This is a genomic window from Streptococcus pseudopneumoniae (assembly GCF_001074565.1).
Lineage (GTDB): Bacteria > Bacillota > Bacilli > Lactobacillales > Streptococcaceae > Streptococcus > Streptococcus pseudopneumoniae_J.
The window spans coordinates 54,743-110,382 of record NZ_JUQX01000029.1; the positions used below are offsets into that span (position 1 = coordinate 54,743).

Consider the following 55,640-nt stretch of genomic DNA (forward strand, 5'->3'; position numbering starts at 1 on the left):
AGCAAAAATTGGCGATAGCGTAAACTTGTCACACCCTAATTCAAAAACTCGTAGAGGTAGGGTTGGTAAGCAGATAGCAAATACTCTCTTAACTGGAGAAAGTCAAGGTGTGGTTGAGCCTGATTTTAGAATTAGAAAACTAACACCTCGTGAATGTTGGAGATTACAAGGGTTTCCAGACTGGGCTTTTGACAAAGCGCAAGAAGTAAATAGTAACAGTCAATTATACAAGCAAGCAGGCAATAGCGTGACTGTTAATGTTATTGCCGCAATAGCAAAGGAATTTAGATAAACAGGAGAAAAAACATGATAACTAAAATCAACGTGCCGCGAATCACGTTAAAAGCGAGCTGGAATATGCGTCAGACTTGGACGAATAGCGTATAAAGAATTTGCTAGCTCTTGTGTCTTTGAGCCATGAGGTGCAAGAGCTGGATTTTTAAAAATAAGTTGGAGTTAGAAGATGATGGAAGATTTAAAGAAAAAAGTTAATGAAGTCTACGGCTGGTCGGTAGAAGACGGGAAGCCCAAGCCTCCCGAACAAGATTTACCACAAGCAGTGAAAGACCGGGCGGACTATTTCTGGGAAATGACAGAAGATGGCATGACGTTTATGGGAGCGATGGAATGTATCTTCGCCGATGAAAAACCTACAGACTATGATTTGGGTGCTACTAAGGATTGGTTGCCAAAATCTAAGGAGTTTGATGATTGGGTTGGCTATTCACCAAGCATGTCTCAGTTAGTTATTGCAGTTTATTTGATTTATGGAGGGGGCGAAGATGAATTATCAGGAATTGATTGAGAAAATTGGAAATTTAGATAGATTGTATGGAGAAAAGTTTTATGTTGCTTTGGACGATGTTTTGGTATTAGTGAAACAACTAGACGAACCCGAAACAGGTCACGCAGACGAGGCGCCTCGCTATGTCAAAAACATACTAGCTCGATTGCGAGAATTGCCATTGCATGACCGTGAAGTTTGGCTAAAGGCTATCATGAGTGAATTTGAACAGGATTTCAGCCATGCAAAATGGCGTGAAGGCTACGAGCAAGGTAAATTTGAGGGAGAATGGGCTGGTCAGCAACTGAAAGGTGCTGATAAGATTCGAGGTGAGTTGAATAAAGTCAAAGTAAAGCAGTTTGTGGCAGATTGGTATGAAGAGAATAAGGATGATTTTGAAGGGAATTTGTATCGATGTACCCATAATATTCCATCGACTTTTGATGGCGCTAGACTTAATGAGTTTGAAAGGTGGTTTCTAAACGCTAGCACAAAACCTTTTCAAACCCTCATCAACATGCACCAGTTCGGCTACGAGGTCGAGAAAGAGAAGAGGTATTTGGTGAAAGTGAAAGGCGTTTGTGGAAATCACGAAACTTTGAACTGCGAAAAACATTCGAAAAAATGGCTTTTCTCAGTCCGGGAGGAAAACTCACTTTATAAAACAAAACACACCCGCAAAGAACTTGAAGAAGCTGGCTTCGGCTGGGTGTTTGATTGCCCAGGCGTGGAAGTCGAGGAGGTGGGGTGATGGCAAAAATCAGATTACAAAATCCGTACATGGATGAAACAATTACAGTAAAAGAGAGTTGTGAGTATATATGTTATAAATTAAAAGATTTAAATTATGGAAACATAGGTTATATACAACTACATCAAATTGAACCAGAAGAAAGAGTTATCACTATCAGTCCAAAGAACTTTGCAAAAATTGAATTTTATAAAGATTGAGGGGGAAGAAAAATGACACCAAAATTTAGAACATGGAATTCAGAAACAAAAGAAATTGAAGTATTTAAAACTTACGAAGAAATCAGTGAATTATTTTTAGCGTTAAGTACAGAGGATGGTTTTTATTCAGTCATGCAATCAACTTGTCTTTTTGATAAAAACGGAAAGGAGATCTTTGAAGGGGACGTAGTTCTGGTTCTTGATAGTCCTTATACTGTTTTTTACGATAACGAAAGAGGAAGTTATCGATTGAAACCACACGACGACCGCTGGAATGTGGATTATATGTCTAATTTTTCGCATGGTGGAAATTTCGAAGTTGTCGGGAACATTTACGAAAACAAGGAGCAATTATGATAATTATAAGCACGAATCCTAAAAATCAACTTTTACAGAAAGTGGAAGAAGAGCTTGATTTTTTAGGAGTCAATTACGAAATTAAAAAATCATGGACGGATGAACTCATTAAACAATGTTTTATCAATAATTTTGAATTTTGTTCAGGGCATTATATGAGCCAAATCAGAAACTTGAATTTTGAACAAGCGTTAGAGATGATACACAAAAACCCTAAAATGTTAAGAAAATTCATTGTTATAAACGGTAATAAGTCGATAGCTGATTTTCCTAAAATAAGTCTTGTTAGAAAACAACTGAAAGGATTATTAAAATGAGTAAAGAAGCAAGAATGTTTTACAATCACATTAGAAAACAACTGGTCTATGTTCCGAATACATCGATTGCAGAAAGACTAAAAAAACATATTTTAGCGCATCCTAATTTCAATAGTAGCAGAAGTTTTTTAGATGCTGTTGTTGCAAACTACTGCATTAACAGAAAGAAAGATAAGTTACCTAGCCGTGAAGTGCTAGATTGGCTAGGTAAATTTCTAAATATAAACTACGAAAATCCAGAGCTTTTGGAGGAGAAGGAATGAGACCAAAAAAATATCCGTACACAGGGAGCAAAATAAAGAAAGTGACTACAACAGGAATAGGAGCTCGAGAGCTTGTAGTTTTCCCTAATGTAGCTTTTAGAAAAAGCTTGCTCAAGCACATTTTCTCAGTTGTCAAACAACATGACAACGCTACAATCATTTACTTCAGAATTCCCAAAGTATTCGGATACGAGGAGGAAAGAGCAAAAGTATATCTAAGCTATGAAAAGACGATGAGCATACTCAATAGCTACTAAAACAAAAAAGCCAAGACACTCTCTACCTCAGCTAATAGTTATCGCACAGACTATTATATCACAAAGGAGATAGAGAGTGAAGGCTAAAGAGCTCTTGAAAGAGTTGCAGGATCTGGACATGGACATCCAAAGCCGTATAGATGAAATCAATGAGCTTGAGGCAGGTTTGCTCTCAAGCCCTAAGTGGTCAGATGTCAAAGTCCAAGGCGGACAAGCTAGAAAAGTTGATGACGTCTATACTCAGCTTGTCGTGATGAAAGAGGCCATAGAGCAGGATACTAAGGAAGTTATTAACAGGAAACTTGAATTAGGTAGAATGATCAACAGGCTTGATAATCCAAAGTATAGGTCTATTCTCAGAATGAGTTATATTTCAAAAATGTATGTTGATGACATTTGTGACCGTTTAAGTATTAGTCGGACAACGTTCTATACCTGGCGAACGGCCGCAATAACTGCCTTAGATGATGTATTGGAAAGTATTTGACAAAATAGAACCGTACAAAATCGGACAGGATAGAATGAGACTTGTTAGCACAGTTCTGAAAATCTGTTAGAATGGTAGTATCAAGAATTAAGGGTAAGGCAGTAAGTCTTCCCTTGATATGGAGAGTTGGCAGAGTCAGGTTGAATGCGCCCGTTTGCTAGACGGGTGGTCGCTTATTTGTGGTCCGTGGGTTCAAATCCCACACTCTCCTTTGAGTATTTTGTGTCCCAGAATGGGGTAGGCAGTAGGCTTAGCATTCATATATCACTCATTAACTTACAAATGGTTGCGGAGCGACTAGACCTCGCATGATTGCGTAGCTAATTATATTCCGGATAAGTTATAAGCTAGAGGGTTTGATTCCCTCAGAGGTTTTAAATGACTACAAAAAAATAAAAAAAGGGAAACTTTCAAATTGATTACTAATTAACACGCAAGTCTGTAGTCTACTTGCATTAAGTCACTCTTTGAGTGGCTTTTTTATTTTGTCGGAAAGGAGGTAGTCCGGTGAGTGGATAAATTAACCCCAAAACAAGAGCTATTTGTCCAAGGGATAATCTCCGGACTATCTCAAAGACAAGCATATAGACAAGCTTTTTCAACTTCTAAAAAGTGGAAAGATAGCACGGTCGATGTTAAAGCAAGCGAGCTTCTTCAAAATGGTAAGGTTTTGGTAAGGTATCGTGAGTTGCTCAAACAGTTCTCTAATATGTCCTTGTGGTCTAGAGAGCAGGCTTTCAATGAGTATGAATGGCTAAAAAATAAAGCTAGGGCAAGCATTGAGAATGACGGTATTAGACAAGCTAATTCAAACGCCTTTCTTTCTGCTTTGGAAGGTATGAACAATATGACTTTCCATGACTTGGAGTTGATTGATGAAAAACTGAAACTAGAAATCGAAAAACTCAAAACTCAAATCGGTGAGGATAACGAACAAAACGACAAACTTGTTGAGTTTGCCAAGGCATTGAGAGGTGCGTTTAATGACAAGTAAGTTCACCCCAAAACAAGAACGAGTCCTTAGACGAGTGTTGAACGATGATTTCTTTATTTGTGGTTTGCATGGTGCAAAACGTTCAGGTAAGACTGTTTTGAACAATATGGTCTTCCTGAATGAAATTGATAGAGTTAGAACAATAGCTGATAAGTTGAACATTGACGAGCCAATGTATATATTGGCTGGGACATCTTCGACATCAATTCAAAACAATATCATCCAAGAACTCTATAATATGTTTGGTATCGAGCCAAAATACGATAAACACGGAGCTTTCACTCTCTGCGGAGTCAAAATCATTCAAGTATATACTGGTTCGATTTCAGGACTAAAACGTGCCCGTGGTTTCACTGCTTTTGGAGCCTACATAAACGAGGCATCATTGGCAAATGAACAAGTGTTCAAAGAAATCATCTCACGTTGTTCGGGAGAGGGTGCACGGATTGTTTGGGATAGTAACCCAGACATCCCAACACACTGGCTCAGACGAGATTATATAAATACTGGGGATGATATGATTATAGACTTTCATTTCAAGCTAGATGATAATACATTCATGTCTGATAGATACCGTGAGAATATAAAATCAGCCACACCGGCAGGCATCTTCTATGACCGAGACATCCTTGGTCTTTGGGTGACTGGCGAGGGCGTCGTCTATCGTGATTTTAGCGAGAAAATGTTTGTGGACAATGTGTCAGAAGATATCACGAAGATATATGCTGGCGTAGACTGGGGTTACGAACACTTTGGTTCTATCGTTGTTATCGGAGAAACCTCAGACGGTTTGGTTTATCTGTTAGAAGAACACGCTTACCAGTACAAAGAGATAGACTTTTGGGTAGGACTCGCTAAGGATATCAAAGAACGATATGGCAATATCACTTTCTGGGCAGATAGTGCACGACCTGAGCATGTGGCTAGGTTTCAGAGAGAACAATTAAAAACCTTTAACGCTAACAAGTCAGTCTTGTCTGGAATTGAAGAAGTCGCCAAGCTAATGAAAGCTGGGCGTTTTTTTGTTGTTTCAGATAAGGTCAGCAAGTTCAAAGATGAGGTCTATCAGTACATATGGAATGAAAAGACGGGCGAGCCAGTGAAAGAAAATGACGATGTGCTGGATGCGGTGCGTTATGCGATTTATTCGCAACATTCGCAACCAAAAGCTACCGTACGCAGACGTTCGCAATACGGTTTATAGAAAGGATTTAAATGTATCAGATTTTAACCTATCCACGAGACGGATACGATGAAACAGCTTTGAGTAAAGAATTGATTTACAAGCTGATTCGTAAGCACACGCAAGAGCGCAGTCACTTGAGTGATTTGAAGAAATACTACATGGGCGAACATGCTATTTTGAATCACACAAGACGAAATAAGAACGCTCCGAACTTCAAAACAGTAGCCAACCACGCTAAGGACATCGCAGATACGTCTACTGGATATTTCATGGGCAATCCTATCAAGTATAACAATACGGCTGAGAGCGACCTTGAGCCTTTGCTTAAGGCTTTCGATGGTGCTGAAATCGACCAAGTAGATGCGCAGAACGCTTTGAACATGGCTATCTATGGGCGTGCTTACGAGTACATCTATGCTAAAGAGGGACTGACTGAACTTGATTCGACTAGCGTAGACCCTGAGAATGTATTTCTTGTATACGATGATAGCATCGAGCGCAAGGCCTTGTTTGCGGTCTACTACTACGAAATTAAGGATGATACAAAGGATGCGACTAAGTATCAAGCGGAAGTCTTTACTCAAAATCTGCACTATCACATTGTACTGCGTGATTCGAGTATGGGAACAACCCAGAATGAGCAAGTAGAGCCTCACAACCTTGGTCAAATCCCAATCATCGAATACCGCAACAATCACTTTGCGATTGGCGACTACGAGCAACAAATCAGCTTGATTGATGCTTATAATTCATTGATGGGCAACCGTGTAAATGACAAGGAGCAAGCAGTAGAGTCTATTCTTGTTTTGTACGGAGCGCAATTGGCTGACAACCAAGAAGAAGCACGAGAAGCAATGAGTATTCTTGCTGAAGAAGGGCTTTTAGAGCTTCCAATGGATGCCAAAGCTGATTTCTTAAAGAACGCTCTGGACGAGAACGCGACTGAAATTTTGCGTAAGGCCTTGAAAGAGGACATCTACACATTCAGCCATGTGCCGAATTTGACAGATGAGAACTTCGCAGGGAATAGCTCGGGCGTAGCCATGGAATTCAAGCTACTAGGACTTGAAATGATAACTAAGACGAAAGAAGCTAATTATAAGCGAGGATTGCGTCAGCGTATTGCTATCTTTGCGCATTATTTGGGCATGCAGCAGATTGCTCTTGAAGCACATTCAATCGTACCTCAATTCAGTCGTGGATTGCCTAAGAACTTGCTCGAATTGTCACAGATTATCAATAATCTTGAAGGTAAAGTCTCACTTCGCCAGCTTATTTCTCTCTTGCCATTCGTTGAAGATCCTGACGCTGAACTTGAAGAACTCGAGGAAGAGAAAGAAAAGAACAAGGAACGTGTGCCATTTTTCAACCAAGCTAACACGAAGCCAGACGATGAGGTAGCAGATGAAGAACAAGGATTACTGGACCAAGAGGAAGGCTAATCTCATCTATGAGCAGATGGATAAGGCTGAGAAACAAGCCGACAAGTTTGATGAGATTTACAAGCAATCTAAAGCATATTTAGATAAGCAAATCAACAAGATCTTTGATAAGTTTCAGCGTGATTATGGTTTGAGTGAGCGTGACGCTCGACAGGTCCTAAAGAACATGAAAGACCAAAAAGACCTGAATGAACTTCGCAAGGTTCTTGAAGCTAGACCGAATGACCCAAATATTCAACGATTACTTGCTGATTTGGACAGCCCAGCCTATGCTTATCGCATGAAGCGTTTAGAGCGTCTAAACGACGATTTAGACCGTATGCGTGAGTCTATCTATCATTCAGAGAAATCAGGCTCAGATGCTTTTTATAGCGACCTGATGAAGGATAGCTACTACAAGGCTACTTTTGACCTCCAACAACAGACAGGACTCGCTTATAGTTTCTCTAATCTCCCTGAAACTGAAATCAAGCGTTTGAGGGGGCTAAAATGGACGGGAGAGGCTTATTCGGACAGAATATGGTCAAATACTGGGGCGCTCGCTTCAAGTGTGAAAGACGAGCTTCTGGTAAGTCTCATGACGGGTCGAAGTGTAAGAGATACATCTCAAGCGATCGCAGAACGGTTCGAAGTTGGCCAAAACAACGCAAGGCGATTGGTTTGGACCGAGTCAGCCTTCTTTCACAATCAAATGGAACTGCTCAGCTATGAAGAAGCAGACATAGAGAAGTATATCTTTGTTGCTGTCTTAGACAAACGTACATCACGCATTTGCCAAGAACACGACAACAAGATCTATGACACAGACAAGGCTGTACCTGGCGTCAATCATCCTCCTATGCATCCCTGGTGCAGGTCTACGACTATCGCACACGATGAGGACGCAGACTACAGCAAGCTAGAGCGACGAGCTAGAAATCCTAAGACGGGTAAAGTTGAGTATGTGCCTGCAGATATGAGTTATAAAGAGTGGTATAGCAAGTATGTTGATGATGAAAAGAAATCAGTCAAACGTGCTAAAAAACCGAAAAAAACAGATGTACTCAAATTATCTCAAGATATGCAAAAAACATTGTATGATTATACAGATGGTGAATATCAAAAGATTTGTGACTACTCGCAATATATCACAGATGAAAAACAATTCAAACCGACTTATTTGTGGGATATGAACGGCGAAGGCCAATTACACACAATAACAGACAAAACAAAAGCAGATGTTAAAGCTATTCATGATTTGATTGATAGTCAACCTCTTGAAAAAGACAAGCTGATTCGATTTGAAAAATTGCGTTCAGGCGATTATTCGGATTATCAAGTCGGAGATACGCTCAATTTTGGTATAAGGTCGGCTACTCGTGATAAAGAGTTCATTGAGAAACTAGAGCAAGATAGGGTTGTTGGTTTTGAGACGAAGAAGAGAGGCTTGAATTCAAGAAAAAATGTTAAATTTATTTTTAATTCAAGTAAGTCTTTGGACGTCTCGAATATATCTGAGTATCCAGATCAACTCGAAGAATTGATACAAGGTTCTTACAAGATTGTTGATACCAAATTTGTAGAGGGTAAAAACAAGGGCTGGGAATACATTGATATGCCTATGACTCAATATGTTGAAGAAAACAATCTCGAAACGGAAATCCGAACTAGCAAAAAAGGTAATAAAAACATAGTTATTCACATGCCGACAGGAAAAGAACGACTGTATCCAATTGAAAAATGGGAAGCAGGAACAGTCCGTTATACAGAGGAATTTTATAATTTTGAGGAAAAAATGGAGAGATTGGAGGTGTATTTAGAATATGTCGATGTCAAAAAAAGAAGCTGAAGACTTATTTAAAAGAATGTCAGGTCAATCAAGTCATAAACCAAAGCAAAGAAAGGAGTAAACTATGTTCGTTTGGGAATGGGTATCAATCACTTTCGGGTGGTTGGTATTCTTGTTGCTAATCTTTATTATTCTGGCCGTAATCAGTGGAATAGTTGAAGGTGTAAAGAAAGGATTGAAAAAATGAAGTACAGAAAGAAACCAGTAGTAATTGAGGCGGTTCAGTTCGTAGATACGGAAGAATCAATTTTGAAATTGTCAGAATTGGGATTAGATCCAGTTCGTGTAGATTATGCTGATTTGGATAATCCAGTTTTAAAGATAGAAACACTTGAAGGATTGATGATTGCAACAGAAGGTGACTACATTATCAAAGGTGTTCAAGGTGAATTTTATCCATGTAAGCCTGATATTTTTGCAGAAACATACGAAAAAATGGAGGAATAAAAATGTTAGAAAAAGCAAAACAATTGGCATCACAAGAATTTTCACGTTTGTCAGGACGTGAAATCAAAGCAGAAGACTGCTTTGTAGTCTGGTTTAGCAAGACCCTGCAAAACTGGAAAGCTCTTGTTAGTACGAACGCAATTACATCAAGCGAACCTTGTGGAAATTATGCAGAAATCACGCATAACGGAGACAAGAAAGAGACCTATGTGGATGTTTACGCCAAGGTTTCAAATCGTGCCATTAAAGATTAGGAGGTGATCCGACATCTTGACTTGCAGGAACAGACTGCTATAAACCGCTATAAATTGCTATAAACTGGTATTTTTGATCAGTTTTTTTGAAGAAAGGAAAACAAAAAAATGGAAGATTGGCAAAGACGTTTTGTTGATGAGTATAATTCGCTTGAGGATAAATATACAAAATTACACAAAATGATTGTAAAATACGAAGCCGGTACGCTTGAATTTGAGCCAAAAAGCTCAATTGAAGTTCTGAAAAATCAAAAGTGCGCCATGGGTCAGTATTTATACTGGCTTGAAGTTCGATCAGAAATCGAAGGAATCGAATTATAAAACTAACCGTATGGAATCCCGTACGGTTTTATTTTTGTCCGAGCATTGATGACAGTAAAAGCCATGGAATTATACAGTCGGGGACGACTTAAAAAATAGGAGGTTCGCAATGAACGAAGAAACACAAACAGTCGAAGTCGAAACGGTTGAAGAACAAAAGGTACCTGCAGAACCTACACCACAACCGCAAGACGAGAAGAAGTACACGGACGCAGACGTCGATGCTATCATCGACAAGAAATTTGCTAAGTGGAAATCAGAGCAAGAAGCTAAAGAAAACGAAGCTAAGAAACTTGCTAAGATGAACGCTGACGAGAAGCAGAAATATCAGTTAGATCAGCGTGAGCAAGAACTAGCTAATCGTGAACAAGCGATTGCTCGCAAGGAATTGACCGCAGAAGCTAAAGCAATGCTAAGTGAACGTGACTTGCCTGTTGAGTTAGTGAATGTAGTTGATTTGACAAGCGCAGAGACGGTATCTGAGTCTATTACCTCTATCCAAAAAGCATGGGAAGAGTCAGTTCAGAAGGGAGTTTCTGAGCGTATGAAAGGTAGTGCACCTATCAAAAATGCACAAACAGTCCAGCAAGAAGTCACAGAAAAATGGCGTAAAGACTTCTTGTAATAAAAGAAAAGAGGAAAAATAAATGGCATTTGAAGAATTAAACACAGCAGAATCACGCAAGAAACATCTAGGGATTATTGAGGATGTTCTTGCAGTAAATTCATATTCAACACCGCTTGTAACATCAAGTGATGCAGTAACCTTGCAAGGTCGCTCTTTTACAGTAGCAACTGGGAACACAACAGAGCTTAAAGACTACAAACGTAACAAAGATAACGAATTTGACCACGTTGAAGTTGAAGAAAAGGTATATACTCTTGACGAAGAAAAATATTGGGGTCGTTTCGTAGACCAATTGGACGAACGTGACTCAAATGGTCAAGTTAATATCAATTACGTTATTGCACGTCAAGCAGCAGAAGTAGTAGCTCCATATCTTGATGAACTACGTTTTGGTGCAGCGCTAGGCAACGTAAGTGACAACGTGGTTATGGGCAAAGAAGCAGGAGCGAACAACGCATACAATGCAATTCTTGATGTTTCTGAAAAATTAGATGAACTCGGAATTACAAAAGAGCGTTTGCTTTTTGTAACACCTAAATTCTACAAAGCAATCAAGTCTGAAATCGTTCGTCTACCACATGGTGACGCAGATAAGAAAGTCCTTGGAAAAGGATATGTTGGTGAATTGGATGACTACACAGTCTACAAAGTACCTTCTAAATTCTTGAAAGGTGTTAATGCCCTTGCTACTGCTCCGGGTGTTGTCACATCCCCAGTGCAAGTTGATAATACTAAGTACAACGATAACATTCCAGGTCGATTTGGTGAGTTGGTAGAGCAATTGCTGTACACTGGTGCATTTGTTCTTGAACACTTCAAGAAATACATCATTACTATCGCAGACTCTAAACCTGAAGCTAAACCATCTACTCAAGGTAAAGTTGTAAACCGTGCTAAAAAATGGAAGACTGGAACAACCTATAAAGAAGGTGATACAGTAACGCATGAAGATAAAGTCTATGTTGCTATCAAAGACATCACGAGCTCTACGACTGCACCAGACTCTGACTCAGCTAACTGGAAAGTCAAGAAATAAGGTCTGAGTTATGAAATTTAAAATCAAACGAGATTTCTATGATTGGAAATCAAATGTGAAACGATTGGCAGGAGAGGAACTTGAGATTACTGAGGAGCGCTATGCTGAGTTGACTAACAATTTTGCCAGCAATGGTGTCGCTATCTCAGACGTTCTTGAGGAAATCTTCCCTGAACCTGAGTTCTTAGAAGAGGATTGATATGTCTATAGAGTTGCTGAAGAAATTAACAGGCGAAGAAGATACTCAGCTTCTCATGTTGCTCCAAATGAGGGCTACAAATCTTATCTTGTCAGAGACTAATCGCACATCTTTGACACCTTCTTTAAGTCTTTTAATACCTGAGGTTGCTATCGAGCTCCACAATCGCTCAGGAGCGGAAGGAGAGCATTCTAGAACCGAGGGTGGTATAGCAGTAGTCTACGGAGAAAACGGCCTGTCTACGGGTCTTCTACAGCGAATACGCATGCACAGACTAGCAAGGGTGGCAGGCCATGTTTTTGAAGCAGAGTAGACTGAAACCTTATCCAATGCGACGGTTTGAAAAGACTGTCACTGAGGAAGGTGTCGCAAAAGAAGGGTATGCCAAGGAAGCTGAGACAGTCCGTCTTGAATTGTGGCCGGCTAGTAGCAAGTTACAATCTGAGCTGTATGGTGAGCGTGTCAACGACATTTTGAACGCAAATGCCAATAAGTCAGCTACTATCAAAGTGAAAGATGGTGTGTGTATCGACAGCCCGACGGAAGTAACTCATAAGGTTATTTCTAAAAAGGTTTACACACACCATCAAGTTTTGGAGTTGGAACGTGTCAGAGCTACTAGGGGCAGATAGGCTCATAGCTAAATGTAGACGATTGGGTAGCAAAAAAACTGGCGAGGATATCGTCTTACGTGCGGTACACAATGCTGCTATAAAAGTTGTCCAAGCTGATGCAAGAAGACTCGCACCAGCGAGAGATGGAGAGCTTATAATTAGTATCAAAACTAGAGCAAAAATGGACGGAGATAAGGCTATAGCAGAGGTTTACACCAATCTGCACTACGCTCCTTATGTTGAGTTTGGAACAGGACCAAAAGGACAAGCTAGCCATTCGGGTATCTCCCCAGAGGTTAGCGTGTCTTACAGGTCTAGTCCTTGGTATGTGCATGAAGACCAAATCGATGTAGGACCTTACCATTTTCAAAAGATTGGGGAGTTCTACAAGATGTATGGTCAACCTGCCCAGCCTTATCTTTATCCAGCTTTGAGAGACAATCAAGAGCGTGTGTCTAAGAATATTTCGAATTATGTGCGTAGAAAGATAAGAGAACAATTATAATGATCAATATCAAGCCTGTTATTTATAAAGAATTGCAAAAGGTCGCAGATAATGTGACTGATACTTATCCTAGCGATTGGGAGACTTTCCCAGTCGTTATTTTTTTAGAAGAACAAAACAAGCCAGGAGATTGGTTTGATGACAAGGAACAAAAATCCTCTATCCGCTACAAGGTGGATATCTTTGATGATACCAGCACTAGTGAGTTAGCTGTTAAAATCAATCAGATTTTTGAGTCTTTAGGTTTGCGAAGAACCGACTGCCAAGACGTGCCAGACCCGTCACATTTGAGACATAAGGTCATGCGTTTTGAAGGTGTCGTTGAATTAGACTCAGAGCTTGTTTTTCAATTTAGAATGGAGAATTAAACATGTTAGCAAATGGAATTACGCTTTCTTATAGAAAAACAGAAGGTAGCTATACTAAGCTTGTAGGACTTAAAGAAGTACCAGAGTTTGGTATCGAACCTGAAAAAGTTGAGAACACTACTCTTGAAGATAAAGTTAAGAAGTATGAGTTCGGTATCGGTGACGCAGGGGAATTGGAATACAAATTCTCTTACAAGAACGATAATGAAAACGCACCTTATCGTGTATTGCGTAAAGCCGCAGACAATAAGGAAAAACTCCAATTTGAACAAGCTTACCCTGACGGTACTAAGGTCAATTTTGAAGGCCAAGTATCTGTTAAGCTTGGCGGTGGCGGTGTCAATGCCGTTATCGAGTTTACACTTAAGATTGCATTGCAGTCTGAATTGACATTTGTTGATGGTATTGGAGGTTAATTAGATGGCGTTAAAATACACAACTTGGAAAGTTACTGACGAAAAAGAGTTGAAGCTACGTTTGACATCTCATCAAGCTGCAACTGTGGAAGAAAAAATCGGCATGAACTTGCTGAAGATTTTCATGCCTGAAGCCGGCGAAGAGTTCACTTTGCCACCTTTGAAAGTTATGCTGTTATTAGTTCACGGCGCCTTGCAGCAGTATGAACATGGGTATTCCTTTGATGATGTCTATGATCTATACGATGAATACGTGGACAATGGTGGAGACCAAACAACCTTCATGACAGAGGTTTTAATGCCACTTTTTGAAGTATCGGGTTTTACTCCACGAGGAAGCAAGGACAAGAAAACTTCCAAGAAGAAAATGACAGTAGTCGAGTAATCTTAACGGTAACGCAGATTATTGAGAGGCTTTACCCAATGTTTTTGGACATCGGGGGCAAGCCTCTTGATTTTTGGGATTTGACGGTGCTTGAAATCAGAGAAATGATTGAAAGTTATAACCGTGTCAAAATCCAAGAGCGTAAAGAGAAGATTATTGACTCATACAGACTTTCGCAGATGATATCCAACCAAGTTTCCTTATTGTTATCTAAAGATGCCAAGGTCTTTGAGTTCTGGGAATATGCGCCTGAGTTGTTTGTAGAAGAACAACAAGCGGTAGAACAGGAACGACAGAGACAAGCGCTTTTGTTGCATAAGGAACGGATGCGTGATTTTGCAGAGAGACACAATCGCAAAAGAAAGGAGGAAATGAATGGCAACTCTTGACGAATTAAAAGTTATGATTGACGCTGAGATAGCACCTTTCAGGAAGAAGATGAAAGAAGTCGAGAATCAGGTCAAAGGAACATCTGACCAAGTGAAAAATGCCACTGCCAAAGTTCGTGAACAGTCGAACTCTATCGGTAGTGCGTTTGGCAAACTAGCTAAGTTTGCCGGCTTTGCAATCCTTGGTAAGAAATTACTTGATGTTGGGATGTATTCAACGCAGACAGCTCTTGAAGTATCAGCGTCTATGAACCAAATCAAGCGACAGATGGGCGAGAGTTCGCAATCTTTCTTAAAATGGGTTAATGATAACGCCAATGCTATGAATATGGGGGTGGGTGAGGCTACTAACTACGGTGCAGTCTACTCAAACCTATTTTCTGGATTTATCAAAGATACCAACAAGCTAAGCGCCTATACTGCTAAGATGTTGCAGACATCGGCAGTTGTTGCTGAAGGTTCAGGGCGCACGATTACAGACGTTATGGAGCGGATTCGCTCAGGTTTGCTAGGGAACACGGAAGCGATTGAAGACCTAGGAATCAACGTCAATGTGGCTATGATTGAATCGACTGAAGCCTTTAAGAAGTTCGCGAATGGGCAAAGCTGGCAACAGTTGGACTATCAAACACAGCAACAAATCCGTCTTATGGCTATTTTGGAACAGGCTACGGCAAAGTATGGAGACACCTTATCCAACTCAGTCAACGGCAGTATCAGTCTATTTAAGTCGCTGATGAAAGATAGTGCATTGAACCTTGGCAACTCTATGTTACCGATTATCAATGCCATTATGCCTGTCTTGAACTCTTTTGCTATGGTATTAAAGAACGTGACTGCTAAACTCGCTGAGTTTATCGCTTTGATGTTCAACAAGAAAGCAACCGTGAAAGACGGAGTTGGTGGAGCGGTCGGAGACATGGGTAACGCCATGAAAGACGCTGCAGGCGGAGCAGGAGACCTTGCTGACGCTGTTGACGACGCTGGAGATTCAGCTGGAGGACTTGCTGATAATCTTGGAGACTCAGCCAAAAACGCTAAGAAAGCTGCTAAAGAATTGCTTGGTCTATTGGGATTTGATGAGATTAACATCTTGCAAAAACCAAAAGACGACGACGCAGGCGGTACTGGTGGCGGAGGAGGCGGTGGCGGAGGCAAAGGTGGTAAAGGAAAGGGAGGCGGTGGCGGACCTTTCAAAGACATCTTGCCAGAAGTCGAGTTGACCGACATGGGCAACCAATTCAAGAGCATTTTCGACGGCCTCGGAGATAAGCTAAAAGGGTTGTTTGACCTCTTTAAAAAAGGTTTTGATGCAGCGTTTAGACCAGAAGGTATTGAACGTATCAAAGCTGCTTTAGAACGAATCAAGAAAACTCTTGAGGAAATCGCTACTGATCCTAGGGTTGTGAATGCTTTTGACCGAATGACTGGAAAAATCGCTTATGCTTTAGGGCAAGTGACAGGTTCAATAGCCACTATCGGTTTGGGTATTGGTGTTTCCCTTGCTGAAAGTATTGCAAACGGCCTTGAAAGACAGAAAGAACGTATTATCAGGGCGCTAGTCGCTTTGTTTGATAATGTTGGTAATATTGCAGAGGCAGTAGGAAACATCGCTCAGGCCTTTTCTAGTGCTTTCTACGACGTTATTACTTCAACTGGTGCGGTTCGTATCGGTAGCGCTATTGTGTCAACAATATTGAGCTTGACATCAGCAATGGTCGAAGTTGGCAGTAAATTAGCAGGAAGTTTGTTTAAAGGATTTGAAAAAATCGTTGTGACAAGCGCTCCTAAAATTTCTTCAATGCTCCAAAGCCTTTTAGACATTGTAGCTCCGATATTTGAAACCATTGAGAGTGTTGTTGATAAGTTCGGCGATGGATTAAGTAGTGTCTACGATGAACATGTAGCCCCTGCTATTGACTCTATTGCGAATGCTTTTAACGGTCTAATTGATATCATCCAAATCCTTTGGGAAGGAAGTTGGAAACCTTTTGCTGAGTTCTTGTCTAATACATTTGGTTTAAGTATTGAAGGCGTCGCTGATTTGCTAGGTGGAGCTATTTTATCAGCGCTAAAAATACTGGCTGATACAATTAAACTTGTAGCTGATGGTTTTACTGCTTTTTCTGATTGGTGTAAAGAAAATAAAGAGATTATCTCCACAATCGCTAGTGTGATTGGTACGCTTGCAACTGCATGGCAGGGGATTAAATTCTTGGCGTGGGCAGAACAAGCAGGAGGACTTGCAGGGGCATTCGAATTACTAAGTGGCAAGGTTTCCTTTATTGTTAGCGGAATTAAAAATCTTGGACTAGCTTTGAAAGCTTTGACATTTGATAAATTGGTCAGCTTCGGAGAAACCATCTATTTGAATGCGTTGTATGCAAAAGACTTTGTAGTCAATTCAGGTAAATTGATTGTAGAGTTAGGGAAAACTGCTTTAGAACTTGGTAAATCTGCACTAGCTTGGGGTGTTCATGCAGCACAAATGGGGCTTGCAGCGGCAGCGGAAATCGCTCAATCAGTTGCAGCAGGAGTTGCAGCAGCCGCAACATGGGCACTCAATGGAGCTATTGCAGTCTTGACTAGTCCGATAACCTTAGTTATTGCAGCAATCGCAGCCTTAATCGGTATCGGTGTCTTGCTCTACCAAAACTGGGATACTGTTGTTGAGTTTGCTAAAACTGCATGGCAAGGACTATGTGATTTTATCAGTGGTATTTGTAAAGCGATTGGCGAATTTTTCAGCGATCTATGGACGAAACTTCAAGAAATCTTTGAGCCAATAGGTCAATGGTTTAGTGAGAAGTTCCAGCAAGCATGGGATGCCATTGTAAACATCTTCTCTGGTATCGGAGAGTGGTTCTCTGGTGTATTCCAAGGCGCATGGGACGCTATCGTTAATATCTTCACACCAATTGGATCATGGTTCGGAGAACGTTGGGCAGATGTGACTAATGCTTTGGCTAATATTGGGGCATGGTTTACGGATATGTTCCAAAAAGCATGGACAGGTCTAACCAATATCTTTAGCAAACTAGGTTCTTGGTTTGGCGAGAGATGGAACGATGTCACAAATGCTCTTGCAAACGTTTCTGCTTGGTTCGGGAATATGTTCAAGACTGCATTTGAAGCGGTCAAGAACGCTTTTAGCACGATTGGAAGTTTCTTCAGTGGCGTTTGGACCACGGTCAAGAATATCTTCGTGAATGCTGGTCAAATGGTCGGGAGCGCAGTAGGTGGCGCATTCAAGAGCGCAGTTAATGCGGTTCTCGGCACAATTGAAAATGTGGTGAACGGCTTTATCGGTATGATTAATGGCGTTATCGGTTTAATTAACAAGATTCCGGGCGTCTCTCTTGGTAGCGTTGGATACGTTAGTCTCCCTCGTCTCGCTCGTGGAGGTATCGTTGATAGTCCGACCGTGGCCATGATTGGTGAAGCTGGTAAAGAAGTCGTTATGCCTCTTGAAAACACTGGATTCTTGCAGACTATGGGTCGCATCGTGGGTGGTGCGGTAGTCAATGCCTTGGGCGGTGGATTACCACAATCAGGAGGCTTCAGCGGTAGCGGTGACATCGTTATTCAAATCGGTGGACACGAATTTGGTCGTGTGGCCATCCAAGAAATCAATCGAGAACAAGAACGTGCAGGACAAGTCTTGCTTAACATCTAAAGGGAGGTAAAATGGCACGCTTAATTATTAATGGGGTGGCTGTTAAGCCTCCCAAATCTTTTCAGGTCGGTATCCAAGATATCGATGGAGAAACAGGTAGAAATGCTAACGGAGACATGGTGCGTGACCGTATCACGACCAAACGAAAATTAGATTGTGAATGGGGCATGCTGACTCAAGATGAAATGAGTCAGCTTTTAAATGCCGTATCATCAGTCTTTTTTGAAGTTTCTTATCCCGACCCAGTAAGAGGTCAAACAACAGGTACTTTTTATGTTGGAGACAGAACAGCTCCAAGTTATTCATTTACTGATAAGTTCAAGCCATGGTCAGGCGCTAAATTTAATCTGGTAGAAAGGTAGGTTAGAACATGGATATATTTAGAAGACAGAAATTTGATGAAGCGATGTTCGCCAAAAACCGTACTCTTGCTATCAGAGTAGGTCAGTATCAGTCAAGCAATATCAAAGAGGCTCATTTTGATTATGGCTATATTAAGGGTGATACTTATAAGCCGGGCGGAACGTGTGCTGGTAGTGGTAAGATCACGTTCACAAGTATTATTACCTCGTTCAATAAGCTAGATAAGGTTTATCCTGAAATCGGCCTTTTGGTAGACGGAACCTACGAATGGGTAAAAATGGGTGAATACTTCATCAATGATATTGAGATTGACCGAAACCGTAACACGACTACGCTTGATCTAATGGATGGGATGTTCAAGCTCAATCGTGAACATATCACAGATTTGACTTATCCAGCAGAAATCAGACAAGTCATCAAAGAGATTTGTCTGAAAACGGGTATCGTACTTGCGAACGAAAACATGGATTTAACATCCATGAATTATGTTATTGATAAAATTCCCAAAGAAAAGAAAATGACATTCAGAGATATTTTGAGTCTAGCTACTCAGATGCTCGGGATGTCTTGTTTTTTTAATCGAGAGGGTAAACTTGAGATCAAAGAATTGACTGACTCAGGTATCACAATTACAGCAGATAGCTATTTTATGCACGGTTTGACAAAAAGTGAAGTTCAGTATCAGATAGCTGGGATAACCTGCAAAAAAGAGAAGGAGACTCTCACGGTTGGTATGCGTACTGGTCGATCATTGGAATTGGATAATCTATTTATGTCTCAATCGATTTTGGATAATCTCTATCACAAAATCAAGGATATTCGATACTATCCGTTCAATTTGAATTACCAAGGCCATTTACTGCTAGATGTTGGTCAGTGGGTAACCATCAAGACGAACAAGGGTGAGACGTTCAAATCGCCAGTATTGAGCCAATCGTTCACGTTTAAGGGTGGTCTGCGTGGTCGTATCAGCGCAGACAGTAAATCTGGCAATGATGCTCAGTATTCATACGCAGGAACGTTCACGAAGAAGATTGAGCAATTCAGCGAATTTGAGAAGCAAATTCAAAACCAAATTGAAGAAGCTGACCAAGGTTTTGACAAGAAAGTCGAGAAAATCAAGAAAGATTTTAACGACCAGATTGAACTGGCCAAAGCTAAAGCGGAAGAGATGCAAAGACAACTTTCTGAGACAATCGACCAACGGTTTCGTGATTTCGACAGCACTGGTTTGAACGAAATCAAGCAAAAAGCAGACGAGGCCTTACAAAAGGTCGGAGCAAATACTTTGCTTGCTCAAGAGGCGAAACAAATCAGCGAGCAGGCAACCGCTGATATAACCAAATTGAAAAACGAGGTTGTTGACGGTTACGTCGGCAAGAACACGTATCGAGAGGGTATTCGTGGGATTGAGCGCCGAATCGAGGAAGTGAAGACATCGACGGATGGCCAAATTGCTACTCAAATCGCTGAGTACAAGCAGACTGTTGATGGGCAATTCACTAACTTGGTTTCTCAAATCGAGAACAAGGCTAACCAGACGGATTTTCAGCGTGTGAAAGAAACCAGTCAGCTATATGAGCGGATTTTGGGGAATACTGAAAATGGTATCGCTGAGAAGGTTGCTCGCATGACTCTGACTAATCAGCTTTTTCAAGTTGAGGTTTCGAAGGCTACAAAAGGTGGTCGAAATTATATACGGGGAATCAAAGAGATGAGTGTGGCTTCAGGTTCATGGGATTCTGGGACATTTCGTAGCTCAGGTTCTGGAAGTATTCGGACGATTGATGTTTTGGATAGTCCTGTACCTGATTTGAATAAGGCAGTACGTATAGTTTCTAATGATCCAAAAGGTTCAATAGGCATTGCTCAGGATGGATTTAAAATTTTACCAGGAGTCTATACTATGTCTGTTTGGGTAAAAGGTTCACCTGGGCAAAGAGTCAGACTACAAAACTACTGGGAACCTGATGATCCAACAGGTATAAGTCCAGAATTTATCTTGAAAAATGATAAATGGACATTTTTGACATTTTCCAGCGAGCGAAAAAAAACTGGAAAATTATCAATCGGTTACGTTTACTTATTGAATAGCGGAAAAGGAAGTTATATTGATGTTTTAGCTCCTCAATTAGAAGAGGGAAGCCTTGCAACAAGTACTCGTCCTGCTATTGAAGATACAGACGAAGCGGTTCGCACGGTCCAAAATCAACTTGCTGGCTCGTGGGGAGTCCATAATAAAAACAGCGTCAATGAAATCATCGCTGGTTTTAACTTAGCTGGCCGAAATGCAGGCATTAAAGCTGAGACGATCAGACTTGAAGGTCGGACCCTGCTTGATGAATTGACGGCTATTCAAGGCTACTTCAAACGCTTGTTCGTTGGTGAGGGGAATTTTGCGAAGTTGAATGCTGAGATTATTGGTTCAAAGACTATCACAGCAGATAAGTTGATTATGGACTCGGCAATGGCTCGGATGTTCGTCTCAAGCGATATCTTCACAGATACGCTTGCCGCTAAGGAAGCGTTCATCAAAAAAATACGTTCAGTCGTAGTTACTGCGACTTTGCTCGAAGGTTACAAGGGACGTATTGGTGGATTCCAAATTGGTACTCACGATAAAGACCCTTCGTCTTATTGGATAACGGGTAAGAATCAATTTTATGTCGGAATGAGTAATGGGGCTGGTTCATGGAATCAAACGGCTCTTTGGGTAAACTGGGGAAGTAGTTGGGACAAGAATGGAGACAGAGCCTGGTTTGTTAAAAATAACGGACAGATGTTCTGCTACAATACCGCTGAATTTTGGAACACACCAGTGATTCACGGAAACTTGAAGGTTACAGGCAAGGTATTTTACGATAATGGTAAAAATGCAAGAGGTGAATGGATATATTCACCTTACTATTCGCATATCGATAAATCTGGTGGTAGCTTATACCTTTACAAACCGGACACAACTTACGATTGGATATTATTAAACAAAGATGTATCAGACAGACGTTACAAGAAGAATATTGCTGACAGCACAGTATCTGGCCTCGATGTTATCCAGAAGCTTAAAACGTACAGCTATCGCAAAGAGTACGGTGGCAAAATAGAAGATATCGCTTGTGGTATCATGGCTCAGGATGTCCAAAAATATGTTCCTGAAGCTTTCTTTGAAAACCCAGATGGCGCATACTCGTATCGAACATTTGAATTGGTGCCTTATTTAATTAAGGCCATTCAAGAGCTCAATCAAAAAATAGAAAAAATGGAGAAAATAGCATGAATGAACAAGACAAACAAATCAGCACCTTAACAATCAAATCTTTAAGTGAGAGAGTCAGTAATGAAGCTACTCAATCAGCTACTCTAGAGGCTCTCTACACAGTAACCGCTATGGAACTTGAGCAGATGAAGAAAATCATCGAATCTGACGAAGAACTCAAAGCAAAATTTGAGGAAGTGAAAGGAAAAATGACAAATGGCAATTAACAATTATGAACTGGCAGGCAAGCCTTACACACGAGGCTTTGGCGACAATCTCAAGACAGTTGTTGAAATCCGTCTGTCAGAAGGCAATCGGTACAGTACGAACATGCGTGAGCTTGTAGGAGACCGTACAAATGAGCAAGAGGATGTCTTGATTCAAGCGGTGCTGGATATCCTGAAAGCCGAGCTAGAACCAGGCTCAGCAATTGTGAAGGCACAAGCTGAGATTGAGCAAGCTGTTCAATCCTTGGCCAAAGCTAAGACGGACCTCTCAGCTAACAAAGAGAACATCGATAGCGTATCAGCAATTACTGAAGTTCTCATTGCTCTAGCGATTGGACAAAATGGTGGCATGCCCACGAACACTTATAGCAAGGTTGCGCAGTTCATCAAGCCACTTGTCAAGGACCGTCGTTATGCGAATGGTGATATCGTATCCATGCCTTACCCTTACGATACCAATCCAAAATGGCCGAAAGAAACACCAACAATCCTGAAATTCCAGATGCAACCATCTGAAGGGTACACTTGGAAAGAACAGGCTCTTGCCGAAATGCTCCAAAAAGGCATTTTGACTATTGTCATGCCACGGATCGATTAGGGAGGATTTTATGCCATGGTCTGAAATTTTTGAAAAAGCAATCCACGCTATCACTCAGCTTGCTCCTACAATCGGAGTTGTCGCTACTGGTTGGTTCGGTATGCGAGCCAGTAAAGCAGGTCACCTCAACCAAGAACAATTCAAGGAGCTGAAAGGCGAATTGAACACTATTCACGCTATCGGTGAAGAGAACAAGCAAAACATAACCGAGATCAACAACAAGCTAGCAGTACATGATGAAGCGCATCTAGCTACTATGTATCTACGGCTTGAGCGTGATATTACAGTCGCTCTCAAGCGTGGATATACAAGTGTTCACGAGTCGGATATCATCCACAAAATGCACTCGAGCTATAAGAAACTCGGTGGAAATGGGCGTATCGATGCCTTATTTAACAAATACTTAAATTTAGAAATTGCGGAGGAAAACACAAATGCAACAGATTACTGAAATCATTACAAATGGAGCAATCAGCATCCTTGTCATTTTGGCAGGTATCGCAGTCAAAGCAGTCAAAGACTACCTGGTACAAAAAGGTGGTGAAAAGACCATCAAGATCGTCGAAATCTTGGCAAAAAACGCAGTCAACGCAGTGGAGCAGGTCGCTTCAGAAACCGGATATAAAGGTGAGGAGAAGCTGGAGCAAGCCCGTACGAAAATCCGTGCTGAGCTTAGCAAGTATAACATCAGCATGACTGATAAGGATCTCGACACATTCGTCGAGTCTGCAGTTAAGCAGATGAACGATGCGTGGAAAGGACAGTAAAGATGGACATTGATACAAGCAGATTAAGAAGTGGATTGCCACAGGTCGGTGTGAGACCTTACAGACAAGTACACGCTCACTCAACAGGAAACCGTAACTCAACCGCTCAAAATGAAGCGGACTACCATTGGCGCAAAGACCCTGAACTTGGGTTCTTTTCGCATGTTGTAGGAAATGGTCGTGTGATGCAGGTCGGGCCTGTAAATAACGGAAGTTGGGACGTAGGTGGCGGCTGGAATGCTGAGACCTATGCTGCAGTTGAACTAATTGAAAGCCATTCAACTAAGGAAGAGTTCATGACAGACTATCGTCTTTATATCGAACTGCTACGAAACCTTGCGGACGAAGCAGGCTTGCCCAAAACTCTTGATACAGACGATTTAGCGGGTATCAAGACGCATGAATACTGTACGAATAACCAGCCTGATAACCATTCAGACCACGTTGATCCTTATCCCTATCTTGCGAAATGGGGGATTAGTCGTTCACAATTTAAGCAGGATATCGAGAATGGTACGAACGTGGAACCTGGATGGAAGGAGAACGCCACTGGATGGTGGTATGTTCGTTCAGATGGCTCTTATCCAAAAGAGAAATTCGAAAAAATCGATGACACCTGGTATTATTTTGACGGTTCTGGATACCTGCTGGAAGACAAATGGAAGAAACATTCCGACGGCAAATGGTACTATTTAGACCCTTCAGGAGCTATGGCTACTGGCTGGAAAAAGATTGATGGAAAATGGTATTATTTCGACAGTGAAGGAGCTATGAAGACTGGTTGGGTCAAGTACAAAGACCATTGGTACTATCTCGATGCCAAGGACGGCGACATGAAGTCCAAACAGTTCATTAAGTCGGCCGACGGCTCAGGTTGGTACTACCTAAAAGAAGATGGCAGCATGGCAGACAAGCCAGAGTTCACGGTTGAGCCTAATGGCTTGATTACAGCGAAATAATTTTTTTAAAAATAGAAAGGAAAATTTCTAAAATATTGTTCGAATTGTAACCGCAGGCTTATGCTTGCGGTTTTTTTGTTTGCTCTTTTTTAAAAATCATGCTATAATGCATTCGAGTTATATTTTAGTTCTCGAACAGTGAGAATAAGGTCTAACCGAACACAACCTTTTTAGAAGGTGGCGCCCGAATCGGGCGCATTTTTTGTTTAGAAAAATATTTTTTAAAAAATTTAAAAAAAGTTAAAGAAAAGTGTTGACAATATATAACAAATGTTATATACTATACTTGTAAGATAAATAAAACAAAAACGGAGGAACTTACAATGAAAACTTTCAACATTATCATCTCTCAATCATCTAATCTTAAAGAACATTCTACTGATTTCGTAGAAAATATCTTGATGACAGTTGAAGCTAAAAATCGTCGTGAAGCTTTAAAGAAAGCTCGTGAATTGCACGAATTCAGTCACAAATGGAAATTCAATATGCGTGACTTGACTGCAATCTCAGATCATCGCAAAGGCTGGAAGCGTCGTTATTTATCAGTAAAAGAAGCGTAAAAAATACCCCCTCAAAAAATGAGGGGGTTTGTAAGATAAATAAGGTGGCAGAGTAACCACCTAGAAAAGAGTATAACATGAAAGTAGATACAAAGCAAATCGAATGGCTATTGAAAAATGCCAGTGGTTATCAGATCTCGAAAATGAGCGGTGTTGCCCAACCAACAATTTCAGCTTTAATCAATAAAAAAAGAAGCATTGAGAATCTCACAATCGAGACTGGTCACAAATTAACTGAGCTTGCGAACCAAATGCAGGAAACACCTTAAAAAGCCTATTTAAAGGCTTTTTTATTTTCTCTGAAAGTACTTTCTAAAATAAAAAAACTTTAAATTTCTTTGTGTTTTCTGTTGACAATATATAACAAATGTTATATACTATACTTGTAAGATAAATAAAACAAAAAGAGGAAAACCAAAATGAAAAAAGTAACTTATGACAAATCAGGAATCATGAAAGAAGCTTGGAACTTGTTTAACAATGACGATATCACTCTTGCAGATTTTGAACATCTTGGATGGATGGAGTGGAAAAGTGAAAAAACATTTGCTCTTTGCTTGAAAGAAGCTTGGGGCCGTGAAAAAGAAGTTGTTGAACGTGTTAACCAAAAATTTGCAAACGCTGAAACATCTGAAGAAGCAAAAGCCTGGGATTGGGCTTGCAAAAAATTGGGTGTTGCGTTTGAAATGGACGCTTACACAAAAATGACAAATGTTGAAGATATGGAAAAAGAAGCTTGGCCAGGAACTAGCGTGTGGTCACTAGCTATGCGTGCGGTAAAATTGCACATGGAAGTAGCAGCATAAAGAGTAAGATATGGTAAAAGATGATTTAACAAACCAGCATTTCGGCCGTCTGACCGTCCTTGGCGACGTTGGGAAAAGAACTAGCAGAGGGAGAGTTCTCTGGCATTGTCTTTGTGAATGTGGACGAGTTACTTTTGTTCGAGGAGACCACTTAAAAAACGAGGAGATTAGATCTTGTGGGTGCTTGAACGAAGAGAAAAACCATAAGCGCTTCAAGGATTTGACGAATACTGAAACAGATAATTTCAAGGTTATCGATAGAGCGTACTCGAAAAATCAACGTGTTTACTGGAATTGTATTTGCAAGCATTGCGGAAATCACATCGAATTACAAAGCAATCAGATAGACCGATATTCTAGTTGTGGTTGCAAGCATAATCGCAGCACGAAAGAGAGAATGGCTGAAATCAGTGATCCTGAATCGTTAAAAACCAATAAGCCAACTGCAAAAAGTACGACTGGAGTGCGAGGGGTATATTACAACAAGCGAAAAAAGAGATACGTTGCTTATATCAATGTTGACAAGAAACCTAAATATTTAGGCAGTAGCGTAGATTTGAAAGAAGCAGCAGAAATCAGACGCAAAGCTGAAATTGAATATGGATATAAACAGGATCTGTGACAAACATCACGGTTTTTGGTTAAAGAGTTATAAAAGGAGTCATAAAATTAAATATAGCTTAATTTAATAATATTTCAGAGACTCCCACCGGCTCCATTATTTCTTTGCATTCTTTTGCGTTCCTTGGTAAAACGTTGTTAAATCAACGTTTTTTATTTTTGTCTTTGGTATTCCTTGGCAGTCTTTTGTAAAAAAGGATACAACATTTTTGTCGTATCCTAGAAATCTATATCCTTTTGTTTTATGAAATCATATAGTGTTTGTATTATTTGATTTTTAAATGCTTGCGATAAAAAAACTGCACCGAAATGCAGTTTTGGTTTTTCTACGGAAGACATGGGATTCGAACCCACGCACGCTGTTACACGCCTACCGCGTTTCCAACACGGCCTCTTAAGCCTCTTGAGTAATCTTCCAATACTTACTCAAATAGTCTACCATAAAGCCACTTATCTTGCAATAAAAATTTTGGAAATAAGAAAAATGATAGAATTTGAAAGAAAGTGACAAAAAATGCTTGACTTTGCCGGAAATTGTGCTAGAATAATTAGTGTAAACGATAACAGGAGGTGATTTGGTGTTAAAAACTGAGCGGAAGCAACTGATTTTAGAGGAGTTAAATCAACATCATGTAGTTTCCCTAGAAAAATTGGTTAGTTTATTAGAAACATCAGAATCAACGGTACGAAGAGATTTGGATGAGTTGGAGGCGGAAAACAAGCTTCGCCGTGTGCATGGAGGAGCAGAATTGCCCCACTCCTTGCAGGAAGAAGAAACCATCCAAGAAAAATCTGTCAAAAACCTTCAAGAGAAGAAGTTACTTGCTCAGAAAGCAGCCTCTCTTATCAAGGAAAAAGATGTTATCTTTATCGATGCTGGAACGACAACTGCTTTTTTAATCAAGGAATTGGTTAATAAGAACATCACTGTTGTGACCAACTCCATTCACCATGCGGTTCAGTTGGTTGAAAAACAGATTCCAACTGTCATGGTTGGAGGAAGTGTCAAGATGGCAACAGATGCATGTATCGGTGGTGTTGCTCTTAACCAAATCAATCAATTGCACTTTGACCGTGCCTTTATCGGGATGAATGGTGTAGACGATGGTTATTATACGACTCCTGATATGGAGGAGGGAGCCGTTAAGCGTGCTATTTTGGAGAATGCCAAACAGACCTACGTCTTGGTGGATTCGTCCAAAATTGGACAAACTTGCTTTGCCAAGGTAGCACCACTTAAACGCGCTATTGTCATCACAAGTCAAGGGCATGAGCTCTTGCAGGCTATTAAGAAGAAAACGGAGGTAATAGAAGTATGATTTATACAGTCACACTTAATCCATCCATAGACTATATCGTGCGCTTGGACCAAGTTCAAGTCGGCAGTGTCAATCGTATGGACAGTGATGATAAGTTTGCTGGAGGGAAAGGAATCAATGTCAGTCGTGTCTTGAAACGCTTGGATATTCCTAATACTGCGACTGGATTTATCGGAGGCTTTACTGGTAAATTTATCACAGATACCCTTACAGAGGAAGAAATCGAAACTCGTTTTGTCCAAGTAGCTGAAGATACTCGCATCAATGTCAAGATTAAAGCAGACCAAGAAACAGAAATCAATGGGACTGGTCCAACCGTCGAACCGTCTCAGCTAGAAGAATTGAAAGCTATTTTATCTAGTTTGACTGCAGATGATACCGTTGTGTTTGCGGGTTCGAGTGCTAAGAACCTAGGCAATGTTATCTATAAGGATTTGATTGCATTGACACGCCAGACTGGTGCGCAAGTGGTTTGTGACTTTGAAGGACAGACCTTGATTGATAGTTTGGACTACCAGCCTCTTTTGGTTAAGCCAAACAATCACGAGCTTGGAGCTATCTTTGGTGTTAAACTTGAAAGTTTAGATGAAATTGAAAAATTCGCTCGTGAACTCCTAGCTAAAGGAGCTCAAAACGTCATTATTTCTATGGCTGGGGACGGTGCCCTTCTTGTCACATCTGAGGGAGCTTACTTCGCTAAACCAATCATAGGAACAGTGAAAAATTCAGTTGGGGCTGGGGACTCTATGGTAGCTGGATTTACAGGTGAATTTGTCAAATCTAAAGATGCAGTTGAGGCCTTCAAATGGGGAGTGGCTTGTGGCACAGCAACTACCTTCTCAGATGACTTGGCAACGGCGGAATTTATTAAAGAAACATATGAAAAAGTTGAGGTAGAAAAACGATGAAAATTCAAGACCTATTGAGAAAAGATGTCATGTTGCTGGATTTGCAAGCAACTGAAAAAACAGCAGCTATTGAAGAAATGATTCATAGCTTGGTAGATCACGGTTATGTGACGGATTTTGAAATCTTTAAAGAAGGAATCTTAGCGCGTGAAGCTCTAACTTCTACTGGTTTGGGTGATGGAATCGCTATGCCTCACAGTAAAAACTCTGCTGTCAAAGAAGCAACAGTTCTCTTTGCCAAGTCAAACAAGGGTGTTGACTATGAGAGCTTGGATGGGCAACCAACAGACCTCTTCTTCATGATTGCTGCTCCAGAAGGTGCAAATGATACTCACTTGGCAGCCTTGGCAGAATTGTCTCAATACTTGATGAAAGACGGATTTGCTGACAAACTTCGTCAAGTAACATCTGCAGATCAAGTTATCGAACTATTTAACCAAGCTTCAGAAAAAACGGAGGAACCTGTTCAAGCACCTGCTAATGACTCTGGCGACTTTATCGTAGCTGTTACAGCTTGTACGACAGGGATTGCCCATACTTACATGGCCCAAGAAGCCCTTCAAAAAGTGGCTGCGGAAATGGGTGTTGGTATTAAGGTTGAAACCAATGGTGCTAGCGGTGTTGGGAATCAACTGACTGCGGAAGACATCCGCAAGGCTAAGGCTGTTATCATCGCTGCAGACAAGGCTGTTGAGATGGATCGTTTTGATGGTAAACCATTGATCAACCGTCCAGTTGCAGACGGTATCCGTAAAACAGAAGAATTAATCAACTTGGCTCTTTCAGGAGATGCTGAAGTTTATCGTGCTGCCAATGGAGCCAAAGCTGCAACGGCATCTAATGAAAAACAAAGCCTCGGTGGTGCTTTCTACAAACACTTGATGAGTGGTGTATCCCAAATGTTGCCATTCGTTATCGGTGGTGGGATCATGATTGCCCTCGCCTTCTTAATCGACGGAGCTTTTGGTGTACCACAAGATAGTCTTGGTAATCTCGGATCCTACCATGAGCTAGCTTCCATGTTCATGAAAATCGGTGGCGCTGCCTTTGGCTTGATGCTCCCAGTCTTTGCAGGATATGTTGCCTACTCTATCGCTGAAAAACCTGGTTTGGTCGCTGGTTTTGTAGCTGGTGCTATTGCCAAAGAAGGTTTTGCCTTTGGTAAAATTCCTTATGCCGCAGGTGGTGAAGCAACTTCAACTCTTGCAGGTGTCTCATCTGGTTTCCTAGGTGCCCTTGTTGGTGGATTTATCGCAGGTGCTTTAGTTCTTGCCATCAAGAAATACGTTAAAGTTCCACGTTCACTTGAAGGGGCTAAATCAATCCTTCTCTTGCCACTTCTTGGAACAATCTTGACTGGATTTGTTATGCTAGCTGTTAACATCCCAATGGCAGCAATTAACACTGCTATGAATGACTTCCTAGGCGGTCTTGGAGGAGGTTCAGCTGTCCTTCTCGGTATCGTCCTTGGAGGCATGATGGCTGTTGACATGGGTGGACCAGTCAACAAAGCTGCTTATGTCTTTGGTACAGGTACGCTTGCAGCGACTGTTTCTTCAGGTGGTTCTGTAGCTATGGCAGCAGTTATGGCTGGAGGAATGGTTCCACCACTTGCTATCTTTGTCGCAACCCTTCTTTTCAAAGATAAATTTACCAAAGAAGAACGTAACTCTGGTTTGACAAACATCATCATGGGCTTGTCATTTATCACTGAAGGTGCGATTCCGTTTGGTGCCGCTGACCCAGCTCGTGCTATCCCAAGCTTCATCCTTGGTTCTGCAGTAGCAGGCGGACTCGTTGGTCTTGCTGGTATCAAATTGATGGCACCACACGGAGGAATCTTCGTTATCGCTCTAACTTCAAATGCCCTACTTTACCTAGTCTTTGTCTTGATTGGAGCAATTGTAAGTGGTGTGGTTTATGGTTACCTACGCAAACCCCAAGCATAAAAAGGATTAGAATAGAAAGATTGTTACCATTTGGTGCAATCTTTTTCTCTATTCGAAATGGCTGTGAAATATGGTATAATAGAAGAATGGCAAACAAGAATACTACAAAAACAAGACGAAGACCGTCTAAAGCAGAACTCGAAAGAAAACAGGCTATCCAGAGGATGTTGATTTCTTTAGGAATTGCCTTATTGTTGATTATTGCAGCCCTCAAACTCGGCGCGGCAGGTGTCACTCTTTACAATCTCATTCGACTGGTGGTCGGAAGTTTGGCCTACGTGGCTATAGGTGCCCTCCTCATCTATCTTTTTCTTTTTAAATGGATACGCAAGAAAGAGGGGCTTCTGTCAGGATTTCTCTGTATCTTCGCTGGCCTGCTCTTGATTTTTGAGGCCTATCTTGTCTGGAAATTTGGCTTGGAGCAAGCAGTTCTAAAAGGGACCTTGTCTCAAGTTATGACGGACCTTACTGGCATGCGGGTGACTAGTTTTGCTGGTGGAGGCCTGCTTGGTGTTGGACTTTATATCCCCATAGCCTTTCTTTTCTCCAATATCGGGTCGTACTTTATTGGAGTTCTCTTGATTCTAGTTGGGGCACTCTTAGTTAGTCCTTGGTCTATTTATGATGTTGCAGCCTTTATTGGAGCTCAGTTCAGATCCTTCATGGAAAAACAGGAACAGAGAAAACAGGAACGCTTCATCAAGAGAGAAGAAGAGAAGGCTCGTCAAGAAGCTGAAGAAGCAGCCAGAATTCAGAGAGAACAAGAAGAACAGGATGCATTACCGCTTCCTCCTGTAGATCCTGAAACTGGAGAAATCTTATCAGAAGTACCAGACTACGATTTCCACCCAATTCCTGAGGAAGAATGGATCGAACCGGAGATTATCCTCCCTCAAACTGATTTTGACGTTCCAGATATGAAAGAAGACTTTGAGGATGAAGAGGTGCAGGTTGATTTTTCTGCCAAGGAAGCCCTTGAATACAAGCTACCAAGCTTGCAACTCTTTGCGCCAGATAAACCCAAAGATCAGTCCAAGGAAAAGAAGATTGTTCGAGAAAATATCAAAATCCTAGAAGAAACCTTTGCTAGCTTTGGTATCAAGGTAACGGTGGAACGGGCTGAAATTGGACCATCAGTTACCAAGTATGAAGTCAAGCCAGCCGTTGGTGTACGGGTTAACCGTATTTCCAATCTGGCAGACGACTTAGCGCTAGCTCTAGCAGCTAAGGATGTTCGGATAGAGGCTCCAATCCCTGGTAAATCCTTAGTCGGAATTGAGGTTCCTAACTCTGAAATTGCGACCGTTTCCTTCCGTGAACTCTGGGAACAGTCTCAGACTAAACCAGAAAATCTCCTCGAAATTCCTCTGGGTAAGGCTGTCAATGGAACGGCTCGAACCTTTGATCTTTCCAAGATGCCCCACCTACTTGTTGCAGGTTCGACGGGATCAGGGAAGTCAGTCGCAGTTAACGGTATTATCGCGAGCATTCTCATGAAAGCAAGACCAGACCAGGTCAAGTTTATGATGGTGGACCCTAAGATGGTTGAGTTATCCGTTTACAATGACATTCCTCACCTTTTGATCCCAGTTGTGACCAATCCACGCAAGGCCAGCAAGGCCCTGCAAAAGGTGGTGGATGAGATGGAAAACCGTTATGAACTCTTCGCTAAGGTTGGAGTGCGAAATATCGCTGGTTACAATGCCAAGGTCGAGGAATTCAATAGACAATCTGAGTACAAACAAGTGCCGCTGCCTTTGATAGTTGTCATTGTAGATGAGTTGGCAGACCTTATGATGGTGGCTAGCAAGGAAGTGGAAGATGCCATTATTCGTCTCGGACAGAAGGCACGTGCTGCAGGGATTCACATGATTCTTGCAACGCAGCGCCCATCGGTTGATGTCATCTCTGGTCTCATCAAGGCCAATGTTCCATCACGAGTAGCATTTGCAGTTTCATCGGGAACAGATTCACGAACCATCTTGGATGAAAATGGAGCAGAAAAATTACTTGGTAGAGGAGACATGCTCTTTAAACCAATTGATGAAAATCACCCAGTCCGTCTGCAAGGATCCTTTATCTCGGATGATGATGTTGAACGCATCGTAAACTTCATCAAGGATCAGGCTGATGCGGACTATGATGATAGCTTTGACCCAGGAGACGTCCCAGATAATGAAGGAGATTTCTCTGACGGTGAAGCTGGTGGCGATCCGCTTTTTGAAGAAGCTAAGGCTCTGGTTATCGAGACGCAGAAAGCCAGTGCTTCGATGATTCAGCGTCGTTTGTCGGTTGGATTTAACCGTGCGACCCGCCTTATGGAAGAACTCGAAATGGCGGGTGTTATCGGTCCAGCTGAAGGAACCAAACCACGAAAAGTATTGCAACAATAAAAAATAGCTTCTTTCCAAAGCTGGAAGGAAGCTATTTTAGTGGTTACTGGTTTGTTTTAGTTTCAGAACTTGTCGTATTTGACTGTGTTCCGTTATCGCTTGTCTCTTTATTTGTAGCAGGTGTAGAAGAATCCTGAGTTGTTGTTTTCTTCTCTTCTTTTTGCTCTTCCTTTTTATTGGATTGAGGAGTTTCTTCCTGCGAGGTATTTTCTTTAGTAGAAGTGTTGTCCTTGTTAGGTGTAGTATTTTCCTGAGGGGATTCTTTTTGAATTTCCTTGACAACAGTTGTTTGAGTTGTCGTCGGTTCTTTTTTGTTGTTTTTGTTATTATCCATGGCGTTCATGATGGTGATAGTAGCGGTGATGAGACCAAGGATACTACCGATGGTAGCAATCGTTTTTTGAAAGACAGTAAATCCTTTTTTAATGTGTTCAGTTTTTGATTTATTAGAAGTTCTACGATAATTAGACATGATACTCTCCTTTGATTATGATTTATTATACCTCATTTCTTTAAAAAAATCTTAAAAAAAGAGAAAACTACCTTTCTTGTCGAAGGTCTCTTTTCGTGATACAATAGAAGGAGTGATTTTAGAAAGCGTGAGAAAACATGATCTACTTTGATAATTCGGCGACAACTAAGCCTTATCCTGAAGCTCTAGATACCTATATGCAGGTTGCTTCAAAAATTGTAGGAAATCCATCTAGTCTCCATCGTTTGGGAGACCAGGCAACACGAATTTTAGATGCTTCCCGGCAACAGATTGCAGATTTGATTGGCAAGAAAAGTGATGAAATCTTCTTTACCTCTGGTGGAACAGAAGGGGATAACTGGGTCATCAAGGGTGTGGCCTTTGAAAAAGCACAGTTTGGTATGCACATCATCGTATCAGCTATTGAACATCCAGCAGTCAAGGAGTCAGCCCTATGGCTGAAAAGTCAAGGTTTTGAGGTGGATATTGCCCCAGTTGATGAGAAAGGATTTGTAGATGTTAGGGTTCTAGCAAGTTTGATTCGACCTGATACGACCCTCGTTTCTATTATGGCAGTTAACAATGAAATCGGCTCTATCCAGCCTATTGAGGCTATCTCAGAACTTTTAGCTGATAAACCAACTATTTCCTTCCATGTGGATGCTGTCCAAGCTCTTGCTAAGATTCCAACTGAAAAGTATTTGACTGACCGAGTGGATTTTGCGACCTTCTCAAGTCATAAGTTCCACGGTGTTAGAGGTGTCGGCTTTGTCTATATCAAGTCTGGCAAGAAGATTACGCCTCTGTTGACTGGTGGTGGTCAAGAGGGGGACTATCGTTCGACAACTGAAAATGTTGCTGGAATAGCAGCGACAGCCAAGGCTCTCCGTTTGGCTATGGAAAAGCTAGATATCTTTACTAGTAAGACAGGGCAGATGAAGGCAGTCATTCGTCAAGCCCTTCTGGATTATCCAGATATTTTTGTCTTTTCAGATGAGGAAGACTTTGCCCCTCATATCCTGACTTTTGGGATTAAGGGTGTTCGTGGTGAAGTCATTGTTCACGCTTTTGAAGACTATGACATTTTCATTTCCACAACCTCTGCTTGTTCGTCTAAGGCTGGAAAACCCGCAGGGACCTTGATAGCCATGGGAGTGGACAAGGATAATGCCCAGTCAGCTGTGCGTCTAAGCCTAGACTTAGAAAATGACATGAGTCAGGTCGAGCAGTTCTTGACCAAGTTAAAATTAATTTACAATCAAACTAGAAAAGTAAGATAGGAGCATTTATGCAGTATTCAGAAATTATGATTCGTTATGGAGAATTGTCAACCAAGCACAAAAATCGTATGCGTTTCATCAATAAACTTCGTAATAATATTTCGGACGTTTTGTCCATCTATCCTCAAGTTAAGGTAACCGCAGATCGCGACCGTGCCCACGCTTACCTCAATGGAGCTGATTATACAGCAGTAGCAGAATCTCTCAAACAAGTATTTGGGATTCAAAACTTTTCTCCTGTGTATAAGGTTGAAAAGTCTGTGGAAGTTCTGAAATCTGCTGTCCAAGAGATTATGAAGGAAATCTACAAGGAAGGGATGACCTTTAAAATCACTAGCAAGCGTAGCGACCACAACTTCGAATTGGATAGTCGTGAACTCAATCAAACTCTTGGCGGTGCTGTTTTCGAAGCTATTCCAAACGTGCAAGCTCAGATGAAAAATCCAGATATTAATCTTCAAATTGAGATTCGTGAGGAGGCTGCCTACCTATCCTATGAAACCTTTCGTGGAGCAGGAGGATTACCTGTGGGAAGTTCTGGTAAAGGCATGCTCATGTTGTCAGGTGGAATTGATTCACCTGTGGCAGGTTATCTAGCTCTCAAACGTGGGGTTGATATTGAAGCCGTTCACTTTGCCAGCCCACCATATACTAGTCCTGGTGCCCTTAAGAAAGCGCAGGACTTGACCCGCAAATTGACCAAGTTTGGTGGCAATATCCAATTTATCGAAGTGCCTTTCACAGAGATTCAAGAAGAAATCAAGGCCAAGGCGCCAGAAGCCTACCTCATGACCTTGACACGTCGGTTTATGATGAGGATTACCGACCGTATTCGTGAAGTGAGAAAGGGTCTGGTCATTATCAATGGGGAAAGTCTTGGTCAAGTAGCCAGCCAGACCTTGGAAAGCATGCAGACTATCAACGCTGTGACTAGCACTCCAATTATTCGTCCCGTGGTTACGATGGACAAGTTGGAAATCATTGACATCGCGCAGGAAATCGATACCTTTGAAATTTCAATCCAGCCTTTTGAGGACTGCTGCACTATTTTTGCGCCTGATCGTCCTAAGACTAATCCTAAGATAGAGAATGCAGAGCAGTATGAAAAACGCATGGATGTTGAAGGCTTGGTTGAGCGAGCAGTGGCAGGTATCATGATTACTGAAATCACTCCCCAGGTTGAAAAAGATGCTGTCGATGAGTTAATTGACAATCTCCTCTAATCAGAAAATCCAGAAGAATTCAGAAAAACAAATGAAAAAAGTTAGTTATTTATCCTTAAAATGGACAATTGCTGACTTTTTTTCTATTTTTATGGTATAATAAGATAAAATTTTGAATATAGAGAGTTTTCTGACAATGAATCATTCCTACTTTTACTTAAAAATGAAAGAACACAAACTCAAAGTTCCTTATACAGGAAAAGAGCGTCGTGTGCGTGTGCTTCTGCCTAAGGACTACGAGAAAGACACAGACCGTTTTTATCCTGTTGTTTACTTTCATGATGGGCAAAATGTCTTTTACAGCAAGGAGTCCTATATCGGACACTCTTGGAAGATTATTCCGGCTATTAAGAGAAATCCTGACATCAGTCGCATGATTGTTGTAGCCATTGACAATGATGGTTTGGGGCGGATGCATGAGTACGCAGCTTGGAAGTTCCAAGAATCTCCTATCCCAGGCCAGCAGTTTGGCGGTAAGGGTGTGGAGTATGCCGAGTTTGTCATGGAAGTGGTCAAGCCTTTTATCGATGAAACCTATCGTACCAAAGCTGATCGCCAGCATACGGCTATGATTGGTTCGTCACTAGGAGGCAATATTACTCAGTTTATCGGACTAGAGTACCAAGATCGAATTGGTTGTCTAGGTGTCTTTTCATCTGCCAACTGGCTTCACCAAGAAGCCTTTAACCGCTATATCGAGCGTAAGAAACTGTCGCCTGAACAGCGCATTTTTATCTATGTTGGAACAGAAGAAGCAGACGATACGGACAAGACCCTGATGGCTGGCAATATCAAGCAAGCCTATATCGACTCATCGCTTCGCTATTACCATGATTTGATTGCAGGTGGAGTCGGCTTGGATAATCTTGTCTTGAAAGTTCAGTCTGGTGCTATCCATAGTGAAATCCCTTGGTCAGAAAATCTGCCAGACTGTCTCCGATTTTTTGCAGAAAAATGGTAAGTTAGGAAAGGAGAAAGCCAATGCATATTGAAAACCTTAGCCACTGGAGTGGCCACCTCAACCGAGAAATGTACCTCAACCGTTATGGGCATGCTGGGGTTCCAGTTGTGGTTTTTGCTTCATCTGGTGGCAGTCACAATGAATACTATGATTTTGGCATGATAGATGCCTGTGCTACCTTTATCGAGGAAGGCCGCGTCCAGTTCTTTACCCTATCCAGTGTTGACAGTGAGAGTTGGTTGGCCACTTGGAAAAACAGTCATGACCAAGCGGAGATGCATCGTGCCTACGAACGCTATGTGATTGAGGAGGCCCTTCCTTTTATCAAGCACAAGACAGGTTGGTTTGATGGCATGATGACGACAGGTTGCTCCATGGGGGCCTACCATGCACTCAATTTCTTCCTCCAGCATCCAGATGTATTTACCAAGGTGATTGCTCTCAGCGGTGTTTATGACACACGTTTCTTTGTTGGCGATTACTACAATGACGATGCCATTTACCAAAACTCGCCAGTTGATTATATTTGGAATCAAAACGACGGCTGGTTTATCGATCGTTACCGTCAGGCGGAGATTGTCGTCTGTACGGGTCTCGGTGCTTGGGAACAAGATGGTCTGCCATCCTTCTACAAGCTCAAAGAAGCCTTTGACCAGAAACAAATTCCAGCCTGGTTTGCTGAATGGGGGCACGATGTTGCCCACGACTGGGAATGGTGGCGTAAACAAATGCCTTATTTTCTTGGACACCTGTATCTATAAAAGGAGTTGCCTATGAATTACCTTGTTATTTCTCCATACTATCCACAAAACTTCCAACAGTTTACAATCGAGCTAGCTAATAAAGGCATAACCGTTTTGGGAATTGGTCAGGAGCCTTACGAACAACTAGATGAACCTTTGCGTAATAGCTTAACCGAGTATTTCCGTGTGGACAATCTTGAGAACATAGACGAAGTCAAACGTGCTGTTGCCTTTCTTTTCTACAAGCATGGACCTATCGACCGCATCGAGTCCCACAATGAATACTGGCTTGAGCTGGACGCAACACTCAGAGAACAATTCAATGTTTTTAGTGCCAAACCAGAGGATCTCAAAAAGACCAAGTTTAAGTCTGAAATGAAGAAACTTTTCAAAAAAGCAGGTGTTCCTGTGGTACCTGGAGCTGTTATCCAGACGGAAGCAGATGTGGATAAAGCAGTGAACGAAATCGGTCTACCAATGATTGCCAAACCTGATAATGGAGTGGGAGCGGCAGCAACCTTTAAGCTTGAGACAGAAGACGATGTAAATCACTTTAAGGCTGAATGGGACCATTCAACCGTGTATTTCTTTGAAAAATTTGTCACTTCTAGCGAAATCTGTACCTTTGACGGGCTTGTGGACAAGGATGGCAACATCGTCTTTTCAACGACTTTCGATTATGCCCATACTCCACTTGATCTGATGATTTATAAGATGGACAATTCCTACTATGTACTCAAGGATATGGATCCCAAACTGCGCAAGTATGGCGAGGCCATTGTCAAGGAATTTGGTATGAGGGAGCGTTTCTTCCATATTGAATTCTTCCGTGAGGGAGATGACTATATCGCCATTGAGTACAACAATCGTCCTGCGGGTGGCTTTACGATTGATGTTTACAATTATGCCCACTCTTTTGACCTCTACCGAGGTTATGCGGCTATTGTAGCAGGAGAGCCATTCCCTGGTTCATATTTTGAACCCCTCTATTGCTTGGCGACTGCTCGGCGTTTAAGTTCTCATTATGTATACTCAGAAGAGGAGTTACTAGCTAAATACCAAGGAGGTTTTAAGGCTAAGAAAATCATGCCAGCAGCCTTTGCAGAGTTACAAGGAGATATCCTCTATATGTTGACAACTCCAAGTCGTGAGGAGCTGGATCAGATGTTAGCAGACTTTGGTCAACGTCAAGAGTAAGGAATAGGATGAAAGGAGTTTGACTTCTTTTGTCCTTTTCTTAAAGATAAGTTAAATAAAGCGTTTTCCAGAGATTCTTTTAGAAAATCGGTTGCTAAAAGGCCTAAAAATTGATAGAATAAGGATTGTCTAAAAAAATTAAGGAGAATCTATCAAATGGATTTTACATGGGCTATTAAATATGCCACTGAATTTTTGGGAACTGCCATTTTGATCATTCTTGGTAATGGTGCAGTTGCTAACGTTGAACTTAAAGGTACGAAAGGTCACCAAAGTGGCTGGCTCGTTATCGCGGTTGGTTACGGTATGGGGGTTATGATCCCAGCCTTGATGTTCGGTAATGTATCTGGGAACCACATCAACCCAGCCTTCACACTTGGACTTGCTGTGAGTGGACTTTTCCCTTGGGGACAAGTACCATATTATATCCTTGCGCAAGTTTTAGGAGCGATTTTTGGTCAAGCTATGGTTGTTGCTACTCACCGTCCTTACTACTTGAAAACAGAGAATTCTAATAACATTTTGGGTACTTTCTCAACGATTTCAAGTGTTGATCACGGTACAAAAGAATCACGTTTCGCAGCAAGTGTAAATGGTTTCCTAAATGAGTTTGTAGGTTCATTTGTTCTTTTCTTTGCAGCACTTGGTTTGACTAAAAACTTCTTTGGTGCTGAGGTTCTTCAATACATGAAACAAATGGCTACTCAGGCTGGTCAAACAGTTGATTTAACTGAAATGGCAGTGAAAGCTCAAGTAGCACCTCACACAGCTGCTGGGATCTCAGTTGCGCACTTGGCACTTGGTTTCCTAGTGATGGCCTTGGTAACTTCACTCGGTGGACCTTCTGGGCCTGCTTTGAACCCAGCTCGTGACTTTGGACCACGTCTTCTTCACGAACTCCTTCCAAAATCAGTTCTTGGTCAACACAAGGGTGATTCAAAATGGTGGTATGCATGGGTCCCAGTTGTAGCTCCAATTGCAGCGGCTATTGCAGCAGTAGCAGTATTCAAACTACTTTATCTATAATAAAAGAAACTGGGGGAACCCAGTTTTTTTGCTATAAAATTTTTAAATAAAACAGATATGGCTTGTAAAATATTCGAAAATCCTTTAAAATAAGAGAGTTGGAGGAATTTATGAGTGTGAATGAGATAGTTCGGATCATTCCGACTGTGAAAGTTAATAACCGAAAATTAAATGAAAAATTTTACATTGAAACCTTAGGGATGAAACCCTTGTTAGAAGAGTCTGCCTTTCTCTCCTTGGGAGATCAGACAGCTACTGAAAGATTGATTTTAGAAGAAGCTCCGAGCATGCGAACTCGGCGAGTTGAAGGGCTTAAGAAACTAGCTAGACTCATTGTAAAAGTTAAGAATCCTTCTGAAATTGAGGATCTTCTTTCACAGATGGAGTCTCTTCCTCGCCTATTTAAAGGAAGCCGTGGTTATGCTTTTGAGATTGTTTCTCCTGAACAGGATGTGATTCTTGTTCATGCGGAAAATCATATTAAAGATTTGGTTCCACTGGAAACTGTTCCTGAATTTTCTTCAAATAAAAGTATAAAATACTTGAGTCAATTTGAGATTTCTATGGAGTTGCGTCTGCCTGAGGACATGGAGAGTTTGCTTGATTCCGAAGTGGTAGCTAGGGCAATTAGCTTTACCAAAGGGGAAGGTCCAGATTTGACTGTTGAAAACAATGTTACCTGGGACTTGTCTATGCTGAAATTTTTAGTAAAGAATTTTGATTTAACCAGTCTTCGTCAGAAATTTGAAAAGACAGGCTATTTTGTTCCCAAGTCTGAAAAATTCTTCCTTGGTAAAGATACCAATAACATTGAATTGTGGTTTGAAGAAGCATGAAGTGGGAAAAAATTCAAAGAAAAATAGAAGATCAAATCGAGGCAGGGATTTATCCCGGGGCCTCTTTTGCGTATTATAAGGATGGTGAATGGAAAGAGTCTTATCTAGGATTGAGTGATCCTGAGAAAGGTTTGAAAACTGAGTCAGGGCTAGTCTATGACCTAGCCAGTGTGAGTAAGGTTGTGGGAGTTGGGACAATCTTCACCTTCTTGTGGCAGCAGGGCAAATTAGATATTGACCGACCAGTGACGGATTTTTTAGCTGAGTGTGATTACCCAGATATTACTATACGGCAACTTCTGACCCATGCTACAGACTTAGATCCCTTTATTCCCAATCGGGATCTCTTGACAGCTACTGAATTAAAAGAAGCCATGTTTCACCTCAACAGACGAAGTCAGGCAGCCTTCCTCTATTCGGATGTTCACTTTTTACTCTTAGGCTTTCTTTTGGAGAAAATATTTGAACAAGATTTGAATCAGATTATAGAAGAACAAGTTTTGAACCCATGGGGCATGACGGGAACCAAGTTTGGTCCCGTTGAAATTGCTGTACCAACAGTTAGAGGAGTAGCGGCAGGTAGTATCCACGATCCCAAAGCTCGTCTTTTGGGCAAACATGCTGGGAGTGCTGGTTTATTTTCAACTGTTAAGGATTTGCAAATCTTTCTGGAACATTACTTGAAAGATGATTTTGCTGAAAACTTGAGCCGAAATTTTTCCCCCTTAGATGATAAGGAGCGTTCGCTAGCCTGGAATCTAGAAGGAGCCTGGCTTGACCATACGGGCTATACAGGTACCTTCATCATGTGGAACCGAGAGAAACAGGAAGCTGCTATCTTTTTATCCAATCGAACGTATGAGAAGGATGAACGTGCTCAGTGGATAGTCGATCGAAACCAAGTCATGGATATGATTCGTAGGGAAAGGTAGGGGGAAGAATGTCAAAAACCGTAAAAGGAACTCTATTTACAGTAGTTGCAGGGATTGCTTGGGGCTTGTCTGGAACCAGTGGCCAATACCTGATGGCACACGGGATTTCCGCTCTAGTCTTGACCAATCTGCGGCTCATTATTGCTGGATTGGCTCTGGTATTTTTAACTTATGCGACCGCAAAGGATAAACTCCTTGCTTTTTTAAAAGACAGAAAAAGTCTTTTCTCTCTCTTGTTATTTGCCTTGTTTGGACTTTTCTTAAACCAGTTTGCCTATCTTTCTGCCATTCAGGAGACCAATGCTGGAACGGCGACGGTTCTCCAGTATGTTTGTCCTGTTGGGATCTTGATTTATACTTGTATCAAGGACAAGGTAGCGCCTACTCTGGCTGAGATTATTTCAATTGGTTTAGCAATTGGAGGAACGTTTCTTATCGCGACGCATGGGGAACTTGACCAGTTGTCGGTCACACCTGCTGGTCTTTTCTGGGGACTCTTTTCTGCCTTGACCTATGCCCTCTATATTATCCTTCCTATCGCTTTGATTAAGAAGTGGGGAAGTATTTTGGTGATTGGTGTGGGCATGGTTATTTCTGGTGTTGTGGTTCTTCCCTTCACAGGAGTTTTGCAGGTAAGCATACCGACCAGCTTAGATTTTCTCTTTGCATTTGCTGGCATTATCATCATCGGAACAGTCTTCGCCTACACCGCTTTTCTAAAAGGAGCTAGTCTGATAGGACCAGTTAAGTCTAGTTTATTGGCTTCCATAGAGCCAATTTCAGCCGTTTTCTTTGCCTTTCTGATTATGAAGGAACAATTCTACGCGATTGATTTTGTCGGCATGGCTATGATTTTACTTGCGGTAACCATCATTTCTTTGAAAGATTTGTTGATAGAAAACAAACAGAAGGTTGAATGAGAAACTAGTTACTCGTAAAAAGTGATTGATTTGAATATCCTATCGAAATATTAATTACAGATAAGGAATGGGAGTAGAATTTTATAAAATTTTAAGTTTCTTTTCTTACAATAAATCAATCTTTAACTGCTAGAAGGAGAAAATATGAAAATTTTACAAATCATTCATCCATCTAAGCCCCTGCGCTACTTGAGATTGTTTGACATTCTGATTATTACAGTTCTAATGTTTGGTCAGTTTATCATTCGGTCAACGGAGCTCTTTTTAGCAAGTATGTTTCCGACAGGTCTGTCAACTACAATGGATACGGCAAGTAATACTGCTGGCGAGGGAGTAGGCTATTTGAGCAACTTCACCCTGCAAGTGATACTTCTGACCTTGACCTTTCTTTACCTTTTGATTCGGAATTATGATTTCAAACAACTTCCCATTCGTTGGACCTGGTCCCTTCTCTTTTGGGTTCCTTTTATATTTGCCATTGTGGGATTGTTTGGAGACCTGATGACGACACTAACTGGTGAATACAATTACTTAAATCCAGCTCTTTTTGCCCACATAGATCCCATGGAAATTATACGGAAATTCCTAGCGCTTAGTCCGATGGTAATTGCCTATGCGTTGCTAAATGGCTTCTATGAAGAGTTTTTCTTTCTAGGATTGTTGACATCAGTGAAAGAAAAGCACAAGTGGTGGGCTTTGCTTTATTCTACCATCATTCGGATTTCTTTTCACACTTATCAAGGATTGGTGTGGGCACTGGTTATTGGTGTCGTTTATGGCCTATTCTATTATTTCTTATACAAGTATAAGGTTAAAAATCTTTTGCCATTTTTCCTCATGCATGCTCTGGCAGATATGTTTGGTTCTAGCCTCATGTATCTCTTGATTGCGTGGGGAAGGTAAGAATCAGAAAAATCCACTCAACTGAGTGGATTTTTCTGTGTATAGATGACTAGTCTTTATTTTCGTGTGGCAAAATCAAGTTTAAGATGATACCTGTCATAGCTGATAAGGCAGTACCTGAAAGGGTAACTGGTCCTACTTTGAGGATGGCTCCACCAAGTCCAAGTACGAGCATTGCACTAGCAATGATGAGGTTACGCATTTGACTAAAGTCAACACGCTCCTTGATCAAGACTTTCAAACCGTTGCTGGCGATAACTCCGTAGAGAAGGATAGACATCCCACCAAGTACAGCACTTGGGATTGTTGAGATAAGGGCAGTAAATTTACCAAGGAAGCTAAGAGCAATTGCGATAAAGGCAGCGTTACGGATAACGGAAACAGAAGCGATACGAGTCATCCCAATAACCCCTGTATTTTCGCCGTAAGTCGTATTAGCTGGTCCACCGAGGAAGGCAGATACAGATGTTGCGATACCGTCACCGAGAAGGGTACGGTGAAGACCTGGTTCTTTCAGGAATTGACGCCCACAGATTTGACTTAGGACGGTATGGTCACCGATGTGCTCTGATATGGTCACGATAGCAATTGGCAAGATAGCGATTGTTTCAGGACCAAAGTAGAGGTTGTACTCTTTGAAGGCCCCGCCTGTACTAAATGGCAAGTAGAAACCAGGAATTTCAAACCAGTTTGCTTCTAAGACTGGAGTAAAGTCAACTAAACCAAGTGTCACTGCGAAGATGTACCCACCGATGATGGCAAAGAGGAAAGGAATAATACGAAGGAAGCCTTTTCCTTTTGTATTGATAAAGGCAGCGATCAAGAAAGTAACAACTGCTACAAGAGCGTTTTTCCAGTTACCGTCTGCCACAAGTCCAGCATTCGTTACAGCTGAGTTTGCCAGACCAAGACCGATAACGATAATCATGGGTCCGATGATGATTGGAGGCAAGAGTTTATCGATCCATTTTGTGCCTGCAAAACGAACACTTGCAGCCACAAGAACATAAACCAAACCAGTCAAGATAACCCCTGTTTGAGCAGCAGATACGTCACCACCCATTTCTTTCATAGCAAGAGACATTGCAGTGATGAAGGCAAAAGAAGAACCGAGATAGACTGGAACTTTAAAGCCAGTTGAAACCATATAAATCAGTGTTCCGACACCTGATGCAAAAAGAGCAACAGATACGGGCATTCCCAAAATTAGGGGAACGAGAATGGTTGCACCAAACATGGCAAAAACGTGCTGGAAGCTTAGAAGAATGCCTTTACCAGCTGAAGGACGTTGGTCAACGTCTAGTAACAAGTCAACAGTTGATTCCTGTTTCATAAAAACCTCACTTTTGGGCACCAAAAAAGAGCCCATTATTTTACAGCAATAGGCTCTCAGAGTAAGACTTCTTTAAAAAAGATTATTCCATTCTTAAAGAATTTCATATACTGTGTCTTTGTCACCTCACGGGATGACATTAAAAACCTTTGCTTAGGATAGTATAGCAGAAAAAAATGATTTTGTAAATCATTTTTTCCCGAGCCTAGAAATGCGAGAGCGAGGTTGATTTTGTAAATCATTTTTTCCCGAGCCTAGAAATGCGAGAGCGAAGTGAATTTTGTAAACATTTTTTTACTAAAAAATTTAAAGCGGGCGTTTGTTTGGCATGCCAGCCTTACGTGGATATTTATTTGGGGTCTCTTTTTTCTTTTCTACCACAGTGATGTAACGTGGATCTCCATTTGGTAGGGCGTAGCTGAGGTTGTTTTCGACCTTGCTAAAAAGGAGATTGAGAGCATTCTTGGATTCTAGCAATTCCTCGGGGGCATTGCTGGCCTTGAGCGCCAGTAGTTTTCCACCAACTTTAAGGTAGGCAATGGTCAGTTCAGATAAGACTTGCATACGGGCAACAGCACGAGCTGTCACCATATCAAACTGAGCACGGAAGTTCTTGTCTTGGGCAAAGTCTTCTGCACGACCATGGTAGAAGTGAACTCCGTCCAAATTCAGCTCCTGAGCCAGTAGTTGGAGGAAGTTGATGCGCTTGTTTAGCGAATCAATGATGGTCACATCAAGTTGAGGATAGAGGATTTTCATGGGAAGACTAGGAAATCCTGCCCCCGCTCCAATATCAAGAAGTTTGATATTCTCATTTTGGATCAAGCCTTGTAGGATGGGTGCAATCGAATCGTAAAAGTGTTTGAGGTAGACTTCCTCTTTGTCTGTAATAGCGGTCAGGTTAATCTTTTCATTCCACTCGACCAAGAGTTCAAAATAGCGTTCAAATTGGTTCTTTTGCTGGTCAGAAAGTGGAAGATTTTGCTCAGCTAGTAGGCTGTAAAATGTTTCTGGTTTCATAGTTGTTTCCTTCTCTAGTATCATCTTATTTTACCATATTCATTAAAATTTTGATATACTAGTAGTAATCTAAAAGCAGAAAGGAATAAGATTATGACTTGGATTATTCTTGGAGTTTTGGCTCTGATTGTTATTTTTGTGATTGTTAGCTATAACGGTTTGGTTAAAAATCGTATGCAGACCAAGGAGGCTTGGAGCCAGATCGATGTTCAGTTGAAGCGTCGTAATGATCTCCTCCCTAACTTGATTGAAACAGTCAAAGGCTATGCCAAATATGAAGGTTCTACCTTGGAAAAAGTGACAGAACTTCGTAGACAAGTAGCCGCAGCAACTTCGCCAGCTGAAGCGATGAAGGCCAGTGATGCCCTTACCCGCCAGATTTCTGGTATCTTTGCAGTAGCAGAGAATTACCCAGACTTGAAAGCTAGCGCAAACTTTATCAAATTACAAGAAGAGTTGACCAATACAGAAAATAAAATTTCCTACTCACGCCAACTCTACAACAGTGTTGTCAGCAACTACAATGTAAAACTTGAAAGTTTCCCAAGCAACATCATCGCGGGCCTATTTGGCTTTAAAGCTGCAGACTTCCTTCAAACACCTGAAGAGGAAAAGGCAGTTCCTAAAGTTGACTTTAGCGGTTTAGGTGACTAAGATGTTGTTTGATCAAATTACGAGCAATAAACGAAAAACGTGGATTTTGTTGCTGGTTTTCTTCCTACTCTTGGCCTTGGTTGGTTATGCAGTTGGCTATCTCTTCATGCGATCAGGTCTTGGGGGCATGATCATAGCCCTAATCATCGGTCTTATCTACGCTCTGACCATGATCTTTCAATCAACGGAGATTGTCATGTCTATGAATGGAGCGCGTGAGGTTGATGAACAAACGGCGCCAGACCTCTACCATGTTGTGGAAGATATGGCCATGGTCGCTCAGATCCCCATGCCACGTGTTTTCATCATTGAGGATTCTTCTTTAAATGCCTTTGCAACAGGTTCTAATCCGCAGAATGCGGCAGTTGCGGCCACTTCGGGTCTTCTGGCTATCATGAATCGTGAGGAGCTAGAAGCGGTCATGGGTCATGAAGTCAGTCACATTCGGAACTACGATATCCGCATTTCGACCATTGCTGTTGCCCTTGCTAGCGCCATTACACTGCTATCTAGTATGGCTGGTCGGATGATGTGGTGGGGTGGCGAAGGACGCAGACGAAGTGATAATGATCGTGATGGAAATGGTCTAGAGATTATCATGCTTGTCATCTCTCTCCTAGCAATTGTTTTGGCTCCCGTGGCAGCAACCTTGGTACAACTAGCTATCTCTCGTCAGCGAGAATTTCTAGCGGATGCATCCAGTGTGGAGCTGACCCGCAATCCTCAAGGGATGATCAATGCCTTGCGCAAGTTGGACAATAGCGAGCCAATGCATCACCATGTCGATGATGCCAGTAGCGCTCTGTACATCAATGATCCTAAGAAAGGTGGGGGACTTCAAAAACTCTTTTATACCCACCCACCTATCTCAGAACGGATTGAACGCTTGAAACAGATGTAAACAAAATCCAGAGAAGTTTCTCTGGATTTTTGCTTTTAGCATCTCACTTTTAACTTGTCATCTCACAGAAAAATAGTATAATATATGTAATTCTATATAATTGAGGTGAATGATGTATAAGCGCTGGATGACGTTTTTCTTGATTTTGATTTTTATGCCGATTCATTTGAGTATAGCAGAGAAAATCATGCGAAATAATTCATTAACGCTATCCATCCTTTTTACCCTTGTTGAACTTGCAATATTTTTATATGTAGGAAAAAAGTATGACTTGTTTCACATTCGGAAAATCCACCTAAAAGATATTTTTAAATGTTTTCTTTCATACGCCTTGCTTTTCTTATTTTATATTTTGGTCAATTTTTTAGGCCCTACCCAATCAGACACAACTCAAGCTGTGCAAAGTTTTTCACTTTCATGGTCTGTACTTTTTGTGGATCTCTGTGTTTTGGCACCTGTCACGGAAGAAATCTTTATGCGAGGTATGTTACAGGGGATAGTATTTAAGAATACATATTTTGGCTTGTTTGCCACATCGCTTCTTTTTGCTTATCTGCATGGTCCCTATACTATTCCTAGCTTTATCAGCTATGTAGGTATGGGATTTGCATTTGGGATAAGGTATAAGACTTCTGAAAACCTATGGAATTCCATTCTTTTGCATGTCCTCAATAATCTGGTTGCATTTTGCTTTTTGTATATGAGATAATGATGCATTAGAATGCTTTGAGCTGTAAAATAGTAAAAAATGATTTCTAGCTTATACAATTGAAACAAAAGTCAGACCATGATCTGTCAGATCGATGATACTAGTAGCGCTCTGTACATCAATGATCCTAAGAAAGACGTATGTAAAAAAATCCAGAGAAATCTCTCTGGATTTTTGCTATGTTCAAAAATTATAAATCTTGTAAATCAACAACTTCCAAATCCTCTTCTCTCAAACGATAGAGGCTGGTACAGACCTCTTTTAAGAAGCGTCTGTCATGCGAAACAGTGATCAGACCGCCGGGATAAGAGGCAAAGAGTTTTCTGATTTCGGGTTGAGAAGTGGGTGAAAAGTTTCGTGTGGGCTCATCCAGAAGGAGAAAGTTTGGTTTGCACAGTACTAAATCCAATAGAAGGAGTTTACCTTGTTGCCCACCAGATAGGGAGCGGATTTGATGGTGCATCTCTGGATAGCTGAAATTGAGACTGGCTAGGTGAGATTGGATTTTCTGTAGTTCCTCTTTTTCTCCAGTTTGGCTGAGATAGGCTACTGGTGACATCTCCAATTGCAGTTTTTTATGGTAATCTTGTGGCATAAAACCAAGCGAAATCTCTCTTTTGACGCTGAGCAGTTGTTGCAACTTGGCTAACAGAGTTGATTTCCCAGCACCATTTGGCCCGATGATACCGATTTTATCTTGGCCACGGATCGTTAGTCGTAACTCCTGAGCTAAAATGCGTTCGTCGATAGACAACTTTTCCTTTTCCAGTCGAATTAAGACTTTAGAAGCCGGTAATGGTTGGATGTCTGAAAAGAAAAGTTGGATTTGTTCCTCTTCAAGTGGCTTTTGGGTCATGGACTGAGCTTCCTTTTCAAAGCGTTTTTCTTGAGAGAGAACAGTTTTCATCTTTTTAGCCAATAGGCGACCAGCAGTATTGTCTTTGGTAGCTCGAAGTGCAGTTTCTACATTTTGCTTAACTCGGCGATGTTTTTCCATGGTTTTATCATAGGCTCTCTGGTCGTTAGCAGCTTGCTGGCTTTGTCTGGCAAAATTAGCCTTTCTCTGCTCACTATAGCGATCATAGTCTAAATGCTCGACTAGCGTTTCCGCTTCTTTCCGATGCTTGACCAGTCGCAAGTGGACAATAGTATCTGCCGTTTGAGAAAGAAAGTCTTCATCATGGGAAATGAAAATAACAGTTTGCCTAATCTTTCGAATCTGCCTTTTTAGCCAATCAACCGTCTCAAGGTCTAGGTCATTTGAAGGTTCATCTAAAAATAGAATCTCAAAAGGTTTGGCTAACTCGTGGATGAGCTGAATTTTCAAAGCTTCGCCCCCTGATAGACTGCCAATCTCTTGGTCGCTAGCAAAACGGTCGCTATCAAAGTGCAATTCCTCCGCCAAACGATAAAGAATACTGTAGTCTAATTCAGCAGAGTCCAAAAAGAAGTAGTCGTGTAGAGTCCTATTTTTCAGGAACTCGGGGAGTTTTTGAGGAATGTAGGCCAGTGATTGAAGGTCAGACTGGATGTCGCCCTTGATAGTAAAATCAGATAATGCTTCCCCCGTTAAAGCTCGTAGTAAAGTCGATTTACCATTTCCTTCTTCACCAATAATAGCAACTTTTTCTCCGTCTTGGATGGTCATGGTTAGGTCAGATACAAGGTCCCGCAAATCTTTGTTTTGAGTGATGGTTAGATGATTGATTTTTATCATATTGTTGCCCTTTCTAGAATGTCCATAGTGCATAACAAAAAGCTCTACTTTATCTAGTAGAGCCCAAAGTCACTGTCAAAACTCTATTATCCTATTTGAAAAACTCGTCAAACTAGCTTGGAGCTGCCTAACCCAACCCAAGAGGAGCATAGCTTTCTAGTTTTTTAATTTTCAATGGGGACAAGATACTAGAAAATCTAGTATGAAAAGAGCACACAAAAAGAGACAAAAACAAGATCTACTAAATAAAGTTCTTTATTTGATAGATTAGTTGTTCATGTCTCCCATACCTCCGAGTATTAGTACCTCTATCCTATACCTTTCAGGAAATTTTGTCAATAGAAAACAAGTAATTTCAAGCTCTAAAAACCAAAAACAGATCCATAGAGAGTCAGTACGTGTTTGACGTGCTCGTAATGGAACTTGTCATAGTTTCGCCAAGCAGTACGAGCTTGATCGTTTAGTTTTAGGCTCCCTAATCCAATCAGAAGACTTGTGCGTTGGTAAAATTTCTCAAGGTCGATTAAGATACTATTGTCAAGCTTTTCCGCTTTTTTAAGTTCCTTGAGAGTGCTGTTCAGCAGTTCTTGTAGACGGAAATCATCGGCTGTACCTTGTTTGCAGCTTTGGTAGCTTTTATTTAACTCGGATAGGAGTTGGTAAGCTTGGTTGATGAGTGCTTTGTCTTCCATATGAGCATCCTCCTTGCTCTGATGTATTCTTGCCTATAGTATAGCACTAAACAGAAAATATGTCATAGTAAATATGTTAAAAAATGAGATTTTAATATCAAGGTTTATAAGGATGACTTGTAGCCTTTTCATGGTATAATCAAGTGAGTACATCTTTATGGAGGAAATATGAAGTTAAATATTCAAGAAATTCGTAAGCAGCCTGAAGGTCTACACTTTGAACAAGCTTTAGACCTGGCAGCAGACTTGCGTAAACGAAATCAAGAAATTTTAGATGTCAAAGATATCCTTGCGGTAGGGAAGGTCCAATACGAAGGCCGCATGTATTTCTTAGATTATCAACTATCTTACACCATTATCCTTGCTTCCAGTCGCAGTATGGAGCCAGTTGAATTGGAAGAGTCTTATCCAGTGACAGAGGTTTTCATGGAAGGCGCAACCAACCAACTAGATCAGGAAGTTTTAGATGATGATTTGGTCCTTCCTATCGAAAATGGTGAAATTGATTTGGCTGAAAGTGTGTCAGATAATATCTTGCTCAATATCCCAATCAAAGTCTTGACGGCTGAAGAGGAAGCTGGTCAAGGATTTGTTTCAGGTAATGACTGGCAAATCATGACAGAGGAGGAGTACCAAGCTCAACAAGCAGTCAAGAAAGAAGAAAACAGTCCATTTGCTGGCTTGCAAGGACTATTTGACGGAGACGAATAATGGTCTTGTCAAAAAAACGAGCACGAAAAGTGCTAGAAGAAATCATAGCTCTCTTCCCAGATGCCAAGCCCAGCCTTGATTTTACCAATCATTTTGAACTACTGGTTGCGGTCATGTTGTCAGCCCAGACGACAGATGCTGCAGTCAACAAGGCTACACCGGGTCTCTTTGCTGCTTTTCCAACGCCTCAAGCCATGTCTGTCGCAACTGAAAGTGAAATTGCTTCGCACATTTCTCGCTTGGGACTTTATCGCAATAAAGCCAAGTTTTTAAAAAAATGTGCCCAGCAGCTCTTGGAAGATTTTGACGGGCAAGTACCTCAGACTCGCGAGGAATTAGAAAGCCTAGCAGGTGTTGGTCGCAAAACAGCAAATGTCGTCATGAGTGTTGGCTTTGGAATTCCAGCCTTTGCAGTGGACACTCATGTTGAGCGTATCTGCAAGCACCATGATATTGTCAAAAAATCGGCTACACCCCTCGAAGTAGAAAAACGTGTCATGGACATTCTGCCACCAGAGAAATGGTTGGCAGCCCACCAAGCCATGATTTACTTTGGACGGGCTATCTGTCATCCAAAAAATCCAGAATGCGATCACTATCCTCAATTATATGATTTTAGTTCGTTATAAGTAAAAATAATGAATGTTTTTACTTGATTTGAACGGGTCTTTGTGATATAGTAATGACAATAAAATATTCCTTTAAACCTGTCCCGTGAGGCAGACAAGGAGCTAGATTAAGTAGAAGGGTGAAGTCTATACTGTTTGCAGTAGGGCTCGCTTGGCTATACATTCTGAAGTCTCCTTGTTAAGGAGACTTTTCTTTTTGGAGGTTTGTCATGAAGGCAAAAGAAGTTGTAGACGAATTGACCGTCAAACGCGCGATTACTCGAATTACTTACGAGATTATTGAGCGAAACAAAGATTTGAACAAAATCGTTTTGGCTGGTATTAAAACGCGAGGTGTCTTTATCGCTCGCCGTATTCAAGAACGCTTGGAACAGTTAGAATCTCTTTCAGTTCCAGTGGTAGAGCTGGACACCAAGCCTTTCCGTGACGATGTTAAAAGTGGTGAAGATACTTCTTTAATCTCTGTTGATGTGACAGATCGGGAAGTCATCTTGGTGGACGATGTGCTCTATACAGGTCGTACCATTCGTGCAGCTATTGACAACGTCGTCAGCCATGGTCGCCCTGCTCGTGTGAGTTTAGCAGTTCTAGTGGATCGCGGACATAGAGAACTTCCAATCCGTCCAGACTATGTTGGAAAAAATATTCCAACCAGTCGCTCTGAAGAGATCATCGTAGAGATGGCAGAACTAGATGGACAAGATAGAGTTCTTATTACCGAAGAAGCATAGATAGCAAAAAGGAGTTAACCATGTCAGATAATCAACAAGCTTTGCAACATGTGGTCTCTATGGAAGACCTTACTGTAGATCAGGTCATGAAATTGATCAAACGAGGAATCGAATTTAAGAATGGAGCGCAGGCTTCCTATGAGGACCAGCATATCGTTTCCAACCTTTTCTTTGAAAGTTCGACTCGTACGCACAAGTCCTTTGAAGTAGCAGAGATTAAGCTGGGACTGAATCTACTCGATTTCGATGTGAAGACGAGTTCAGTTAACAAGGGTGAAACACTCTATGATACGATCTTGACACTGTCTGCACTTGGAGTGGATGCCTGTGTTATCCGTCACCCAGAAGTCGACTACTACAGAGAGTTGATTGCCAGTCCAACCATTACGACTTCCATTATCAATGGTGGAGATGGTTCAGGACAACATCCAAGTCAGAGCTTGCTTGATTTGATGACAATATATGAAGAATTCGGCCATTTTGAGGGGCTTAAGGTCGCTATCGCTGGGGATCTGGACCACTCACGTGTAGCCAAATCAAATATGCAAATTTTGAAACGTATAGGCGCAGAGCTTTACTTTGCAGGTCCTGAGGAATGGAGAAGTCAGGAATTCGCAGACTATGGTCAGTTTGTAAGCATTGACGAGATCATCGATCAGGTGGATGTCATGATGTTCCTTCGCGTCCAGCATGAACGTCATGATAGTGGAGTGGTCTTTTCAAAAGAAGGCTACCATGCGCAACATGGTTTGACGCAAGAGCGTTATGATCGTTTGAAAGAAAAAGCAATTCTCATGCACCCTGCCCCAGTCAACCGTGATGTCGAAATCGCAGACCATTTAGTTGAAGCGCCAAAATCACGCATTGTCCAACAAATGACCAATGGTGTATTTGTCAGAATGGCAATCTTAGAATCTGTTCTGGCATACAGAAAAGCAAAATAAACACAAGACGTTAAAAGACGCCAGAGAGCGTCCACGAGAGGTGACTATATGACAAAACGACTTCTAGTATTAGAAGATGGCACTGTTTTTGAAGGCAAGGCCTTCGGAGCAGATATTGATGTAACAGGTGAAATCGTCTTTAATACAGGGATGACCGGCTATCAAGAATCCATTACAGACCAGTCTTATAATGGACAAATCTTGACTTTCACATACCCATTGGTAGGAAACTATGGGATTAACCGTGATGACTACGAATCCATCAGTCCTACCTGTAAGGGAGTAGTAGTTTTTGAAGAAGCGCGTAGAGCCAGCAACTGGCGCAATCAAATGACCTTGGACGAATTCTTGAAAGCCAAGAAAATCCCTGGTATCTCAGGGATTGATACTCGTGCGCTTACAAAGATTATCCGTAAGCATGGTACTATGAGGGCAACCCTTACGCATGTTGGTGATACCATGGACCATATTGCAGACCAGCTCCAAGCAACAGTCTTGCCGACAGATAATATCAAGCAAGTCTCTACTAAGACAGCTTATCCTGCTCCTGGAGTTGGATTGAGTGTCGTTCTGGTAGACTTTGGTCTCAAACACTCCATCTTACGCGAACTTTCGAAACGGAACTGTAACGTGACCGTGGTTCCATACACAACCACAGCAGAAGAAATTCTCCATCTCAACCCTGACGGCGTCATGTTGTCAAACGGTCCAGGGAACCCAGAAGATGTCCCTCAGGCCCTCGATATGATTCGTGGTGTGCAAGGGAAAATTCCAATCTTTGGTATCTGTATGGGGCACCAACTTTTTGCTATGGCAAATGGAGCCAAGACCTACAAGATGAAGTTTGGTCACCGTGGATTTAATCACGCGGTTCGTGAAATTGCAACAGGACGAGTAGACTTTACTAGCCAGAACCATGGTTATGCGGTTAGCCGTGAGGACTTGCCAGAACACTTGATCATTACCCACGAAGAAATCAATGACAAGTCAGTTGAAGGTGTGCGTCACAGATACCAACCAGGTTTTTCTGTACAATTCCACCCAGATGCAGCTCCTGGGCCACACGACGCTAGCTACCTCTTTGACGAGTTTATCGAGATGATGGAAGCTTTTAAACAAGCCAACTAAGAACGAGTAAGACTCGTCGGAGAATTTATGGAATTGAACACGGACGGAAAGCTCGGAATTTAGAGAAACCAAGGAAGGATTGCTATCCTTGGTTTCCTAAAATTCAGTCGCTTTCTTATCGTCCTTTGTATCTTATTTAATGTCGCCCTGTGAGGCGACGAATAGAAAGGCAGGTCGTTTCTTTTAGTCGCTATCAGGCGAACTAAAAACTCCCTGCACTAGATTTTTTATCGAAAATGATCGTTTCTCTAAAAAATCGTCGGAGAATTTATTTAATGGCAACCTGAGAGTTGCCGAATAGAAAGGAGAAGGTACAATGTTCGCGGAAGTGAACACGCCCTAAGAACTGTGTGAAAAAGATAAACATCGTCTTGACGCTAAAGGCGTCTGCACCGAGTTTCCTATTTTCACTGTGTTCTTGACGGGCTTTGTATCATAAACTATGCCTAAACGTACTGATATTCAAAAAATTATGGTGATTGGTTCTGGTCCGATTATTATTGGTCAGGCTGCTGAGTTTGACTACGCTGGGACCCAGGCCTGCTTGTCTTTGAAAGAGGAAGGCTATGAGGTTGTTTTGGTGAACTCAAACCCTGCAACCATCATGACGGACAAGGAGATTGCGGACAAGGTTTACATCGAACCGATTACACTTGAGTTTGTGACGCGAATTCTCCGTAAGGAACGTCCAGATGCCTTGCTTCCAACTCTTGGAGGCCAAACAGGGCTCAATATGGCCATGGAATTGTCTAAAAACGGTATTTTAGATGAGCTTGGAGTAGAGCTTCTAGGTACTAAATTGTCTGCCATCGACCAAGCAGAGGATCGTGACCTCTTTAAACAATTGATGGAAGAGCTTGAGCAACCAATCCCAGAGTCTGAAATTGTCAACACAGTAGAAGAAGCTGTTGCCTTTGCAGCGACAATTGGCTACCCAGTCATCGTCCGTCCAGCCTTTACCCTAGGTGGTACGGGTGGTGGTATGTGTGCCAACGAGGAAGAATTGCGTGAAATCGCTGAAAATGGGTTGAAACTGTCACCTGTTACCCAATGTTTGATTGAGCGTTCCATTGCAGGTTTCAAGGAAATCGAATACGAAGTCATGCGTGACTCGGCTGATAATGCCCTCGTTGTTTGTAACATGGAAAACT

General features: G+C 41.5%; 66 protein-coding genes and 2 tRNA genes (2 of these 68 running past the window's edge). 62 read left to right on the forward strand and 6 right to left on the reverse strand.

The features are described 5' to 3' along the window. From ADI74_RS04440 to ADI74_RS04630, 39 genes are all read left to right on the forward strand, one after another. Positions 1–292, forward strand: partial view of a DNA cytosine methyltransferase gene (locus ADI74_RS04440; protein ID WP_049537288.1) — the 3' end only. The gene continues 851 nt to the left of window position 1, outside the view; 292 of the gene's 1,143 nt are visible here — the last part of the coding sequence; its start codon lies off the left edge, out of view; it ends in the stop codon at positions 290–292. A gap of 171 nt (positions 293–463) precedes the next feature. Next, on the forward strand, positions 464–805 hold the full coding sequence (locus tag ADI74_RS04445; RefSeq protein WP_192833030.1) for a hypothetical protein: 342 nt from the start codon (positions 464–466) through the stop codon (positions 803–805). Then, positions 783–1,535: a DUF1642 domain-containing protein gene (locus tag ADI74_RS04450; RefSeq protein ID WP_049537289.1), complete on the forward strand. Its 753-nt coding sequence runs from the start codon at positions 783–785 to the stop codon at positions 1,533–1,535. The genes ADI74_RS04445 and ADI74_RS04450 overlap by 23 nt, the downstream gene beginning before the upstream one ends. Continuing rightward, a complete protein-coding gene (locus ADI74_RS04455; protein ID WP_049537290.1) occupies positions 1,535–1,735 on the forward strand; it encodes a hypothetical protein in 201 nt (66 codons plus the stop codon). The genes ADI74_RS04450 and ADI74_RS04455 overlap by 1 nt, the downstream gene beginning before the upstream one ends. 12 nt (positions 1,736–1,747) lie before the next feature. Beyond that, on the forward strand, positions 1,748–2,092 hold the full coding sequence (locus ADI74_RS04460; protein ID WP_049537292.1) for a YopX family protein: 345 nt from the start codon (positions 1,748–1,750) through the stop codon (positions 2,090–2,092). Beyond that, positions 2,089–2,409 carry a hypothetical protein gene (locus ADI74_RS04465; RefSeq protein ID WP_049537293.1) on the forward strand — a complete coding sequence of 107 codons (321 nt, stop codon included), beginning with the start codon at positions 2,089–2,091 and terminating at the stop codon, positions 2,407–2,409. The genes ADI74_RS04460 and ADI74_RS04465 overlap by 4 nt, the downstream gene beginning before the upstream one ends. Continuing rightward, positions 2,406–2,672, forward strand: coding sequence for a hypothetical protein (locus ADI74_RS04470; protein ID WP_049537295.1), 267 nt, complete (start codon positions 2,406–2,408; stop codon positions 2,670–2,672). The genes ADI74_RS04465 and ADI74_RS04470 overlap by 4 nt, the downstream gene beginning before the upstream one ends. Further along, positions 2,669–2,929: a hypothetical protein gene (locus ADI74_RS04475; RefSeq protein ID WP_049537297.1), complete on the forward strand. Its 261-nt coding sequence runs from the start codon at positions 2,669–2,671 to the stop codon at positions 2,927–2,929. Before ADI74_RS04470 ends, ADI74_RS04475 begins: the two co-directional genes overlap by 4 nt. A gap of 118 nt (positions 2,930–3,047) precedes the next feature. Next, entirely contained in the window at positions 3,048–3,416 is a 369-nt protein-coding gene (locus tag ADI74_RS04480) for a DUF1492 domain-containing protein (RefSeq protein ID WP_049537409.1), read from the forward strand. A gap of 120 nt (positions 3,417–3,536) precedes the next feature. Then, positions 3,537–3,627 (forward strand) — tRNA-Ser (locus ADI74_RS04485). Positions 3,628–3,927: 300 nt separating this feature from the next. Continuing rightward, positions 3,928–4,410, forward strand: coding sequence for a terminase small subunit (locus ADI74_RS04490; protein ID WP_049537299.1), 483 nt, complete (start codon positions 3,928–3,930; stop codon positions 4,408–4,410). Further along, positions 4,400–5,614: a PBSX family phage terminase large subunit gene (locus tag ADI74_RS04495; RefSeq protein WP_049537301.1), complete on the forward strand. Its 1,215-nt coding sequence runs from the start codon at positions 4,400–4,402 to the stop codon at positions 5,612–5,614. Before ADI74_RS04490 ends, ADI74_RS04495 begins: the two co-directional genes overlap by 11 nt. Before the next feature lie 11 nt (positions 5,615–5,625). Further along, positions 5,626–7,038, forward strand: a complete 1,413-nt coding sequence (locus ADI74_RS04500; RefSeq protein WP_049537302.1) for a phage portal protein — start codon at positions 5,626–5,628, stop codon at positions 7,036–7,038. Next, entirely contained in the window at positions 7,001–8,866 is a 1,866-nt protein-coding gene (locus ADI74_RS11305) for a minor capsid protein (RefSeq protein WP_239682807.1), read from the forward strand. The genes ADI74_RS04500 and ADI74_RS11305 overlap by 38 nt, the downstream gene beginning before the upstream one ends. A 183-nt stretch (positions 8,867–9,049) precedes the next feature. Next, positions 9,050–9,313 carry a hypothetical protein gene (locus ADI74_RS04510; protein WP_049537304.1) on the forward strand — a complete coding sequence of 88 codons (264 nt, stop codon included), beginning with the start codon at positions 9,050–9,052 and terminating at the stop codon, positions 9,311–9,313. Positions 9,314–9,315: 2 nt separating this feature from the next. Further along, complete coding sequence (locus ADI74_RS04515; protein WP_000890164.1) at positions 9,316–9,567, forward strand: DUF6275 family protein; 252 nt, start codon at positions 9,316–9,318, stop codon at positions 9,565–9,567. A gap of 108 nt (positions 9,568–9,675) precedes the next feature. Beyond that, entirely contained in the window at positions 9,676–9,888 is a 213-nt protein-coding gene (locus ADI74_RS04520; protein WP_049537306.1) for a crAss001_48 related protein, read from the forward strand. Positions 9,889–9,997: 109 nt separating this feature from the next. Beyond that, complete coding sequence (locus tag ADI74_RS04525) at positions 9,998–10,513, forward strand: DUF4355 domain-containing protein (protein ID WP_049537308.1); 516 nt, start codon at positions 9,998–10,000, stop codon at positions 10,511–10,513. Between the two features lie 22 nt (positions 10,514–10,535). Continuing rightward, positions 10,536–11,552, forward strand: a complete 1,017-nt coding sequence (locus ADI74_RS04530) for a carbohydrate-binding protein (protein WP_049537310.1) — start codon at positions 10,536–10,538, stop codon at positions 11,550–11,552. A gap of 10 nt (positions 11,553–11,562) precedes the next feature. Continuing rightward, positions 11,563–11,751 carry a hypothetical protein gene (locus ADI74_RS04535; protein ID WP_049537311.1) on the forward strand — a complete coding sequence of 63 codons (189 nt, stop codon included), beginning with the start codon at positions 11,563–11,565 and terminating at the stop codon, positions 11,749–11,751. A gap of 1 nt (position 11,752) precedes the next feature. Then, positions 11,753–12,064, forward strand: coding sequence for a phage head-tail connector protein (locus ADI74_RS04540; RefSeq protein ID WP_049537313.1), 312 nt, complete (start codon positions 11,753–11,755; stop codon positions 12,062–12,064). Next, the gene (locus ADI74_RS04545; protein ID WP_049537315.1) at positions 12,045–12,383 is read left to right on the forward strand and encodes a hypothetical protein; all 339 of its coding nucleotides are present in this window, start codon (positions 12,045–12,047) and stop codon (positions 12,381–12,383) included. Before ADI74_RS04540 ends, ADI74_RS04545 begins: the two co-directional genes overlap by 20 nt. Next, positions 12,358–12,870 (forward strand): HK97-gp10 family putative phage morphogenesis protein, encoded by a 513-nt coding sequence (locus ADI74_RS04550; protein WP_049537316.1) that lies wholly within the window; start codon positions 12,358–12,360, stop codon positions 12,868–12,870. Before ADI74_RS04545 ends, ADI74_RS04550 begins: the two co-directional genes overlap by 26 nt. After that, positions 12,870–13,238, forward strand: a complete 369-nt coding sequence (locus ADI74_RS04555) for a hypothetical protein (RefSeq protein WP_049537317.1) — start codon at positions 12,870–12,872, stop codon at positions 13,236–13,238. The genes ADI74_RS04550 and ADI74_RS04555 overlap by 1 nt, the downstream gene beginning before the upstream one ends. Positions 13,239–13,240: 2 nt before the next feature. Further along, a complete protein-coding gene (locus ADI74_RS04560) occupies positions 13,241–13,654 on the forward strand; it encodes a phage tail tube protein (RefSeq protein ID WP_049537318.1) in 414 nt (137 codons plus the stop codon). A gap of 4 nt (positions 13,655–13,658) precedes the next feature. After that, positions 13,659–14,039, forward strand: a complete 381-nt coding sequence (locus ADI74_RS04565) for a DUF6096 family protein (RefSeq protein ID WP_049537319.1) — start codon at positions 13,659–13,661, stop codon at positions 14,037–14,039. 38 nt (positions 14,040–14,077) lie between these two features. Beyond that, complete coding sequence (locus ADI74_RS04570; protein ID WP_049537320.1) at positions 14,078–14,428, forward strand: hypothetical protein; 351 nt, start codon at positions 14,078–14,080, stop codon at positions 14,426–14,428. Beyond that, positions 14,415–18,104 (forward strand): phage tail protein, encoded by a 3,690-nt coding sequence (locus ADI74_RS04575; protein ID WP_049537321.1) that lies wholly within the window; start codon positions 14,415–14,417, stop codon positions 18,102–18,104. The genes ADI74_RS04570 and ADI74_RS04575 overlap by 14 nt, the downstream gene beginning before the upstream one ends. 11 nt (positions 18,105–18,115) lie before the next feature. After that, positions 18,116–18,466: a DUF6711 family protein gene (locus tag ADI74_RS04580; RefSeq protein WP_049537322.1), complete on the forward strand. Its 351-nt coding sequence runs from the start codon at positions 18,116–18,118 to the stop codon at positions 18,464–18,466. A gap of 8 nt (positions 18,467–18,474) precedes the next feature. Then, positions 18,475–21,741 (forward strand): tail fiber domain-containing protein, encoded by a 3,267-nt coding sequence (locus ADI74_RS04585; RefSeq protein WP_239682808.1) that lies wholly within the window; start codon positions 18,475–18,477, stop codon positions 21,739–21,741. Then, positions 21,738–21,947: a hypothetical protein gene (locus ADI74_RS04590; protein ID WP_049537323.1), complete on the forward strand. Its 210-nt coding sequence runs from the start codon at positions 21,738–21,740 to the stop codon at positions 21,945–21,947. Before ADI74_RS04585 ends, ADI74_RS04590 begins: the two co-directional genes overlap by 4 nt. Then, a complete protein-coding gene (locus ADI74_RS04595; protein ID WP_049537324.1) occupies positions 21,937–22,545 on the forward strand; it encodes a hypothetical protein in 609 nt (202 codons plus the stop codon). Before ADI74_RS04590 ends, ADI74_RS04595 begins: the two co-directional genes overlap by 11 nt. A 10-nt stretch (positions 22,546–22,555) precedes the next feature. Beyond that, positions 22,556–22,996 (forward strand): hypothetical protein, encoded by a 441-nt coding sequence (locus ADI74_RS04600; protein ID WP_049537325.1) that lies wholly within the window; start codon positions 22,556–22,558, stop codon positions 22,994–22,996. After that, positions 22,980–23,312 carry a phage holin gene (locus ADI74_RS04605; RefSeq protein WP_049537326.1) on the forward strand — a complete coding sequence of 111 codons (333 nt, stop codon included), beginning with the start codon at positions 22,980–22,982 and terminating at the stop codon, positions 23,310–23,312. Before ADI74_RS04600 ends, ADI74_RS04605 begins: the two co-directional genes overlap by 17 nt. A gap of 2 nt (positions 23,313–23,314) precedes the next feature. Beyond that, a complete protein-coding gene (locus ADI74_RS04610) occupies positions 23,315–24,271 on the forward strand; it encodes an N-acetylmuramoyl-L-alanine amidase family protein (protein ID WP_049537327.1) in 957 nt (318 codons plus the stop codon). Positions 24,272–24,594: 323 nt separating this feature from the next. Continuing rightward, on the forward strand, positions 24,595–24,831 hold the full coding sequence (locus tag ADI74_RS04615) for a hypothetical protein (RefSeq protein ID WP_049537328.1): 237 nt from the start codon (positions 24,595–24,597) through the stop codon (positions 24,829–24,831). 77 nt (positions 24,832–24,908) lie between these two features. Continuing rightward, positions 24,909–25,100, forward strand: a complete 192-nt coding sequence (locus ADI74_RS04620) for a hypothetical protein (protein ID WP_049537329.1) — start codon at positions 24,909–24,911, stop codon at positions 25,098–25,100. Positions 25,101–25,250: 150 nt separating this feature from the next. Continuing rightward, positions 25,251–25,637, forward strand: coding sequence for an anti-CRISPR protein AcrIIA3 (acrIIA3, locus tag ADI74_RS04625; RefSeq protein ID WP_049537331.1), 387 nt, complete (start codon positions 25,251–25,253; stop codon positions 25,635–25,637). A gap of 10 nt (positions 25,638–25,647) precedes the next feature. Beyond that, positions 25,648–26,259, forward strand: coding sequence for an AP2 domain-containing protein (locus ADI74_RS04630; RefSeq protein ID WP_049537333.1), 612 nt, complete (start codon positions 25,648–25,650; stop codon positions 26,257–26,259). A gap of 328 nt (positions 26,260–26,587) precedes the next feature. Here the strand turns inward: ADI74_RS04630 and ADI74_RS04635 are convergent. Beyond that, positions 26,588–26,675 (reverse strand) — tRNA-Ser (locus ADI74_RS04635). A 161-nt stretch (positions 26,676–26,836) separates the two neighbouring features. On the opposite strand from ADI74_RS04635, the gene ADI74_RS04640 reads away from it, so the two are divergent. From ADI74_RS04640 to ADI74_RS04655, 4 genes are all read left to right on the forward strand, one after another. Then, positions 26,837–27,577 (forward strand): DeoR/GlpR family DNA-binding transcription regulator, encoded by a 741-nt coding sequence (locus ADI74_RS04640; protein ID WP_000920645.1) that lies wholly within the window; start codon positions 26,837–26,839, stop codon positions 27,575–27,577. After that, positions 27,574–28,485: a 1-phosphofructokinase gene (gene pfkB / locus ADI74_RS04645; RefSeq protein WP_049537335.1), complete on the forward strand. Its 912-nt coding sequence runs from the start codon at positions 27,574–27,576 to the stop codon at positions 28,483–28,485. The genes ADI74_RS04640 and pfkB overlap by 4 nt, the downstream gene beginning before the upstream one ends. After that, positions 28,482–30,434: a PTS fructose transporter subunit IIABC gene (locus ADI74_RS04650; RefSeq protein ID WP_049537337.1), complete on the forward strand. Its 1,953-nt coding sequence runs from the start codon at positions 28,482–28,484 to the stop codon at positions 30,432–30,434. The genes pfkB and ADI74_RS04650 overlap by 4 nt, the downstream gene beginning before the upstream one ends. Positions 30,435–30,520: 86 nt before the next feature. Continuing rightward, on the forward strand, positions 30,521–32,827 hold the full coding sequence (locus ADI74_RS04655) for a DNA translocase FtsK (RefSeq protein ID WP_080980354.1): 2,307 nt from the start codon (positions 30,521–30,523) through the stop codon (positions 32,825–32,827). Positions 32,828–32,870: 43 nt separating this feature from the next. Here ADI74_RS04655 and ADI74_RS04660 read toward each other — a convergent pair whose 3' ends face one another. After that, positions 32,871–33,299, reverse strand: coding sequence for a DUF6556 family protein (locus ADI74_RS04660; protein ID WP_049537340.1), 429 nt, complete (start codon positions 33,297–33,299; stop codon positions 32,871–32,873). 137 nt (positions 33,300–33,436) lie between these two features. On the opposite strand from ADI74_RS04660, the gene ADI74_RS04665 reads away from it, so the two are divergent. From ADI74_RS04665 to ADI74_RS04710, 10 genes are all read left to right on the forward strand, one after another. Next, positions 33,437–34,579, forward strand: coding sequence for a cysteine desulfurase family protein (locus tag ADI74_RS04665; RefSeq protein WP_049537342.1), 1,143 nt, complete (start codon positions 33,437–33,439; stop codon positions 34,577–34,579). Positions 34,580–34,587: 8 nt separating this feature from the next. Beyond that, positions 34,588–35,802: a tRNA uracil 4-sulfurtransferase ThiI gene (thiI, locus tag ADI74_RS04670; protein WP_049537344.1), complete on the forward strand. Its 1,215-nt coding sequence runs from the start codon at positions 34,588–34,590 to the stop codon at positions 35,800–35,802. Between the two features lie 136 nt (positions 35,803–35,938). After that, positions 35,939–36,763, forward strand: coding sequence for an alpha/beta hydrolase (locus tag ADI74_RS04675; RefSeq protein WP_049537346.1), 825 nt, complete (start codon positions 35,939–35,941; stop codon positions 36,761–36,763). 20 nt (positions 36,764–36,783) lie between these two features. Beyond that, positions 36,784–37,524: an esterase family protein gene (locus ADI74_RS04680; RefSeq protein WP_049537348.1), complete on the forward strand. Its 741-nt coding sequence runs from the start codon at positions 36,784–36,786 to the stop codon at positions 37,522–37,524. A 12-nt stretch (positions 37,525–37,536) separates the two neighbouring features. After that, positions 37,537–38,703 (forward strand): ATP-grasp domain-containing protein, encoded by a 1,167-nt coding sequence (locus tag ADI74_RS04685; RefSeq protein ID WP_049537350.1) that lies wholly within the window; start codon positions 37,537–37,539, stop codon positions 38,701–38,703. 156 nt (positions 38,704–38,859) lie between these two features. Continuing rightward, a complete protein-coding gene (gla, locus tag ADI74_RS04690; protein WP_049537352.1) occupies positions 38,860–39,729 on the forward strand; it encodes an aquaglyceroporin Gla in 870 nt (289 codons plus the stop codon). A 110-nt stretch (positions 39,730–39,839) separates the two neighbouring features. Then, the gene (locus ADI74_RS04695; RefSeq protein ID WP_049537353.1) at positions 39,840–40,565 is read left to right on the forward strand and encodes a CppA N-terminal domain-containing protein; all 726 of its coding nucleotides are present in this window, start codon (positions 39,840–39,842) and stop codon (positions 40,563–40,565) included. After that, positions 40,562–41,497 (forward strand): serine hydrolase domain-containing protein, encoded by a 936-nt coding sequence (locus tag ADI74_RS04700; protein WP_049537354.1) that lies wholly within the window; start codon positions 40,562–40,564, stop codon positions 41,495–41,497. Before ADI74_RS04695 ends, ADI74_RS04700 begins: the two co-directional genes overlap by 4 nt. Positions 41,498–41,505: 8 nt before the next feature. After that, positions 41,506–42,417 (forward strand): DMT family transporter, encoded by a 912-nt coding sequence (locus ADI74_RS04705; RefSeq protein WP_049537355.1) that lies wholly within the window; start codon positions 41,506–41,508, stop codon positions 42,415–42,417. Between the two features lie 144 nt (positions 42,418–42,561). Next, positions 42,562–43,320, forward strand: coding sequence for a CPBP family intramembrane glutamic endopeptidase (locus ADI74_RS04710; protein WP_049537357.1), 759 nt, complete (start codon positions 42,562–42,564; stop codon positions 43,318–43,320). A gap of 49 nt (positions 43,321–43,369) precedes the next feature. On the opposite strand, the gene ADI74_RS04715 is transcribed toward ADI74_RS04710, so the two are convergent. Together ADI74_RS04715 and rsmG are read right to left on the reverse strand one after the other, a co-directional pair. Beyond that, positions 43,370–44,653: a uracil-xanthine permease family protein gene (locus ADI74_RS04715; RefSeq protein ID WP_033585978.1), complete on the reverse strand. Its 1,284-nt coding sequence runs from the start codon at positions 44,651–44,653 to the stop codon at positions 43,370–43,372. A gap of 306 nt (positions 44,654–44,959) precedes the next feature. Then, the gene (gene rsmG / locus ADI74_RS04720; protein ID WP_049537359.1) at positions 44,960–45,673 is read right to left on the reverse strand and encodes a 16S rRNA (guanine(527)-N(7))-methyltransferase RsmG; all 714 of its coding nucleotides are present in this window, start codon (positions 45,671–45,673) and stop codon (positions 44,960–44,962) included. A gap of 93 nt (positions 45,674–45,766) precedes the next feature. Between rsmG and ADI74_RS04725 the strand changes: the two genes are divergently transcribed. From ADI74_RS04725 to ADI74_RS04735, 3 genes are all read left to right on the forward strand, one after another. Further along, on the forward strand, positions 45,767–46,327 hold the full coding sequence (locus ADI74_RS04725) for a LemA family protein (RefSeq protein ID WP_000219838.1): 561 nt from the start codon (positions 45,767–45,769) through the stop codon (positions 46,325–46,327). 1 nt (position 46,328) lies between these two features. After that, complete coding sequence (gene htpX, locus ADI74_RS04730; protein ID WP_049537361.1) at positions 46,329–47,228, forward strand: zinc metalloprotease HtpX; 900 nt, start codon at positions 46,329–46,331, stop codon at positions 47,226–47,228. Between the two features lie 109 nt (positions 47,229–47,337). After that, complete coding sequence (locus ADI74_RS04735) at positions 47,338–47,937, forward strand: CPBP family intramembrane glutamic endopeptidase (RefSeq protein WP_239682809.1); 600 nt, start codon at positions 47,338–47,340, stop codon at positions 47,935–47,937. A 190-nt stretch (positions 47,938–48,127) separates the two neighbouring features. Here the strand turns inward: ADI74_RS04735 and ADI74_RS04740 are convergent, their stop codons facing one another. Further along, entirely contained in the window at positions 48,128–49,687 is a 1,560-nt protein-coding gene (locus tag ADI74_RS04740; RefSeq protein WP_049537365.1) for an ATP-binding cassette domain-containing protein, read from the reverse strand. A 329-nt stretch (positions 49,688–50,016) separates the two neighbouring features. Then, positions 50,017–50,346: a hypothetical protein gene (locus tag ADI74_RS04745; RefSeq protein ID WP_049537366.1), complete on the reverse strand. Its 330-nt coding sequence runs from the start codon at positions 50,344–50,346 to the stop codon at positions 50,017–50,019. Positions 50,347–50,514: 168 nt separating this feature from the next. On the opposite strand from ADI74_RS04745, the gene ADI74_RS04750 reads away from it, so the two are divergent. The 6 genes from ADI74_RS04750 to carB form a co-directional block, all read left to right on the forward strand. Then, complete coding sequence (locus ADI74_RS04750) at positions 50,515–51,057, forward strand: YceD family protein (RefSeq protein WP_049537368.1); 543 nt, start codon at positions 50,515–50,517, stop codon at positions 51,055–51,057. Beyond that, complete coding sequence (gene nth / locus ADI74_RS04755; protein WP_038806245.1) at positions 51,057–51,686, forward strand: endonuclease III; 630 nt, start codon at positions 51,057–51,059, stop codon at positions 51,684–51,686. Before ADI74_RS04750 ends, nth begins: the two co-directional genes overlap by 1 nt. Before the next feature lie 209 nt (positions 51,687–51,895). Then, positions 51,896–52,417 carry a bifunctional pyr operon transcriptional regulator/uracil phosphoribosyltransferase PyrR gene (pyrR, locus tag ADI74_RS04760; RefSeq protein ID WP_000644748.1) on the forward strand — a complete coding sequence of 174 codons (522 nt, stop codon included), beginning with the start codon at positions 51,896–51,898 and terminating at the stop codon, positions 52,415–52,417. 20 nt (positions 52,418–52,437) lie between these two features. Beyond that, positions 52,438–53,361 (forward strand): aspartate carbamoyltransferase catalytic subunit, encoded by a 924-nt coding sequence (locus ADI74_RS04765; protein WP_049537372.1) that lies wholly within the window; start codon positions 52,438–52,440, stop codon positions 53,359–53,361. 48 nt (positions 53,362–53,409) lie between these two features. After that, on the forward strand, positions 53,410–54,489 hold the full coding sequence (locus ADI74_RS04770) for a carbamoyl phosphate synthase small subunit (protein WP_049537374.1): 1,080 nt from the start codon (positions 53,410–53,412) through the stop codon (positions 54,487–54,489). A gap of 442 nt (positions 54,490–54,931) precedes the next feature. Continuing rightward, positions 54,932–55,640: the beginning of a carbamoyl-phosphate synthase large subunit gene (gene carB, locus ADI74_RS04775; protein WP_049537376.1), read on the forward strand. 2,468 nt of this gene lie beyond the right edge of the window; the window shows 709 of its 3,177 coding nt (coding positions 1–709); the start codon lies at positions 54,932–54,934; the stop codon falls past the right edge of the window.

What these genes read in the sequence shown, in the direction of transcription:
- ADI74_RS04445 (WP_192833030.1), top strand. Translation starts at nt 464, where the DNA reads ATGATGGAAGATTTAAAGAAAAAAGTTAATGAAGTCTACGGCTGGTCG.
- ADI74_RS04450 (WP_049537289.1), top strand. Translation starts at nt 783, where the DNA reads ATGAATTATCAGGAATTGATTGAGAAAATTGGAAATTTAGATAGATTG.
- ADI74_RS04455 (WP_049537290.1), top strand. Translation starts at nt 1,535, where the DNA reads ATGGCAAAAATCAGATTACAAAATCCGTACATGGATGAAACAATTACA.
- ADI74_RS04460 (WP_049537292.1), top strand. Translation starts at nt 1,748, where the DNA reads ATGACACCAAAATTTAGAACATGGAATTCAGAAACAAAAGAAATTGAA.
- ADI74_RS04465 (WP_049537293.1), top strand. Translation starts at nt 2,089, where the DNA reads ATGATAATTATAAGCACGAATCCTAAAAATCAACTTTTACAGAAAGTG.
- ADI74_RS04470 (WP_049537295.1), top strand. Translation starts at nt 2,406, where the DNA reads ATGAGTAAAGAAGCAAGAATGTTTTACAATCACATTAGAAAACAACTG.
- ADI74_RS04475 (WP_049537297.1), top strand. Translation starts at nt 2,669, where the DNA reads ATGAGACCAAAAAAATATCCGTACACAGGGAGCAAAATAAAGAAAGTG.
- ADI74_RS04480 (WP_049537409.1), top strand. Translation starts at nt 3,048, where the DNA reads ATGGACATCCAAAGCCGTATAGATGAAATCAATGAGCTTGAGGCAGGT.
- ADI74_RS04495 (WP_049537301.1), top strand. Translation starts at nt 4,400, where the DNA reads ATGACAAGTAAGTTCACCCCAAAACAAGAACGAGTCCTTAGACGAGTG.
- ADI74_RS04500 (WP_049537302.1), top strand. Translation starts at nt 5,626, where the DNA reads ATGTATCAGATTTTAACCTATCCACGAGACGGATACGATGAAACAGCT.
- ADI74_RS11305 (WP_239682807.1), top strand. Translation starts at nt 7,001, where the DNA reads ATGAAGAACAAGGATTACTGGACCAAGAGGAAGGCTAATCTCATCTAT.
- ADI74_RS04510 (WP_049537304.1), top strand. Translation starts at nt 9,050, where the DNA reads ATGAAGTACAGAAAGAAACCAGTAGTAATTGAGGCGGTTCAGTTCGTA.
- ADI74_RS04515 (WP_000890164.1), top strand. Translation starts at nt 9,316, where the DNA reads ATGTTAGAAAAAGCAAAACAATTGGCATCACAAGAATTTTCACGTTTG.
- ADI74_RS04520 (WP_049537306.1), top strand. Translation starts at nt 9,676, where the DNA reads ATGGAAGATTGGCAAAGACGTTTTGTTGATGAGTATAATTCGCTTGAG.
- ADI74_RS04525 (WP_049537308.1), top strand. Translation starts at nt 9,998, where the DNA reads ATGAACGAAGAAACACAAACAGTCGAAGTCGAAACGGTTGAAGAACAA.
- ADI74_RS04530 (WP_049537310.1), top strand. Translation starts at nt 10,536, where the DNA reads ATGGCATTTGAAGAATTAAACACAGCAGAATCACGCAAGAAACATCTA.
- ADI74_RS04535 (WP_049537311.1), top strand. Translation starts at nt 11,563, where the DNA reads ATGAAATTTAAAATCAAACGAGATTTCTATGATTGGAAATCAAATGTG.
- ADI74_RS04540 (WP_049537313.1), top strand. Translation starts at nt 11,753, where the DNA reads ATGTCTATAGAGTTGCTGAAGAAATTAACAGGCGAAGAAGATACTCAG.
- ADI74_RS04545 (WP_049537315.1), top strand. Translation starts at nt 12,045, where the DNA reads ATGTTTTTGAAGCAGAGTAGACTGAAACCTTATCCAATGCGACGGTTT.
- ADI74_RS04555 (WP_049537317.1), top strand. Translation starts at nt 12,870, where the DNA reads ATGATCAATATCAAGCCTGTTATTTATAAAGAATTGCAAAAGGTCGCA.
- ADI74_RS04560 (WP_049537318.1), top strand. Translation starts at nt 13,241, where the DNA reads ATGTTAGCAAATGGAATTACGCTTTCTTATAGAAAAACAGAAGGTAGC.
- ADI74_RS04565 (WP_049537319.1), top strand. Translation starts at nt 13,659, where the DNA reads ATGGCGTTAAAATACACAACTTGGAAAGTTACTGACGAAAAAGAGTTG.
- ADI74_RS04570 (WP_049537320.1), top strand. Translation starts at nt 14,078, where the DNA reads ATGTTTTTGGACATCGGGGGCAAGCCTCTTGATTTTTGGGATTTGACG.
- ADI74_RS04575 (WP_049537321.1), top strand. Translation starts at nt 14,415, where the DNA reads ATGGCAACTCTTGACGAATTAAAAGTTATGATTGACGCTGAGATAGCA.
- ADI74_RS04580 (WP_049537322.1), top strand. Translation starts at nt 18,116, where the DNA reads ATGGCACGCTTAATTATTAATGGGGTGGCTGTTAAGCCTCCCAAATCT.
- ADI74_RS04585 (WP_239682808.1), top strand. Translation starts at nt 18,475, where the DNA reads ATGGATATATTTAGAAGACAGAAATTTGATGAAGCGATGTTCGCCAAA.
- ADI74_RS04590 (WP_049537323.1), top strand. Translation starts at nt 21,738, where the DNA reads ATGAATGAACAAGACAAACAAATCAGCACCTTAACAATCAAATCTTTA.
- ADI74_RS04595 (WP_049537324.1), top strand. Translation starts at nt 21,937, where the DNA reads ATGGCAATTAACAATTATGAACTGGCAGGCAAGCCTTACACACGAGGC.
- ADI74_RS04600 (WP_049537325.1), top strand. Translation starts at nt 22,556, where the DNA reads ATGCCATGGTCTGAAATTTTTGAAAAAGCAATCCACGCTATCACTCAG.
- ADI74_RS04605 (WP_049537326.1), top strand. Translation starts at nt 22,980, where the DNA reads ATGCAACAGATTACTGAAATCATTACAAATGGAGCAATCAGCATCCTT.
- ADI74_RS04610 (WP_049537327.1), top strand. Translation starts at nt 23,315, where the DNA reads ATGGACATTGATACAAGCAGATTAAGAAGTGGATTGCCACAGGTCGGT.
- ADI74_RS04615 (WP_049537328.1), top strand. Translation starts at nt 24,595, where the DNA reads ATGAAAACTTTCAACATTATCATCTCTCAATCATCTAATCTTAAAGAA.
- ADI74_RS04620 (WP_049537329.1), top strand. Translation starts at nt 24,909, where the DNA reads ATGAAAGTAGATACAAAGCAAATCGAATGGCTATTGAAAAATGCCAGT.
- acrIIA3 (WP_049537331.1), top strand. Translation starts at nt 25,251, where the DNA reads ATGAAAAAAGTAACTTATGACAAATCAGGAATCATGAAAGAAGCTTGG.
- ADI74_RS04630 (WP_049537333.1), top strand. Translation starts at nt 25,648, where the DNA reads ATGGTAAAAGATGATTTAACAAACCAGCATTTCGGCCGTCTGACCGTC.
- pfkB (WP_049537335.1), top strand. Translation starts at nt 27,574, where the DNA reads ATGATTTATACAGTCACACTTAATCCATCCATAGACTATATCGTGCGC.
- ADI74_RS04650 (WP_049537337.1), top strand. Translation starts at nt 28,482, where the DNA reads ATGAAAATTCAAGACCTATTGAGAAAAGATGTCATGTTGCTGGATTTG.
- ADI74_RS04655 (WP_080980354.1), top strand. Translation starts at nt 30,521, where the DNA reads ATGGCAAACAAGAATACTACAAAAACAAGACGAAGACCGTCTAAAGCA.
- ADI74_RS04660 (WP_049537340.1), bottom strand. Translation starts at nt 33,299, where the DNA reads ATGTCTAATTATCGTAGAACTTCTAATAAATCAAAAACTGAACACATT.
- ADI74_RS04665 (WP_049537342.1), top strand. Translation starts at nt 33,437, where the DNA reads ATGATCTACTTTGATAATTCGGCGACAACTAAGCCTTATCCTGAAGCT.
- thiI (WP_049537344.1), top strand. Translation starts at nt 34,588, where the DNA reads ATGCAGTATTCAGAAATTATGATTCGTTATGGAGAATTGTCAACCAAG.
- ADI74_RS04675 (WP_049537346.1), top strand. Translation starts at nt 35,939, where the DNA reads ATGAATCATTCCTACTTTTACTTAAAAATGAAAGAACACAAACTCAAA.
- ADI74_RS04680 (WP_049537348.1), top strand. Translation starts at nt 36,784, where the DNA reads ATGCATATTGAAAACCTTAGCCACTGGAGTGGCCACCTCAACCGAGAA.
- ADI74_RS04685 (WP_049537350.1), top strand. Translation starts at nt 37,537, where the DNA reads ATGAATTACCTTGTTATTTCTCCATACTATCCACAAAACTTCCAACAG.
- gla (WP_049537352.1), top strand. Translation starts at nt 38,860, where the DNA reads ATGGATTTTACATGGGCTATTAAATATGCCACTGAATTTTTGGGAACT.
- ADI74_RS04695 (WP_049537353.1), top strand. Translation starts at nt 39,840, where the DNA reads ATGAGTGTGAATGAGATAGTTCGGATCATTCCGACTGTGAAAGTTAAT.
- ADI74_RS04700 (WP_049537354.1), top strand. Translation starts at nt 40,562, where the DNA reads ATGAAGTGGGAAAAAATTCAAAGAAAAATAGAAGATCAAATCGAGGCA.
- ADI74_RS04705 (WP_049537355.1), top strand. Translation starts at nt 41,506, where the DNA reads ATGTCAAAAACCGTAAAAGGAACTCTATTTACAGTAGTTGCAGGGATT.
- ADI74_RS04710 (WP_049537357.1), top strand. Translation starts at nt 42,562, where the DNA reads ATGAAAATTTTACAAATCATTCATCCATCTAAGCCCCTGCGCTACTTG.
- ADI74_RS04715 (WP_033585978.1), bottom strand. Translation starts at nt 44,653, where the DNA reads ATGAAACAGGAATCAACTGTTGACTTGTTACTAGACGTTGACCAACGT.
- rsmG (WP_049537359.1), bottom strand. Translation starts at nt 45,673, where the DNA reads ATGAAACCAGAAACATTTTACAGCCTACTAGCTGAGCAAAATCTTCCA.
- ADI74_RS04725 (WP_000219838.1), top strand. Translation starts at nt 45,767, where the DNA reads ATGACTTGGATTATTCTTGGAGTTTTGGCTCTGATTGTTATTTTTGTG.
- htpX (WP_049537361.1), top strand. Translation starts at nt 46,329, where the DNA reads ATGTTGTTTGATCAAATTACGAGCAATAAACGAAAAACGTGGATTTTG.
- ADI74_RS04735 (WP_239682809.1), top strand. Translation starts at nt 47,338, where the DNA reads ATGATGTATAAGCGCTGGATGACGTTTTTCTTGATTTTGATTTTTATG.
- ADI74_RS04740 (WP_049537365.1), bottom strand. Translation starts at nt 49,687, where the DNA reads ATGCACTATGGACATTCTAGAAAGGGCAACAATATGATAAAAATCAAT.
- ADI74_RS04745 (WP_049537366.1), bottom strand. Translation starts at nt 50,346, where the DNA reads ATGGAAGACAAAGCACTCATCAACCAAGCTTACCAACTCCTATCCGAG.
- ADI74_RS04750 (WP_049537368.1), top strand. Translation starts at nt 50,515, where the DNA reads ATGAAGTTAAATATTCAAGAAATTCGTAAGCAGCCTGAAGGTCTACAC.
- nth (WP_038806245.1), top strand. Translation starts at nt 51,057, where the DNA reads ATGGTCTTGTCAAAAAAACGAGCACGAAAAGTGCTAGAAGAAATCATA.
- pyrR (WP_000644748.1), top strand. Translation starts at nt 51,896, where the DNA reads ATGAAGGCAAAAGAAGTTGTAGACGAATTGACCGTCAAACGCGCGATT.
- ADI74_RS04765 (WP_049537372.1), top strand. Translation starts at nt 52,438, where the DNA reads ATGTCAGATAATCAACAAGCTTTGCAACATGTGGTCTCTATGGAAGAC.
- ADI74_RS04770 (WP_049537374.1), top strand. Translation starts at nt 53,410, where the DNA reads ATGACAAAACGACTTCTAGTATTAGAAGATGGCACTGTTTTTGAAGGC.